We start from the raw sequence: 55,461 nt of genomic DNA, 5'->3' as shown, positions 1-55,461 counted from the left end.
CTGGGTGAACATATCCTCCTCGCGGTAGAGCCCGGCGCCCAGCCCGAAACAGACCAGCGCCGTCAGCGTCGGCGGCAGCGTCGAGAAGACGAACTGGCCGAGGCCGACCGCCTGGCCCTGCAGGTCCCGGACGACGAGCGTCAGCGGCGAGATGAGCGCGATGGGCGTCACGTCCGTGAAGATCGCCGGGACGAACGCGTAGGAGGTGAGCGAGACGGTGATCGTCACGGTGACGAAGGTCAGCTCCTTGAACGACCGCGCGAACATCGCGCCGAGGAAGGTGGCGGCGAGGAACAGCATGGCGAGCGGGACGACGGCGAGGACGGAGATCGCCGAGCCGCCGAGTCCGAGCCCGACCTGAAGGACGAGCGTGATCCCCGCCGCGACGGCGACGGCGGCCGCGAAGTACGGCAGCGTCTTGCCGACGATGATGTCCCCGCGAGAGACGGGCGCGACCAGCAGGAGTTCCCCGCGACGGTTGATCCGCTCGCTCAGGATCGTCGAGCCGTAGGCTTGGATGACGAAGTTCAGCGGCAGGACGAACACGAACGCGAGTACGAGCGACTGGAACGGGAACGGCGGCGCGATGTCAGAGGGCGCGCCGGTGGCGCTCCCGCCGGTCAGTCGCGCGCCGATGCTCGACCCGGCGACGTTGGACCCCTCGCTCGGAGTGGTCACGTCGCCGCTCCCGTCGCCACCGCCCGCTCCGTCGCCGGTGCCACCGTCGCTCCCGGTTCCGGCACTCGTCCCTTCGCCGTCACCGCCGCTTCCGCCGTCACCGGATCCGGCGCCCGCTCCGTCGCTCGAACCGCCACCGGTGCCACCGTCGCTCCCGGCCGCGCCACCGGTATCCTCGCCGCCACCGCCGCTTCCGCCGTCACCGGCGGTCCCGTCGCCACTTCCGGTCCCGCCTTCGTCGGTCTGGATCGGGACGGTTCTGGTCTGCGAGACCGCAACCTGCTGTGATTCGCGCTCGACGTAGGTCAGGTTCACGAGTACGGGGAACGCGGCCGACTGGTTGTCATCGCCGTCCATGATCCCGTCGTTGTACCGCTGGACGGTCGACCGCAGCTCCGCGACCGCCGCCCGTCCCTTGGTGGAGTCGGCGTATTGGCTGACTCGCGGCCCGACGACCAGCACCTCCTGGTCGCCCGCCCCGACGGCCGACTCGCTCGGGTCTTGCACCCGGAAGGTCGGGTCGAGCGACACCGGGTCGTACAGCGGGTCCTCCTCGACGACGCCGACCCGGTAGATGCCTTGGTCGAGCGCGACGCCCTGGCTCACCGCGACGGGCGCCATCGCGCCGAGTCCGAGGACGGCCAGCAGCGCGACGACGACGGTCCGCCGGTCGACGCCCCCGGCGTTTTTCGTCACCTCCCAGCGGGCGATCCGGGCGACGTTCTCGACGCGCGTGCGGACCCAGCGGACGAACCGCTGGGTGGCCGACGCATCGCTCCCTATCTGTGACTCCCGGCGGGAACGGTCGTCCCCGCCGACGGGCGGCGGGCCGCTCACGCTCGCGGCCCCGAGGTCCGCTCGGCCTCGGGGTCGGACTCGGCGACGTTGAGGAACACCTCTTCGAGACTCGACTCCTCCGTCCGGATGTCGACGACCTCGCCGCCCGCGGCCTGGGCGGCCTCGCGCGTCTCGTCGACGGCGTCCATGCTCTCGACGACGCGTCGGTGATAGCCGTTGTCGCGGGCGCTCTCGGGCACCTCGACCGTCGTGTAGACGTGGTACTCCGTCTGACCGTACTCCGCCTGGAGTTCGTCGAGGTCGCCCTTCGCGACGATACGGCCCTCGTTCATGATGGCGACGCGGTCGCAGATGCTCTCGACGTGATAGAGGTTGTGGGCGCTGAAGACGATGGTCTTGCCCTGTTCGCCGAGTTCGCGCGTGAAGTCGATGATGTAGTTCGTCGTCAGCGGGTCCAGCCCGCTGCCGGGTTCGTCGTAGATCAGCACGTCGGGATCGTTGATGAGCGACCGCGCGATGGCGACCTTCCGTTTCATCCCCTTGGACATGTCGCCCAGCGGCCGGTCGCGGTGGTCGAGCTCGAGCCGTTCGAGCGTGTCGTGGATGCGCCGGTCCGCCACGCCCTCGGGCACGTCATACAGGTCCGCGAAGAAGTGCAGATACGAGACGGGCGTCATCTCCTCGTACAGCGGCGACTCCTCGGGGAGAAAGCCCAGGCGCTGGCGCATCTCGGTCTCACCGGCGTCGTAGCCGGCGACGGATACGTCGCCGTCGGTCGGTTCGACGAGGCCGGCGAGCATCTTCAGGGTCGTCGTCTTGCCGGCCCCGTTCGGGCCGATGATGCCGAAGACCTCGCCCTCCTCGACCGTGAACGTGCTCCCTTCCACCGCGACGAAGCCGCCGTACTCCTTTCGCAGGTCGCGGGCCGTGATCATTCGACCGACCTTTGCGGGTGGGGGATTGTATAGGTTCGTCCCCCGTTATCGGATCTGGGTATCGGTCGATGGGGATAGGTTACACTGAACAGCTACCCAACAGGCGGAGTGGCGCGCGCTGGAGCGCGCTTTCATGCGCGCGACGGAGCCGTGCGAGGGATGAGCACCGAAGCGAACGAAGTGAGCGAGGAGCGAAATCGGTTGGGGTGGAATGTGGCAGTCTGCGGTGCTGTGCGGGGCGATTTTCCTGGCGGACTGAAAGGGCGAGGGTCGCTCGCGCGTAGTTCAGTCGCCTGAGTGACCTCTATCTGAGCGAGCCTGCGAGCGAGGATATGTCGCTCAGCGACCGCGAGCGGGCCGAGGGCTTTCGTCGCTTGCTGTCTTCTGCGGTAGAACCAATTGCGAGCGAGCGGGCCGAGGGCTTTCAGCGGTCGATTTCGGGTACCACTACGACGACTCACGCCTCGGGACGGGGCATCGCTTCCAACTCACGAATTTCGGCGGTCTTCTCGACGCGGTCGTACTGCCGCCGCCACGCCTCGGCGGGGAACAGCCCGTTGCGGTCGAACAGCTCACGAGCGTCCGCCGTCACCCGGTAGAACTTGTAGGGGTAGCCCCGCGTCCGCTGGCCCGCCGGCACGGTCAGCTCCTCGACGACCCCCGCCTCGACGAGCACTTTCAGGTGATTGCGGATGGTGTCGGCTTCGAGGCTCGGGTTCGTGTAGGCCAGTTCGTCGACGCTGGGCGCGCCCTTCGGGTGGCCGACCACGTCCGCGACGATGTTGGCCCGCGTCGAGTCGGTGACCCGCTGGAGCGCGAGCCAGGGATCGAACCCCTCGGTCGCCTCGTCCCCGCCGGGTTCGGCCGTGTCGGGTCGCATATCTCCACGTATGGCCCCGGCCGTGATAAACACTTGGACGCTGAGTACGAGTGTTTCTCTACCGGTTGTCGAATGATTACACGACCGTTCCTACACCAGTCGGAAGACACTTGCCACCGCCGGGAGTCGAGCCGGCATGGTCGACAGCGACGAGGGGGCGTCGGGGGACGACGGCGACGGGGACGAAGCGGGGGAGCCAACCGAGTACGTCGTGGGCGTCGACGGCGACGAACTCGTGGACGCGAGCCCGGAGTCGCTGACCTTCACCCCACGACAGCACGAGCGACTGAAGACGCACCTCCACGGCGACCGGCTGAACGACATCCAGTACAGCGACCGCCGGTATCTGATCGTCGGCCGCGGGGGCGATGACGGGCCCGGTCAGCGTCGGCGGCGCGTGCGGGACCTGCTCGACGACCGCCGCGAGGCGACGGCGTTCATGCTGGAGGACTTCGGGCTCTCCGGCGGCGAGATCGACCTGTGGGCGCCCGCCTTCGAGATCCTCTGCGAGCAGGCCACGCACGTCGTCGGCGTCCTCGAAGACTACGACGGCGGCCACGTCTGGGAACTCGGCTACCTCTATCACGAACAGAGCCGGGTCAGAGACGTGCTCTGGCTGCTGAAACGCACATACGAGACCGACGAGCGCCGGCGCGAGCGCTACGACAACGGGATGGCCGCCGCCCATCTCGCCGCGCTCGAACGCGCCGCGGGTGAGCGGGTCGTCCGCTGGGGCAACGAGCGCGACCTCCGGCGGGCGGTCAGCGAGATCCCCTGACAGCGGTGCGCCAGCGCCGGACCGGCCGCGACCGACTCCGCCCCGACACCCAAGACCGAGCAGCCCCAACGGATGCACATGGCTTCGCTGCCGCAGATCGAGCGGACCCCCAACGGACGACGCCTCGTGGTCGACCGCGTCGTCGACGCGGGTGCCGACGCCGTCTGGACGGTTCTGACCGACACCGAACAGTGGCCCGAGTGGGGCCCGAGCGTCAGCGCGGTCCGCTCGGGCGACCGATACATCGAATCCGGGTCGCGGGGCGAGGTGCAGGTCGCCGGCGGTCCGTGGGTCCCCTTCGAGGTCGACACCTGTGGAGACTACCGCTGGACGTGGCGCGTGGCGGAGATCCCGGCGACCGGCCACGCGGTCACGCCGCTGGGCGAGGACCGCTCGCGAGTCGCTTTCGAGATCCCGCTGCTCGCGGGCGGCTACGCCATCGTCTGCCGGCGCGCGCTCGACCGGATCGCGACTATCGCGGAAAACGAGGACCTACCGACGAGATAGCACTGTTCGGGAACCGGACGATCGCAGTCGTCGTCAGACCGACTTTTCGAGTCGTACGTTGCTGACCTTGTGGATGTCCTCGCCCATCCCCTCGCCGTCGCAGTCGTCGCTGGGGCATCGATAGTGCCAGCCGTCCTCCGTGGCCGTCCGCTCCGCGAACCGCTCGCCGCACTCGTCGCAGAACAGATCGCCCTGCGAGCACGTGTCCCGGTGGAGTTCGAGTTCGAGTTCCGTACTGAACGTGCGTTTGCAGTTGCGGCAGACGTTAGTCATATTCGGAAGTTCGACATCGTCCCATATATCAACACCGGAACGTTCACGTGCCCGGGAACCGCTCACAGGGCGGCCGTGACCGCCGGACGGCGGTCGGTAATCTCGCACAACCGTCGGTGACCAACTCTCCAGAACCGCCGCCGTCCTGCGATCGCCGGAACTGACCGACCGGTCGGTTCCCGGCGGTCGAAGGTCTCCCGGTATCGGGCGCCTGTCGCGGGCCTACCGGGTGTCGAGGTCGTCCTCGTCTTTGAGGATACGGGTCTCGGCCTCGCCGCTGGAGACCTCGTTGACGAGGTCGTAGAAGTCGTTCTGCATCCCCGCGGGGAACTCGACGACGCCGACCCAGGAGCCGTCGGGCTGCCACTCCTCGCGTTCGAGGTCGCCGAACTCGCGGACCTGCGCCTGGCCGCTCCCGGCGTAGTCGGCGGGCAGTTGGGCGGCGACCTTCACCGTATCGAAGCGGATGGGGATCACCGGTCGCAGCGCGTCGAGGGCGTCGTCGACCTGGTTCTCGACGGGTTCCATCGGGTCGACCTTGAAGTCGGCCTGTTCCAGCGCGCTCTCGATGCGGTCGGGCGGGTGGGGCGCGTCGTCCATCTGGGGGTTGACCGCGTTGCGCGTGATGCGGTTGACCAGGTCCCGGTACTTGCGCTCTTGCATCTCCTTGCGCTGTTCGGCGGTGATCTGGATCTCCCCGCGGTCGACGACTTCGGGGATGATCTCCAGGGGGTCGGTGGTGCCGAACACCTCTTCGAGCGCGTCCTCCGGCGGGCGGTCCCCGCGGGAGGCGTTCTCGAACACGTCCTCGGCGGCGATCACGTCCTCCAGTTCGCCGTCGAACTCGCCGCGCTTCATAGCGAGGGCGGCGTCGGGTTCGACGAGCACTTCGAAGCGCTCGCCGTGGGACTCCAGACGCGCCGTCACGGCCTCGTCGAGCGATATCATACCCGGAGGTAACACCGTGTGGGTAAAAAGGTGTGTGGGCGCCGACCGCACGGAAGCGGTCACGCCGGCAGGCGAACCCGCGGTCCATCGCGACGAGGGACCGCGGCCGCTCGGGGCGGCGTTACTCCTCGTCGGTTTCGTCGTCGTCTTCGTCTTCGACGGCCAGCAGGTCGAGCTCGTCGAGGTGGGACTCCTTCTCGGCGTCGCTCATCTCGGAGAACTGCTCGTCGTCGACGCTGATGGTGGCGATGCCGATGCCCTCCGGCGAGAGCTCGCCGTCGTTGACCGACGCGAGCGCCTCCAGCGCGAGGCCGACGCCGCCGTCCAGGTCCATCTCCTCGTCGTAGTTGTCCTCGAGGTACTCGCGGATGTCGCCGCGGTCGGCACCGACAGCGAGCGCCTTCCACTCGTAGGGCGTCCCCGAGGGGTCGGTCTCGTAGAGGCGGGGCTCGCCGTTGGCGATGCCGCCGATGATGAGGGCAACGCCGAACGGGCGGGCGCCGCCGACCTGCGTGTACTGCTGGATGTGGTCGGTGACGGCCTTGGTGAGGGTCTCGACGCCGATGGGCTCGCCGTAGCGCAGCTGGTTGACCTGCGCCTGGCGGCGCGCGAAGTCGATGAGCTGGCGCGCGTCGGCGACGTGGCCGGCGCTGGCGATGCCGATGTGGTCGTCGGCCTTGTGGATCTTCTCGACGCTGGAACGCTCCATCAGCGGCGAGCGGATGCGCTTGTCCACCGCCAGCACGACGCCGTCAGCTGTTCGTACACCGATGCTCGCCGTGCCGCGCTTGACGGCTTCGCGGGCGTACTCGACCTGGTAGAGCCGACCGTCCGGCGAGAAGATCGTGATCCCACGGTCGTACGCCTGCTGTTGCGATTGTCCCTGCATATTTATAGATCGAGTTCGGTCGCCCCGACGAACGCGTCGTCGGCCCGCACGTCGATTCGGCCGCCGCGACCGACGGCACGCCGCTCGGCGTTCTCGAAGACGACGTTTCTCTGGTCCGTTGGTTCCGGTCGGCGTCGTATATACTTTTCTTCACAGCCCTGCACCGTGCCGCTAACCCCTCGCACGCGGACGCCCACCGCCGCGCCCTCGACCGCGTCCAGACACGCCAGCACCGCCCGCGCGCGGTCGACCTCGCCCCTGCGTGCACGCACGATGACGTGCCCCGCTCCCTCGTCGAAGTCGAACCGGACCACCGACAGGTCCGCGTCCGCGCTCCCGGCGTCGCCCACGAGGTTTTGCGCCGCGAACCACACCTCGCGCTGGAACGCTCGACGGTCGATCTCGGCGTCGGGCCACGACTCCAGCTCGACCGCGAGGTAGCGCCACCGCGGCTGCAGGTGTTTCGGGAGGTGTTTCACGACCCGCCCTCCCCGTCGGCGTCCGTCGCGCCGCCCGCCTCGGCCGGCTCTCCGGCGGGCTCCACGCGTTCCGCGACGAGGACGCCCACCTGGTCGTGGACCGGCTCGACCGCCGTCAGCGCGTATCCGGCGTCGGTGAACGCGTCGGCAAGCGTGCCGACCGTCGCCGGGTCGTCGACCGCGGGGCTGTAGAACGGCTCGTCGGGGTCGGGCTCGCCGAACAGCATCACGTCGCCGAGGACGATCCGCCGCGGTCCCAGGCCGGCGATCACGTCGATCGCCGCGCGCTTCTCGGCGTCCCCGAGGTGGTGCATCGCGAAGTTCGTCGTCACCACGTCCACGTCGGCGTCGTCGGGAACCGCCGGCTCGCGGAACCGCCCCTCGCCGAACTCGACGTTCGAGCGGTCGCGCTCTTCGGCCTTCGCGCGCGCCTCCTCCAGCATCCCCTCGCTGATGTCGCGGCCGATCACCCGTTCGGCTCCCTCGGCCAGTGGAAGGGCGATGGCGCCGGTCCCGGTTCCCAGGTCGAGGACGGTGTCGTCCGGGCGGGGGCTGGCGTGTTCGACGACCAGCGACGCGCAGGCGCGGTACTCGTCGCTCTCCTCCTCGTCGTACTCGGCCGCCATCTCGTCGAAGCGGGCGGCGTGCTCGTCGAGAGAGTGGTTCATGCGAACGGGTTCGACCCGGGAGACAAAGAACGCCTCGCTCCCCGACCGGCGTCAGTCGAACGCCTCGTCGTCGTTGGCTTGGTGGCCGTCCGCGACGGACCCGCGGTAGACGCCCGGTTCGACGAACGCGTCGCTCGTCAGGCGACGGTTCCGGTCGACGATCCAACCCCACTCGGCGAGACCGGACCTGACCTGAGCGGGGTCGAACCCCAGCACCTCGCCGACGGCGACGAGTTCCCGGGGCGCCCGGAGCTGCAGGTGACTCCGCGGGTCGGCGCTGACGACGTACGGCGCGTCGCAGGCCTCGACGATCTCCCGGAGCTTCCGGAGCCCGCGGATAGCCTGAACGCGCTGTCCGCCGTCGGCCCGCAACACGCGCCCGAGGGAAAATTCGAAGCGGACGCCGTTGTCGGCGGCCGCGTTCGCGAGGACGTGGTTCACGTCGCCGTCCCCGGCCATCGGGTGGGCCAGCACGTCGACGGCGGGCTGTTCGACGGCGAAGCGGTTGATCGCCGCCGATCCGCCGTCAACCGCGACGATAGTCTTCGACCGGCGGTGGTTGCCGACGAACCCGCTCGCCCGGGAGGGGTCTTCGGCCCGGATCTCGACGCCTTCGACGACGTCGATACCGTATCGGTCCCCGATCTCCTCGGTGTCGAACTCGGCGGGGGCGCCGCCGTGATTGCGGACGACGACCCCGTCGAAGCCGTACTCGGCGGCGGTCGACGCGTGGCGGGCGACCGTCGCCTCGCCGTCTGGGTGGGCGTGGACGGCCTCGAAGCGTCGGTCTCGGTCCCGATCTCGGTCCGGGTCCGTGTCGGTCATGGCGCGCTCAGAGCGCCTCGAAGACCTCGCGGGCGTTCTCGACGGCCGCGGGCTTGTTCGCGGGGTAGGCCTCGACCTTCGAACGGAAGGTGATCCCGTCGCCGCGCTCGATCTCGTCGGAGAAGGCCGCCTGCTTGTCCAGGGTCAGGTAGAAGGCGCAGTTGTCGTCGACCCGCTCGTCGAGTTCGGAGACGACGGCGTCGATGTCGTCGAGTTCGCCGAGTCTGTCGAGGACGTGGCGGATCTCGTCGGCGCGCTCGACGCGCGCCGAGAGGACGACGATGCGGTCGCCGTGGTGGCCCTCCGAGGTCGCGCGTTCGATCTCGAACTCCTCGGGGAGGAACGCGCGCAGCGCCGACTCGACGCGCTCCTCGTCCTCTGTGACATAACAGAACGCGCGCAGGTCGACGTAGTGCAGCGGGACGGAGGCCATCGGGTGGGGTTACTCCTCGGCGGCTTCGAGCTGGTCCTCGGAGACGCCGGCTTCCTGGCCGTCCTCGAAGGAGACGGTGTAGTTCTCGTCGCCGAACATCGTCTCGACGACCTGCGTAATCGTGCCCTCTTCGCCGTCGTACTCGCTGTGCTCGTCGCGGAGGATGACGTGGTCGTCCTCTTCGAATGCCATGGGCGGCGGTACTCGACGGCCCGTCAAAAAGGGATTGATCCGTCTCACTCGCGGCCGCTCGCCGCCCCGCCCGAATCCGGGTTGCCACCGTCCGTAGCCACCGGCCGACCGTCAGCCCCCGCCGACTCCTCGTCCGTTCCGGCGGTCGTTCGCTCGCCCGCGACGACGGCGTCGAACAGCGTCCGCAGCGTCGCCAGCGTCGCCTCGTCGTGGGCGCCGGGGTCGACGGAGACGTACGCGGTCGCGCCGGCCGAGCGGAGCTGTGCGACCAGCGCGTGCAGGAAGCGGAACGCCCGTTCGAGGTCGGCGTACTGCAGCAGCGTCGAAAGCGAGTCCAGACAGACGACCGGCCGCTCGTCGTCGTCGCGGGCGCGCAGCCACTCGCCGACGGCGATGCCGACGCCCGTGAGGTCGGTCGGGTCCGGGACCTCGCGGACCGGAAGCCGGTCGCGAGTCCGTCCGGGCTCGGCCACGGGCCCGACGGCGACGGCCGCGGCCGAGCCGATCCGGTCACGCTGCGTCCGGAGCGCCGTCGTCCACGCTCGCACGTCGTGGCGATACAGTATCCCGAGGACGCTCCGCTCCCCGTCGCCGCCCAGCGCGCGGGCGAGCTGGCCCGCCGCGTCCGCCCTGAACGCCGGTTCGCACACGAGCGCGACGGCCCCGTCGATATCCGTCGTCGCATCGTCCGGACCGCCGTGGCTCGCACGTTCACCCTCGTTCGCCCGCATGACACCCTCGGTCATCGATATCTGATCTCTCGACAGGGCCCATAAGCACCCGTCAGACAGTCGGCAGACGCCGTCGGCGTACGCAAGTGCAACGTAACGTCAGGGAGTCGGCCCGGAGGTCGAAAGCTTATGCCGGAGACTCGCGAATGGGGGGCCATGACCGAGCGAACGCGCGCTGGCCGGCGGTGGCGTTTGCCGGGCGAACCGCGCCCGTCGAGCAGACTGGACCGACCGACACGGGTGCGATGACCGCCGTCGACAACCTCTGGTTCCTCGCCACCGAGGCCCGTCAGGCGGCCGAACAGGTGTACCACCGCTTCGCGGACCGCTACGACGACTTCGTCGAGTTCCGGACCACCCGGACGGTCTCCCGCGACCGCTTCCGGACCGTCGCCGAGCGCATCGAGGCCCAGGGGCTCCCCTACGGAGCCCACACCCTCGCCTATCGGCCAACCGGCGAACTCCTGCTCGTCGAGCAGGCCGCTATCAACACCTGGGTCCTGCCCGGCGGCGAGGTCGAACCCGACGAGTCCGTCCGCGAGGGCGCCCGACGCGAACTCGGCGAGGAGGCCGGGATCGACGTGACCTACGACGGCCTGGGGGTCCTCGGCGAGGTCCGCTTCCGCAGCGACGGCCACGAGACCTGGGGCGTCCTCCCCATCTTCGAAGGCGAGGCCGACTCGACCGATCTGGCGGTGTGCGATCCCGACGGCGAGATCACCGACGCTCGCTGGTTCGACGAGTTGCCGGAGAACACTCGCGACCGGTCGGTCCTGCAAGAGTGGCGCAAGAAACGGTTCGGCGAGTAAGCGGTTGCGGCGGAGCGGGTACGATTGGCGCGCGCTGTCGAGCGTGCCCGCCGCTTGGCGGGCCGCTCGAACTAGTTGCGCGAGGTCTTCGCGAACCCTGTGAGCGAAGGCTTGTTAGAGCTTGCTCTGTCAGTGGATGAGAAGCGCAGCCTGCGAGCATCGCAAGAGGCTGGGGAGGTCTGTGGCCGTCTGCGGTGCTGTGCGGGGCAGTTACTGCTGCGGTGCTGTCCCTGGCGTCCTCGTGAGTAGCGAGGGAGCGAAGCTCCCTCGGACCGTTCGCGCGGTGCGAGGCGCGCAGCGCCTCGAAGCGAACGGCTGTGCCGTGAGCGGGCGGTGCCGAGAGCGCGGATATCCCGCTTGGTTCGAGAGAGCAAAGCTCTCTCGTCACTGAACGGGAGCTTCGCTCCCGCGAGGTCAGCAAGAGCGGGGCTCTTGCCCGATCCCGAAAATCTCCGATTTTCAGAGACAGCGACCGCGAGCGCCTCGACATGCGAACGGGGAGTGCAACGACCCGTGAGCGAGCGCGTCGAGGGCTTTCACCGCCTGCCGTCGAATGCAGTAGCGACTCCAGCTAGCGAGCGGGTCGAGCGGTTTTCGACGCCTGGTGTCGAGTGCGGTCGCGTTCACGCACCGCCGTTCTACACGACGGACGCCTCCGAATGCACGGGTCACGGCGTAGACGCGAGCCCGACTGGTCGCTACTCGGGCCCGAACTGCTCGCCCTCGCGGGCGTCGGCCTGCAGCCGCCGGACCGTGGCCCTGGCGTTGCTGGCGTCGTAGCCGAACACCACCGACTCGGCGTACTCGTCGGCGACCTCCGTCGCGTGGATCAGGTCGTCGATGTCGACGTCGACCGCGTAGAGTTCGATCGAGAACGGCGCGTCGAGTTCGTCGACGAACCCCTTCGCGAGGATCTCCAGCCAGTAGGTCGTCGAGTAGGCCATGTCGTACAGCGGGACGACGAACTCGTCGACGTACTCCGAAAGCGCCGCCACGTCCAGGCCCGCGCGGTCGTAGATGTGGCCCGGATACGGGTCGGGATACAGCGTGAGATACAGGTCGCCGGGCACCCGCTCGCGGGCCTCGGCGACGAACTCGGTGATGACGCTCGTCCGCCAGGCCCGCCAGTCGTCGAACTCGCTGGCTTCGAAGGTCGCCTCGCAACGGTCGCAGTGGCAGTACTCCTCGCGTGGGAAGCCCACGTCGTCGAGGCGCACGTCCTCGTTGACGGCGGCGGCGTCCTCGATTATCTCCAGGAGGCCCTCGCGATAGCGCTCGTGGGTGGGACAGACGTACGCCCAGTCGAAGTAGGGGCGGTCCCGCGTGGCGGGTTCGCCCGCGTCGCTCTCGGGGACCAGGTCGGGGTTGTCCGCGGCGGCCTTGTTGTCCCCGAAACAGGAGATCATGTTGACGCCGTTCTCGACGGGCTCGGCCGCGCGGCCGGTCACGTCCTTGACTTCGTAGAAGGCGCGGTCGAACTCCGCCCACTCGAGTTCGGGCTCGTTGCGCGTGACGACGCCGTACATACCCGTGGGTACGGGGCGCGCGGTGTAAGTCGTTCGAAAAGGCGGTCGGAGAGCGATGCCTCACCGGCGCTGGTGCGCCCGGAATTCCCCCCTACTCGGCGAGCGCCGTCTTGTAGACGACGGCGACCGCGACCAGAGCGACCAGCACGAACAGTGATTTCTTCGACATCGAACGCACGTACGTGGCAACCGGTTAAAGTGTTTCTGGTGCGAAACGACCGGCCGCTCAGTCGTCGTCGCTCGCCACTTCGTTGTGCGTGTCGGGGTCGGCCTCCGAGATATCGCGCATGGCGCCCTCCATGTCGCCCTCCCAGACGAACGAGAAGTCCTCCGTCCCGTCCACCGACGGCCCGTGCGTCCACGGCGCCTCGTACTCGTCGCCGTCGCGGGTCGTCGACATGAACGAGTAGTCGAACTCGTCGGGCATCTCCTCCTCGGGGAAGGTGTTGGGGATCGGGAGGTGGTCGAAGGGATCCTCGGGGTCGCCCAGCGAGTGCAGCGCCTTCAGCCACTGGTTCTGGTGCATCGCGTCGCGGGCGACCAGATACGAGAGCATGTCCTTCATCCCTGGGTCGTCGGTCATCTCCCACAGCCGCGCCGCCAGCAGGCGACCGGTCGACTCGGCCATGACGTTGGCGTACATGTCCGCGGCGAGGTTGCCGCTGGCGACCACGTAGCTCGCGTCGAACGGGTTGCCGTTCGCGTCGATCGGCATCGCGTTCATCCCCGCCGAGAGGTACTGCCGGGGCAACATCCCGGACATCGCCGCGTTGACGGCGCGGTCCGAGCTCATCTCTTCGCGGAGTTCGGTCGGCGCGCCTTCGAGGTTCTTCGCGACGGCGGTCGCGAGCATCTCGATGTGACCGATCTCCTCGACGGCCGTCTCCATCAGGAGTTTGCGGTACTCGGCGTGTTCGTCCGGGACGCCGAACGCCTGGAACATGTACTGCAGGCAGACGCGCATCTCGCCCTCGACGCCGCCGATGGCCTCCTGCAGCATCTTGGCGAACGCGGGGTCGGGTTCATCGACTTCGACCGGGTACTGGAGCTTGTCGTCGTGGTAGTACATTGGACTCCCCAGCGGGAGAACGGCCGGGTTTTCAATAGGTGAGCCGCCTTCGCCAGCAAGCACCACCAGTGACGGGAATCACAACAGAGGGGGAGCCGGCGCGCACTCAGGCCACGTCGATCTGCTCGGGGATGGAGTCGCGGACGATGGTGTCGCAGTAGGTGCAGCGGATGCCGTCGTCGAGCACGTCGAAGCGGGACTCGACGGGCTCGTCCTCGGTCGTGATGCAGTGGCGGTTGGGACAGGAGAGGACGCCGACGACCTCCTCCGGGCGCTCGACGCGGTGTTTCTTCACCACGTCGAACTCCTGGACGATGTTGATCGACGCGGCGGGGGCGATCAGCGAGAGTACGTCGACCTCGTCCTGGCTCAGTTCGCGGCCCTCGACCTTGACGATGTCCTTGCTGCCGAGGCGGTCGCTGGGGACGCGCATCCCGACGCTGACGGTCTCGCCGCTGTCGGCGTCGATGCCGAGGATGGCCAGCACGTTCAGCGCCTGGCCGGCCGTGATGTGGTCGACGACGGTGCCGTTGCGGATCTTGGAGACGCGGAGTTCGCGGTCGCTCATTGCTCACCTCCGAGGACAAGGTCCAGAAGCGCCATCCTGACGGGGACGCCGTTGTGGGCCTGTTGGAAGTAGTGGGCGTAGTCGGTGTCGTCGATCTCGTGGGCGATCTCGTCGACGCGGGGCAGCGGGTGCATGACCGTCAGGTCGTCTCGGGCCGCCTCCAGCGTCTCGGTGTCGATCTGGTACTCGCCGGCGATCGCTCGGTACTCGCTCTCGTCGGGGAACCGCTCGGCCTGGATCCGCGTGACGTACAGCACGTCGAGTTCCGAGAGCACCGGGTCCAGTTCCGTGTGCTCTCGGATCGACGCGCCCTCCTCGTGGAGGTCGTAGCGGACGCTCCGGGGGAGCTTGAGGCTCTCCGGGCTGATGAAGTGCTGGTCGGCGTCGAAGTTCGTCAGCGCGTGGGCCAGCGAGTGGACGGTGCGGCCGTACTTCAGGTCGCCCATGATCCCGATCGTCAGGTCGTCGAAGCCCGCCGACTCGCGGATGGTGTACAGATCCAGCAGGGTCTGGGTGGGGTGCTGGCCGGCGCCGTCGCCGGCGTTGATCAGCGGCACGTCGACGAACTCGCTGGCCATCTGGGCCGACCCCTCGCTGGGGTGGCGCAGGACGAGCGCGTCGGCGTACCCCTCGACCACCCGGACCGTGTCGGCGAGGCTCTCGCCTTTCTTGACGCTCGAGGACTCGACGGTGCCCATGTCCACCACGTCGCCGCCCAGCCGCTTTGCCGCCGCAGTGAAGCTCATCTTCGTCCGCGTACTCGGCTCGAAAAAACAGAGCCCGAGCAGGGCGTTCTCGTGGCGGTCGGCGAACGACTCCGGGTCGGCCGCCGCCTCGGCCGCCCGGTCGAGCACCGCCTCGATGTCCGCCCGCGAGAGTTGTTTCGCACTGATAATGTGGTCGTGACGCATCGAATAGAGTCCCGCCCTCGACTGTCTTGAAACTCCCGACACGGGGTCGATCGCTCCGAAGGTTCAAGTACGAGAGCCCGGCCACGCCGTCCCATGCTCGCGATTGCCGGCGGGAAGGGTGGCTGTGGGAAGACGACGACTGCGCTGGGCCTGGCGGCAGCGCTCGCGCGTGACGGCGGGCGGCCGCTCGTCGTCGACGCCGACTGCGACATGCCCAACCTGCACACGATGGCCGACACGGACCGCTCGCCGGGCGTCGACGCCGTCGCCGACGGCGATTCGATCGCCGCGTCGACCCACCGGAGTACCGTCGTCCCAGGCGTCGACGTGCTCCCGGCCGGGGGCGCGTCGGGGCCGCTCGACCGGACGGCGCTCCGTCGACTCCGGCGCGCTCGCCAGCGGGTGATCCTGGACTGTCCCGCGGGCGCGACGGACGCCGCCGCCGCGCCGCTCCGTCACGCCGACGGGGCGCTCGTCGTCTCGACCGACCGGTCGGCGAGCCTCGACGACGCCGCCAAGACCGCGCGGATGGCCGAGACGCTGGGCGCCCGAGTCGTCGGGAGCGTCCTCACGCGGACCGACGGTTCCCCGTCCGGCGTCTCCGCTCGTGAGGGGGGTCCCGTTCGCGCGCTCGAACCGGTGTTGGCGACGATCCCGGAGATAGCGGGGGACGTGCTGGGTGACCGGGTCGGACGCGCGTCGTACGATCGGCTCGCAACGGCGCTCGCGAGGCGGAATATTTAATCTTGTGGGATCAGAACCATCCAGTGGAATGGTTAACCGGCTACACACGGGCATCGATGTCCTCGACCGGAAGCTCGGGGGTGGGATCCCGGAAGGGAGCATCGTCGCTCTCAGCGCCCAGCCGGCCAGCCAGGCGGAGCTGTTCCTTTACGAGTTGACCGCGACCCGCGGCACGCTGTACCTTTCGCTCGACCGTACCGCTCAGTCGGTCACGGCCAGTATCGAGCAGTCACCCGCCAGCACCGGCGACCCCACGGTCCGCCACATCTCGGGCGAGGCGCCGCTGGACAACGCGAGCAAGCTCGTCAGCGCGCTCCCCGAGACCTCGAATCTCATCGTCGACCCGCTCGACGTGCTCGAAGCCCAGGAACCGCCGTCGCGGTACCGCTCGTTTCTGAACGACCTGCAGAACCACATCGTCAACACGGGCAGTCTCGCCATCGTCCACTGCCTCGACGGCCGCAGCGTCCCGCCGTTGCGAGACACCACGGAGCACTTCGCCGACGTGATCTTCCAGCTGGAGACGACGATCACCTCCGACGAGGTGGAGAACCGCCTCGCGATCCCCAAGTTCCGCGGCGGCCGCGCCCCGACCGACATCATCAAACTCGATCTGGTCGAGCAGGTGTCGATCGACACGAGCCGCGATATCGCCTGAGGGTCCCGGTCCGGCTTCTCCCGGAGAGTCTCCGCTCACCGTCGAGTTCACGGCTCCAGATCCACGCCGTCACCGGCGGGGACGTGGTCGACCGCGAGCGCCGCGAGCAGGCCGACGACCGCGGCGAGCAGGGCGACGACGGAGACGAGCGGCACCGACGAGGGACCGATCGCGTACAGTCCGACCGCGGCGACGACGGCGACGAGGCCGACCGAGAGCGAGCCGACAAGATGGGTCGCCGACACGCCGACCGTCACCGCCCCCCGGCCCACGTCGGCGCCGAGTCCGACCGCGTGCTCGGCGGCGTCCCAGGCGACCACGACGCCGGCGAGGGCGACCAGCAGCGATACCCGACCGGTCCCGGAGAGGAATCCCCGCAGCGCGACTGCGCCGACGAGCAGTGCGGTGGCGAGACCCACCAGCCGTCCGGCCCACGAGCGCCGCAGCGGGACGAGCGCGGCGGCGAGGACGCCCGGTCCGACCGTCCCGAACACGAGCGACACCCGCGTGACCCAGCCGGCGGGGTAGACGGTCGCGAGCCCGACCGCGACGAGCACCGTCGCGAGCCCGGCGGTCAGCGCGAGCAAACCGACGACGCGGCGACCGCGGAACCGCAGATAACCACCGAGGAGGAGCGTCCCGGCTCCGGTCCCGGCGACGGCGACGACGGCGAGTCCGAGCGGGTCGGTCGCGAGCAGTGCCATCGCGCCGACCGCAGCGACCACTGCGACCGCGCTCCCCGGGAACGCCGGGCCGGTATCGGGCGAGCGGTCACCGTCCATCTCGGCGGACACCCCCCTCCCTCCGGGACCACCGCACGGGGTCACCGGGCCGCCAATCGCCGACCGGGACCCCCGTCGACCGCAGCGTCTCGATCCGGTTGCGACGTTCGACGCCGGCTAGCTCGGCACCCAGCGATTCGTCGCTCGTCACGTCCGGACTGAGCGTCGCGACGCCGCGTCCCCGTTCGGCAGCGCGGCGCACGGCGTCGACGCCGAATTCGTCGAGCAGCGGCGTCACAATCACGACCTCGGCGGCCCCGCTCGTCCGTTCCAGCACCTCGTCGACCTGCGCCGCGAACCCGTTCGCCGAACTCGACGAAGCCGCCGGTCCGCCAACGCCACCGGCCGCCGTGGTGGGTTCCGTACCTGCGTTTTCCCTGTCGAACGCGGTCGTCGACTCCTCGGGCGGAGCGGTCAACAACGCGGTGACTCGTTGGTGGTGGTAGCGACCGTCGCCGGGGGCAACCAACTCGAAGCGAGGGCCGAGGCGGGCGACGCCGACGCGTGCCCCGCGGTCGAGGAACGTCGTCGCGAGAGCGGCCGCCGCGGCGCCACCGGCGGTCACGGCGTCCGCCTCGCCGTCACCGGCCCGACGGACCGACCGCGGTCGCGCGTCGAGGCAGACGACGACCGACCGCCGACGGTCCGGCCGGAACTCGACGGTCGTCAGCGCGCCGGTGCGGGCGTAGCGCCGCCAGTCGATCCGGTCGGCGGGGTCGCCCGGTCGGTACTCGCGAGTGCGGTGGAACTCGACGCCCGACCCGCCGGTGTCGACGGCGGTCCGCCCCGTCGCGCGCAGCGTCTCCCGGGGCGACGGGACCCCATCGACCGGGACCGAACACTCCAGCGTCGACACGGCCGGGGCGTCGTTGGGCTCGTCGGTCCTGCCGGCTCCGCCGGGTCCGCCGGTCTCGTTCGTCCTGTCGTTCCGGTCTGAGCCGGTCCCGGCCTGGAGTTCGGTTTCGACGCGGACGGCACCGCTGCGGTCGTAGCAGGTCACCGTCGCCGGTTCGAACCGATGCGTTCCGGGACTGGCTTCGACGGTGTATCCGACGGTCGCGGATTCGCCCGGCGCGAGTGCGTCGGCGCGCCGCGGGGTTCCCCCGGTGACGGCCAGCGTCGGCGGCACACCGTCGACGAACCGAACGTCCGGGACGGTCTGCGAGCCCGTGTTCGTCACCGTCGCCGTGACGGTCACCGTCTCGCCGTGCGCGGGCGAGGCGTCGTCGACCGCTCGCACGAGTGTGAGGCTGGGGGCCAGTTCGGCCGTCACGAGCGGATAGGCCGTGTAGGCGAGGCCGACGACGGCCGCGAGAAGCAGCGACGGGCGCCCGAAGTAGACGCCGACTGACCCGACCCCGAGGGTGACCGCCACAGCGGTCAGCCACCGACCCGTCCGTTCGCGACTCGGGAGCGTGTCGCCGGAGTCGTCGCAGTCCGCGTCGCCGTCGGTCACGAATCCGGCCTCCCGTCGGCCGCGACGACGGCGCGAGCGGCCCGCCGTGCCTGGTACCGGAACGCGAGTCGCGTCGAGACCCGCCGCCCGAGGCGGACCCGACGGGGCGCAGACTGGTCCCCGAGGAACGCGGCGGCGGCGGCGTCGTCGGTCCAGTCGCCGCGCGCGACGAGGCGCTCCGCTCGCTCCCGGGAGACCGACCGCCGACGGGCGACCGTTCGAACGGCGGTCTCTCGGAGCCGGTCGCGCGTCCGTCGTCGCTCCGCGTCCGTTCGAGGGGCCGAGGAGAACGGACGTCCAAATCGCTCGTCGAAGTCGATACCGGACCGGGAGACGGGCGCGGACGCTTCCGCCGTCTCAGCCGACAGGGTCGACGAACTGCCGAGCAGCAACCGGTGGTTCACGACGAGCGCGAGCGCGCAGACGGCGACCGTCGCGAACCCGGCGACGACGGCCGAATCACTCCACGGGAGGCGCACGGATCCGAGCGGGACGACGCCCACGTTCACCGCCCCGGCGAGGGCGAGTGCGACCGCCAGCGCTACCGCGCCGACGGCGGTCGTCGCCGCGCGAAACCGGCTCCTCCACTCCGTCATCCGGGCTCGCCCCCGCTGTCGTCCGCCAGTGCGCGTCGCGCCCGTCGGACCGCGGCCCGCCGGGTCTCATCCGGGGAGTCACCGCTGTACCTGGCCGCTCGGAACGACTCCGTGAGCGTCTCGACGGCGTCGGGGTCCAGTCCCGCCTCGACCGCGCTTCGGCGGACCTCCGCGGGCGTGCGGGCGACCGGGTCGGTCGCGTCGGCCCGCTCGACGAGGTCGACCCAGGCGCGTTCGACCACTTCGTCGGGGTCTCCCTGGGGCCACTTTCGCGCAGATCGATCCCCTTCATCGTCGCTCGAAGGGTCGCCCGCTCGCCGACGACCGGCCAGGACACCGATGCCGCCGGCTCGCCGAGACGCGAGCGCCGCGAGCGTCAGGACCGCCGCTGCGCCGACGAGCGCGAGCCGATATCGGTAGGCCGCGCCCAGCGCCGCGAGCAGCATCCGGAACACGGACGAGCCGCCGAAGCCGCTGGCGGGTAACTCGGACGAGATCCCGAACATCGAGAGCAACGCCCGGAGGAACGCCAGAAGCAACGCCAGCAGGGACGTCCCGCCGGCGGTCGAGCCCCCGGGGTCGGACGCGACGGGCGTCGAGAGCGACGCGTCGAGCGACGACGCCGCGCTGGCGAGCGCGACCGCACAGAGCGCGGCGGCCGTCGCTACGAGCGCGCGCTTCGGGACCGTGAGGCCTCGGTGTTGCATTGGCTGGAGGGATCCGCGGGTTGGGTGGGGGCGGCGATACGCTCGGACGGACGGTCGCGAGACTCGTGAGCGAGGTGTCGGCGGCCGGGCAAAAAAACGTCGGGTCCGCGGACGGAGGGGCCCAGCCCATAGATTGAAACCGTTCTGTCACGTTGGCCCGGCAATGCCTCCGAACCGATACCAACCGTTCGTTCAGCTGGTCCACAACAGGGCGGGCGACGCCTTCCGGGGCGCGGTCCGGTACGACAACGACGGCTGGGAAGCGCTGTATCTCCGCGACGACGTGACGACCGAGGAGCTGAAATCCGCGCTCCCGGCTATCGCGGACCGGGCACGGGCCAGCGAGTCGATCGTCCCTGCGGAGCGGTACGACCGACTCGGCGACCGACAAGCGACCGTCGAACTGCACGACCGCGCCGCCGTCCTCCACTTCCGGGAGTCCGAGGGCAGCGGTATCGTCGTCTCGCTCGACCGGGACGTGGCGCAGGGGCTCGGACAGTTCGTCAACAGTTGCAACGCGGTGCTGGACGGGCGACGGCCGAGCGACGACGGCTGACCGGCGAGCCGTCGGCAGAGCGCCGTCGCTGACGGGTCGGCGAGAGCGGAGAGAGGGCGCTTACTCCTCGGCGCCTTCGAGTTCGTCGACGATTTCCTCGGCGTCGATGTCCTCGTCTTCGAGGGCCTCTTCGAGTTCGGCACCGCCGCCGCCCATGCCGCCCATCATGCCGCCCATGCCGCCCATCATGCCCATGCCGCCGCCGAGCTCCTCCTGGACGATGATGCGGTCGATGTCGAGCAGGTCGGTGAGCTGCTGGGCGATCTGCTGTTTGCCCATCATCCACTGCTGGTTCATGGTGAGCTGCGGGGTCGCCTCGATGTACAGCGTCTCCTTCTCGACCTCGACGGTCTCGTACTCGGGTTCGCTCTCCTCGTCGTCCTCGTCGTCTTCGTCGGACTCGACGAGCTGCTCCTCCTCGACGGTGTCCGTCTCGAACCAGACTTCGAGGTCCATGTCGAGGAAGACGTTCAGCAGCGCGCTGGCGCGCTCCTCGCGGTCGGTGACCTCGGAGAGGACCTCCCAGTCGTACTCGACGTCCTCGCCGGCCAGCGGGTGGTTGAAGTCGACGCGGGCGCGGCCGCCGATGATCGTGTTGATGTGACCGTGCTCGCCGTCGATGTCGACGTGTGCGCCGGGGTAGCGGTCGTCCTCGGGGATGCGGTCGGCGCTGATGGTGCGGACCTCCTCGTCGTCGAACTCGCCGAACGCGTCGGCGGCGGCGACGGTCACGGTACCGTTGTCGCCGACCTCGCTGCCGACGATGTCTTCCTCGACGGCGTCGAAGACGTGGCCCTCACCGAGGACGATCGTGCGCGGCGCGAACTCCTGATCCTCGCCGACGCCCTCCTCCTCGGCGATCTCGGGGTCGGTCGTGTCGACTAGGTCGCCGCCCTCGACGGTGCGGGCGGTGTAGTCCAGTTCGATGAAGTCGCCGTGCTGGAGTCCCTCGGCTTCGGCCTGTTCCTCGGTCTCGTCGGCTGCGTCCTGCGCTGTCTCCTCGGACTCGGACTCGTTGCTCATACCGGCATGACTCGCGTTGCACTCTTAAGAACAACGTTTCGGGGCTATCGCATCGGAGCCGGTGGCCCGACGGGCCCGGCGGCGAGGCCGACCGTCAGACCGATTCACTCGGTCCGGTGGCGAGCCGTCCCTCGACGAAGGCGGCGAAATCGTCGGTGAACGCCTCGACCTCCGCCCAGTCGGTGTACTCGTAGTCGCGGGCGGTGTCGGTGTCGCCGGTCGCCTCGCGCGCGATCCGCTTCATCAGCAGCCGCTTGAGGAAGCCGTACTTCGAGTAGCGGAGCGCGCCGCCGAAGCGAGCGATGCGGTCGGGCTGGTATCCCGTGTCTTCGAGGAACTCCTCGACGTAGCGGGCGGCCTCCGCGCGTCGCTCGGGGTCGTCGCCGACCGAGGACAGCGAGACCTGGAAGAAGGCGGTCGGCAGCGCCGCCAGCGCGCCGGCGTTGGCGTCGACGAACGAGCGGACCGACGCCTGGTGTTTCCCGACGTGGATGGACGAGCCGACCACGACCGCGTCGAAGTCGGCCAGCGAGTAATCGGTCTCCAGCGCGCCCGCGTCGACGGCGGTCGCGTCGTGACCGCGGCCGCGCAGGCGGGCGGCGATCCGGTCGGCGATCTTGGCGGTCTGTCCCTCGCTCGACCCGTAGAGGACCAGGAACGAACCCATGGCCGTTCGACGCCCGGCCGGGACAAAACGCTCGCGACGCTTCGACGCGGTAAGGTCGCGTTTGTCGTCGGTAAGGCTCGCCGACCGTACTCGGGCGCGCGGACTCCCGCTCCACGCTCGGCCGCTGGAGTGAGACGAACCGGCGGGTTTGAAGCCCACTGTGTCCCTGCTTGCGGGTATGGAGGAGTTGATCGCCGACGCCCTCGTTGCCTACGAGAACACACAGGGACTCGACCCCGACCGCCTCGCCGAGTTCGGGCGAGCCTACCGGGAACAGGGCCACCTCACGCGCGACCAGCTCTACGAGATCGCCTACGAGAGCTCCACCCGGAGCGCCTACCACGTCGAATCGAACCCGCCCGAGCGGTGTCGGGAGGTGACCGGGAACGTCCGCCTCGTCGACGGTGACTTCTCGAAGGTCCAGCTGCTGACCGGCCTCTCGGGGTTCAAGGCCCCGACGGCTTCCTGCGTCCTGACCGCGCTGGACCCCGAGCGCCACGCCGTCGTCGACACCCGCGTGTGGGCGTCGCTCGCCCGCCTCGGCTACCTCGACGGGCGCAAGGAGTCGTTCGACGCCGCCGACTACGTGACGATGATCGAGCCGATACGGGAGATCGCCGGCGAGACCGGCTACTCGGTGGACGACGTGGGGTACGCGCTGTTCGCCTACGACGTGGAGGAGCGCGAGGGGACGCTGCACTGACCGGCGGTCGACCGATACGTCGCGGCCGACCGATCAGTCCGTGGGGTCGAACAGCGACGTCTCGACGGTGTAGTCCCAGGGTCGGTCGGTCGAGTCGGGGTCGTACGATATCGAGACCGCGAGGCCGACGGTCTCCGTCGTCGGCTCGGTCCGAGCGAGGGTGAAGTCGGTGTCGTAGACCTTCGTCGCGGCGGTGCCGTTCTCCAGCCGGACGACCACGTCTCGGACGACCAGCATGTCGCCACCGTCGAAGCGACCGGGTGCTTCGAACGTGCCGAGCGACCGCTCGCCGTCACCGGGTACGAACGTGACGGCGGACGCGCTCCCCGCGTCCCAGCACGCGCCCGCCGGAGTCGGAAGCGGCGTCGGGGTCGGATCGTACCGGTTGTCCATGGGCGGGGCCACCCCGGCGCACGAGTCGATGTCGTCCGGGCGCTCCGAGAAGTAGACGCCTCCGAATTCGAGGGTGACGTTCGCGACGTGGTCCGGGAGCGAGTCCATCCGGATCACATACTCGACAGAGACGTTGCCTCGCGGGACGGTCGCCGTCGCCGACGCGGTCTCGGTCGCCGACTGCGTCCCAGTCGGCCCCGTCGGCGTCGGCGTTCGGGTAGCATCCGGGGTCGGACTCGGAGACGCCGTCGGTGACACGGCGGGCGTCCCCGAGGGAGTGTCGGCCTCGACCGCAGGTGTCGGGGTGGCCGGCCCACCGACGCACCCAGCGACGGCGAGACAGCCGAGCAGCGCGAGAGCGAAGCTGATTCTCATGTGCCGCGGGTGTCATGAAGGCGACAAGTGCTTTCCGGTAGGCAGCGGGTGGGCCGCCGGGAACCGATCACCGAGTCTCGATCCGCGACCGGAACTCGGGGACCCCACCGACGCCCAGATCGACCGCGAACAGCGCGCCCGCCCCGTCGCCCTCCTCCTCGCGGGTACTCGCGGGGCCCTCGCCGGGACCGAGCGCGGTCGTCACGTACGCGGTGTCGTAGTCGGGGCCGCCGAAGGTGACCGCAGACACCTTCTTCGCCGGGAACTCGACTCGCTGGCGTTCCGTCCCCTCTGGGTCGTAGCTGGCGATCCGCCCGCCGTCCCAGAAGGCCGCCCAGACGTGGCCCTCGGCGTCGACGGTCATCCCGTCCGGGTGGCCCGTCAGGTCGCTCGCGTCGAGGAAGGGCTCACGGTCGGAGAGGTCGCCCGTCGCCTGGTCGTAGCGATAGCGGGAGATCCGCCCGGCCTCGGTCTCGGTGAAGTAGACGTGCCGGCGGTCCGGGGTGAACCCCAGCCCGTTCGAGAGCCGGGCGTCTTCGACGGCGACCGACAGCGAACCGTCGGTGTCCAGCCGGTAGAGGGTGCCCGGCTCGCCGTCGGGCGTCGGCATCGTCCCGCAGAAGACGCGGCCGCGGGGGTCGGCGATCACGTCGTTGAACCGCGAGTTGCCCTCGCCGTCGATCGACTCGACGACCGGGTCGCCGAGCCCATCGTCCCGGTTCCAGGGTTGGATCCGCCCCCCGTCGCAAAACAACAGCAGGTCGCCCGAGTCCTGGATCGTGAACCCGCCGACGGCGCCCTCGGCGTCGAGGACGCGCTCGTGGCTCCCGTCTGCGGGGTCGTAGCGGTAGAGGTCGGCCTCTGGGATATCGAGGAAGTAGACGACCCCCTCGTCGGGATGGTAGAGCGGTCCCTCGCCGGTGTGACAGTGCGTGTCTGCGACGCGGCGCGGTTCGGGTCGGTCCGTCGGGTCCGCCACGGTTCACGCACCCCCCTCGGCCGATTCGAGCAGGCCGCGCATGTAGCCGACGGCGAACAGCCGGCCCTTGGTGTGGTAGCCGGGGTTGGAGTTGTCCTCGCCGGCCATCGTGGGGACGTGGTCGGGGCGCATCGGGCCGTCGAAGCCGGCGTCGACGAACGCGTCCATCGCCGCCTGCATGTCGGTCGGCCCGTCGTCGTGCCAGGTCTCGACGAAGCGGTCGGCGTCGCCCTCGACGTCGCGGAAGTGCGCGAAGTTGATCTTCTCGCCGAAGTGCCGGATCGTCCCGGGGATGTCCACGCCCATCGCGGCGAAGTTGCCCTGGCAGAACGTGACGCCGTTGGACTCCGAATCGTAGATGTCGAGTATTCGGTCGTAGTTGTCGACGCTGTTCGCGATGCGGGGGATATCGCCGACCGACTCGCGCGGTGGGTCGTCGGGATGGAGCCCGAGCTTGACCCCCGCCTCCTCGGCGACGGGGACGACCTCGTTCAGGAAGTACTCGATGGCCTCCCACACCTGCTCGCGGGTCACGTCGGCGGCCTCGGCGCCGGGACCGGTGCCCATCTTCGCGTTGTCGTACCCCGTCGTGAGCGACCCGCCCCGTGATTCGAGGTGGGCCTCGGTGCGCGCCCAGCGGACCCCGGCCATCCAGTCGTAGCAGACGACGGGGATGCCCAGGTCGCCGCAGTCCCGGAGGAACTGTTTGAACTCCGCGATGTCCTCGTCGCGGCCCTCCCGGCCGAGTCGGATGCGGTCGCTGATCGGGACGCTCCCCTCCAGCACGCCGAACGCCAGACCGGCGTCTTCGAGCCAGTTTTTCGTCCCGAGCAGGTCGTCGTACGACCAGTGTGTCTTGCCGTCGCCGACCTCCAGCGGGTGGATGACGGCCTGCTCGACGCCCATCTGCTTGGCGAGCTGCCAGCGTTCGTCGGGCTGGCGGGGTACCACGAGCGATAGCTGAACCATACTCGTCCGTTGGACGCCTCCGCATAATCGGCGTTCCGGTCGCGGAAGCGAGCGGGGTGGCGCGGTCCGTCGAACCGTCGGCCGATCACCGGGGACGGTCCCGGTCAGTCCGAGTTGTCGCCGGAGCCGCAGATGTTCCCGGTCGCCCACACTTCGTTGTCCTCGGTGATCTCGATGCCGATCCCGAGCCGGTTGGCGTTCGGATACTCCAGCACGTCGGCGTACACCGGGTTCTCCGTCCAGTCCTCGAAGATGTCGCGCGCGACCGCGGTCTCGTTCTCGTGGTAGACCGTCTCGCCGTCCTCCTGGTAGTTGCGCCCGACGTAGCTCTGGGCGATCACCTGGAACTGGTAGTTGTTCGGCGAGACGATGAACTGTTTGCCCTGCCGCTTGAACGTGCAGGTCTCCTTGAGCTCGAACGCCTCGTAACGCTGGGGCACCGAGAGCCCGTGCGTCTCGTAGACGAGTTCCCCGCGCTCGGCCATCGCGACGCTGTGGTTCAGCGACATCTCGTTGATCCGCTTGACGAGCGTGCCGTTGTCGTTCGTGTAGGGGTCCTGTTCGTTGGCTCGCCGCCAGTCGTTTATCATCCGACGGAGTTCGAGTTCGACTCGCCGCTCCTCGAACTTGCGAGGCAGGATCGGCGTCCGCGTCGGGACCGCCGTCGGCGTCGGCGTGACCGTCGGCGTTCCCGTGGCGGTCACAGTCGGTGTCGCGACCGACGTGGGCGTCAGCGTCGGGAACGCCGTCGCCGTCCCGTTCGCGGTTGCGTTCGTCGCAGTCCCGTTCCCGGCAGTCGTCGCGCTCGGCGTCGGCGTGTCAGCGGATCCACCGTCACTGCCGTCGTCTGCGTCCTCGGCGTCGTCTGGGGTCGGCGTGTCGCCACCGCCGCCACCGCCGAGGACCATCGCACCCGCGATCCCCCCGATGACGAGCACCGCGACAACGGCGATGGCGCCCGCGACGACCACCTTCCGATCGACCATACCGTTCGGTGCCCGAGTCGAGACTTAAATCTTCTCAATACTCTACAGACCACTGATACGTCACTCCTCACCCGAGCCGGTCGAGCAGCCGGTCGATCCGCGTCGCCGCTTCGTCGATAGCGGCCTCGTCGGTGGCGTAGGAGAGCCGGACGTAGTCGCTCGCCCGTTCGCCGAAGTCGGCGCCGGGCGTGACGGCGACGCCGGCCTCCTCCAGAAACAGGTCCGCCACGTCGACGCTCGACCCCGGGAGGCCGCTCACGTCCGCGAGGACGTAGTACGCTCCCTCGGGCGCGTAGTCGGGGTCGAGCCCCCAGTCGGCGACCGCGTCGAGCAACCGGTCGCGGCGGCGCCGGTAGGTGTCGCGCACGTCGGCGAGCCACGACTCGTCGGTCGCCAGGGCGGCCACACCCGCGTCCTGCACGAAGTTCGGGGCGGAGATGAGGACGTGCTGGGCGAGCCGGTTGACGGCCTCGGCGTACCCCGGCGGGGCGACGACCCAGCCGAGCCGCCAGCCCGTCATCCCGTAGCGCTTCGAGAAGCCGTCCAGCACGAACGCCTCGTCGGTGAACTCCAGCATCGTGCGTTCGGCGGCGCCGTAGGAGAGGCCGTGGTAGATCTCGTCGGACACCACCGTCGCGTCGGCGGCGTCCGCGACCGACGCGACGGCACCGAGCGTCTCCCCGTCGAGGACGGCCCCGGTCGGGTTGGCGGGGGAGTTGACTACCAGGGCGCTCGTGTCGGGACCCACGGTCCGGTCGTACTCGGCGGCTCGCGGCCGGAACCCTTCGCTCGCGCGGAGCGGGACCGTGCGGACGACGCCGTTCAGGAAGCGGACGAACTTCGGGTAGGAGGCGTAGTGGGGGTCGGTGAGCACGACCTCGTCGCCGGGGTCGACCAGCGTCGCGAGCGCGAGCAACAGCCCCGGCGAGGAGCCGGGCGTGACGACGATCCGGTCGGGGTCGACGGCGACGCCGTAGTCGCGGTCGTAGCGGGCGGCGATCGCTCGCCGAAGCTCGGGCTTGCCGCGGGCGACCGTGTAGCCGGTATTGCCGCCGCGCAGCGAGTCGACGGCCGCGTCGAACACCGCTTCGGGCGGGTCGAAGTCCGGTTCCCCGACCTCCAGGTGGACTACGTCCTCGCGTTCGTTTGCCCGTTCGAGCACGTCCATGGCGAGAAACGAGTCCACCGACCGGGCGCGTTCGGAGACCATACGCGGTGGCTACGGCGGACACCGCGTTAAAGCGTCCGGCCGCACGGGCCGTCCGGTCAAGCGCGCATCGCGGGCGTGCGCTCGTCGACCGGGTCGGTCTCGTCGACGAACTCCTTGACGATCTTCTCCTCGGCGCGGTGGAGCGTCTCGCTGCAGGTCGACTTGGCGATGTCGGACTCCTCGGCCAACTCGGTGAGCGTACACTCCCGCGGCGTGTCGTAGTATCCCTCCTCCACCGCGGTCTGGACGAGTCGAAGCTGTTTGGGCGTGAGCAGCTGCTCGGTCTCCATCTCCTGGCGGACGGCCATGACCTCGAACTCGATGCCGAACTGCCGGAGCTGGTCGCCCAGCGTGGAGAGCCGGTCCCGCGGCGCCGTGACCTCCCACTCGACGCTGCCGTCGACGACTGAGAAGGGGAGTTCCAGCGGCGTCCCGGCGTTGCGAACCGGTAGCAGGAGGACCGGGTTGGAGGTCTCGAACTGTACCAGCGCCGTCTCAGCCGTCCGCTGGAGGAAGTCCGTGTTCGTCACAGCCTCGTAGTCGTCCATCGCCAGCACGACCTCCTTGACGGCCTCGGCGGCGATCTCCGCCAGCGCGACGCCCCCCTCCTCCTTCGGGAAGACCGTCAGGATCTCGAACTGTGCGTCCGGGTACTCGCGCGACAACTCGCCGATCCACACCGAGTCCGGCACGGTGATCTCCAGGTTGGCCCGCGGCATGTGTGACCCTTACGCGGCGCGAGGACTATCAGTGTTCCCGAACATGTTCGCCCCTTCTGGTCCGGACCCACCCGGCGAACCGAACGGCGTTCGGGACTGCGGACGGGACAACCGGCGGAGGCTTCCCGCTCCGGTAGGGGTTTGAGGATCGTCGCGGTACTCCGTCGCATGCGACTCGGAGGCCCGGTCTTCGCGGACTACGACGGCCCGGCGGAGTGGATCGCGGCGCTGGACGACCTGGGCTACGGGGCGGCGTACTGCCCCGTCGACCCGGACGCCGACCCGGAGACCGTCCGCGCCTACCGCGAGGCGGCCGCCGACGCGGACGTGACCATCGCCGAGGTCGGCGCCTGGGGCGTGAATCCGGTCGGCCCAGACCCGGACGAGCGCGAGGCGGCGATCGCCCACTGCGCTCGCCACCTCGAACTCGCCGACGCCGTGGGCGCCAACTGCGCGGTCAACGTCGCCGGCTCCCGCGGGGACTCGTGGGCCGGGCCACACCCCGACAACTTCGACGCGGCCACCTTCGATCTGGTCGTCGACTCCGTCAGCGAGATAATCGACCGCGCGGATCCAGACTCCGCGAGCTACACCCTCGAAGCGATGCCCGCGATGGTACCGGACTCCGTCGAGAGCTACCGCCGCCTGCTGGACGCGGTCGACCGCGACGCCTTCGCCGTCCACTTCGACCCGGTGAACCTCGTCGCCTCTCCCCGCAGGTACGCCGACACCGCGGCCCTGATCGAGCGGTTCGTCGAGGCGTTCGGCGACCTGATCCAGTGTGTCCACCTGAAGGACGTAGCGATGGGCGACGACCCGCTCGTCCACCTCTCGGAGGTGGCGCCCGGCGAGGGGGACCTCGACTACCGAGCGCTCCTCGAAGCGCTCGACGGCCTCGACGACGACCTCCCGGTCATGCTGGAACACCTCGACAGCGCCCAAGCGTACGACCGGGCGGCCGACCACGTCCGGAGCGTGGCCGACGAGGTCGGCGTCTCGGTCTGAAACCGGCCACCGCGCTCGTCGCCGCGACTCACCGGGTCATCGTCGCCCACTGCTCGCGAGGGATGCGACGGTCGAGCGACTCCCCGTCCGTCCAGCGCTCGACGGCGTCGGCGGTGACCCGCGGACTCTCCCAGCCGGTCACCAGCGCGTCGACGTCGCCGACGCGGTCGACGAGGTCTGCTTCCGAGAGCGGCGCGTCGGCCACTCGACGGTTCCGAGCGATTCGAGCCGGGCCCGGTGGGCGGACGGGAAGAACGACTCGCGGAGGTCGCCGGGAGCGAACGCGACGAGGATGCGCATGCCACCGATGGCGCCACCCAGGAAGAAAAATCGACCGGCAGCCGCCGACTCGCGGACAGCCCGAGCGGCCAGGGTTGGGGCGAGGCCATCACCCGCCGTCGTCCGCGGGCTGGAACGCCCGCTCGCCGGCGTCGTTGAGTAGCTCCCAGTACCGCAGGACCGTCGCCGCGTGGCCCTCGTCGGGACCTGCGCGTCGGACGGTCGTCTTGTAGGCTTCGTGGACCGCCCCGTTGATCGGGAGTGCGGTCCCGGTCTCCCGGGCCACCTCGCGGGCGTACCCGATGTCCTTGTGCCAGATCGCGAGGCCGCCGAGTCCCTCGATGCCCTGGGCGAACTCCCTGTCGAGGAGCCGCTCGGACACGTTCATCCCGAAGAACTCGCGCAGGTGGGCGGGGTCGACGCCGTTGTCCCGCGTGAACTCGACGATCTCGGAGTCCAGGGCGGTTCGACCCGCGTAGCGCATCTGCAGGGCGAGTTTGAGTATCGTGGCCTTCCCGGCCGGGCCGACGTGGAGGTGGTCGTCGCTCAGCACCTCGATCAGCTTCCGAGCGGACTCGTAAGCCTCGTCGGTCCCGCCGACCATCATGTGCGCGCCGTCACGGGGCGCAGCACGGGTGATCGGCGCCTCGACGAACGCGGCGCCCCGTTGCTCGCACCATCGCTCGCAGTCGCGGGAGGTCTCCGGGTGGGTCGTCGTCGCGTCGACGACCGTCTGGCCCGCCGACAGCGCGCCGAGGACGCCGTCGTCGGCTTCCATCACGGCTTCGACTTCCGGGGTTCCAGGGAGGGCCAGAACGACGAACTCCGAGCGACGCGTCGCGTCCGCGGGGCTCTCGGCGGCGGTCGCACCGCGCTCGGTCGCGGCTTCGACCTGCGATTCGTCCACGTCGTAGGCGACCGTGTCGTACTCGGTGTCGGCCAGCCGGTCGAGAAACGTCTTCCCGATGTACCCGACGCCGATGACTCCGACCATGGGCATGACCTGACCGTCGGACAGCGCGTCAATAAACGTTCGAGTCGACGACGGTCCCGCCGGGTCTCACCGCACTCGACTCCGCTCGGCGGACGCTACTCCGACCCCTGCGCGTCGATGGTCGCTACGGCCGCGAGATTCACGATGTCTTTCACCTCGTCGTCGCGCTGGAGGACGTGAACCGGCTCGGCCATCCCCGCGAGCATCGGGCCGACCGCCTCCGCGCCGCCGAGGCGCTGGAGGAGCTTGTAGACGATGTTCCCCGCTTCGAGATTCGGGAGCACGAGCACGTTCGCCGGCTCGTCGATCTCGGCGAACTCGTAGTCGCCGACTAACAGGTCCTCGACGACGGCCGTGTCGGCCTGCATCTCGCCGTCGACCGGGAAGTCGACTGCGGGGTCCTCGCGGAGCCGCCGCGCCGCGTTCCGGGGCTTGCGGGTGCCCTCGTTGTCGACGCTCCCGAAGTCGGAGTACGACAGCAGCGCCGCCCGCGGCTCCACGTCGAACCGCCGGGCGACCCCCGCCGCGTGGCGAGTCACCTCCGCCAGCGTCGCCTCGTCGGGGTCCTGGTTGACCGTCGCGTCGGCGACGAACACGACGCGGTTCTCGAACGAGAGCATGTACACGCCAGCGGCGTGGTCGACGCCCTCCTCGGTGCCGATGACTCGCAGCGGCGGCCGCAGCGCGGAGGGGTAGTGATGGGTCAGCCCGGTCAGCATCGCGTCGGCGTCGCCGCGCTCGACCATCACCGACGCGAAGTGGTCGCCGTCGCGGATCGTCTCCGCGGCCTCCCGCCGAGTCAGTCCCTTCCGCTGGCGCAGCTCGTACAGCCGGTCGACGTAGCCCTCGTACTCCCCCGCGGCCGGGTCGACGACCTCCGGCTCGAACTCCAGGCTCAGCCCCTCGACCTTCCGCTCGATCGTCGTCCGGTTGCCGATCAGCACCGGCTCCGCGATGCCTTCTTCCTCCATCTGGTGGGCGGCGCGGATGATCTTCTCGTTCGCTCCTTCGGCCAGCGCCAGCCGCTTGGGGTCGCTCTGGGCCTTGTTCAGGACGATCCGCATCATCTCGCGGGATTTGCCCAGGCGGGCCTCCAGCCGCTCGACGTAGGCGTCGGGGTCGAGTTCGTCGCGGGCCGCGCCCGACTCGACGGCCGCCTCGGCGACGGCCGGCGCAACCTCGAAGAGCACCCGCGTGTCGAGCGGTTTCGGGATGATGTACTCGGGCCCGAACTGCAGCGGCTGGTCACCGTAGGCCCGCCGGACCGCGTCGGGCACGTCTCGCTTCGCCAGGTCGGCCAGCGCCTCCGCAGCCGCGACTTTCATCGCCTCGTTGATCTCCGTCGCCCGCACGTCCAAGGCCCCACGGAACAGGAACGGGAACCCCAGCACGTTGTTCACCTGGTTCGGGTAGTCCGACCGCCCCGTCGCCATGATGACCGTATCGTCGCGGGCGGCCTTGGCCTCCTCGTAGCCGATCTCCGGGTCGGGGTTGGCCATCGCGAAGATGATCGGCTGCTCCGCCATCGACCGGACCATCTCCTGATCGACGATCCCGCCGGCCGACAGGCCGACGAGCATGTCCGCCCCGACCATCGCGTCGGCCAGGTCGCCCGCCGGTACGTCGCTGGCGAACTCGCGGTTGTACTCGTTGAGGTCGCCCGCCTCCGCGCGTTCCGTCGTGAGGATCCCGTCGATGTCGACCATCGTGACGTTCTCCGGTCGGACGCCCAGCGAGACGTAGAACTCCGCCGTCGCGATCGCCGCCGCACCCGCGCCGGCGAAGGTCACTTCGAGCGAATCGAGGTCCTTGCCACCGATCTCCGCGGCGTTGAGCAGCGCAGCGCCCGAAATGATGGCGGTGCCGTGCTGGTCGTCGTGGAAGACGGGGATCTCCATCCGCTCGCGCAGCCGCTCCTCAATGACGAAACACTTCGGCGCCGCGATGTCCTCCAGGTTGATCCCGCCGAACGTCGACTCCATCCCAGCCACCGCGTCGACGAAGTCGTTCGGCTCGGTGTGGTCGACCTCGATGTCGAACACGTCGATGTCGGCGAAGCGCTTGAACAGTACCCCCTTCCCCTCCATGACCGGCTTCGAGGCCTGCGGCCCGATGTCGCCCAGCCCCAGCACGGCCGACCCGTCGGAGACGACGCCGACCAGGTTCGCCTTCGACGTGTACTCGTAGGCCGCTTCCGGGTCCTCGTCGATCGCTCGACAGGGCCCCGCGACCCCCGGCGAGTACGCCAGGCTGAGGTCCCGCTGCGTACTCGTCGACTTCGTCGTCCGGATCTCGATCTTCCCCGGCGGATCCGACCGGTGGTACTCCAGCGAGTCGTCTTCGAGAGTCATACGCCTTCTACCCGACTGAGTCAGTAAAGCTATGTGATGCACGCAATTCCGGCGAGCGACTCGACCGGGGCCCGGCTGTCGCTCGCCGGTTCGAATGTCGAAGGATGCTCCGTCAGGGATTCGAACCCTGGTCCTTGCCGTGAGAGGGCAAGATGATTGGCCGGACTACACCAACGGAGCGCACACGCCCTCTGTGCGTACCAAATCGTAGCGAGGATACGGGTTTAACGGTTGCGCTTCGCGCCCGTATCGGTACGCCGTCGCACACTCACTCGTCGTCGAACGGTGAGCCAGCCGCTTCCGGCTCGTTACCGCTGAGGCTGATGATGTTCTCGCGGCCGACCCGGAGCTTGCTGATCGCCTCTTCGTCCTCCATCTCGGAGAGGAGCATACTGACTTTGGACTTCGACCAGCCGGTCTCGTCGACGATCCGGGCCTGTTTCATCCGGCCCTCGTTCGACTCGAGGATATCGAGGATAAGCTCCCGGTCGGTCCTGCCGGCGGGCTCGTCGGGTTCGGATTTCGGCTCGGCGGCCGGATCCGGTTCGGCCGGGCTCTCGGCCGTCGCCGGGCTGTCCGGTTCGGTCGCCGATCCGCCCGCCGAAGCGTCGCCGGTCGATCCGAGCGACGGGAGCCCGGAGTGCCAGGCGGCGACGCCGCCGAGGCCGAGAACGACGAGAACCACGGCGGCGACCATCATCCCGCCGACGTCGCCTGCACTCGCGGACTGCAGAACACTGACCGACGGGTCGGTGACGGCCGCGGCGGAGAGCCACTCGCGCGCGCCGGTGGCTCGCGCTGCCCCGGCCCCGACCGCCAGTACTCCCCCGACAGCGTCGCCGCCCAGCCACTGCTGCATCTATCGTAATATGCCGAGGTCGGTATAAAAACGCTGTGAATACACGTATCTCTCTCCCGTCGATCGCCGGACCCGAGGCAGGTCCTCAAGCGAGTCCCACGGTCGGCACGGCGGTCTGCTGGAACACGCCCGCGAGGTCCAACAGCGCGACGAGCAGGGTGGTGACGACGATGGCCACCGATGGAGGGTCGAGGTGCGTGTCGGCGTGGGCGTACAGGACGCGCTGGGCGAGTTCGCCGACCACCCCGGCGAGGACGCCGAAAGCGCCGCCGACGAGGACCGCGACGGTCGGGTCCGCGTTCGGGAGCGCGAGCGCGGCGATGCCGGCGGGCAGCGCCATGTGGTGGGTGACGGGGAACCGCTCGACGCCGGCCGTCAGGAAGCACAGTCCCGTGGCCGCGATGCCGAACGCGAGGAAGTAACTCCCGGTCGCGACGGCAATGAACCCGCCCAAGACGCCGACGACGAGTCCCAGGACGCCGACGGACAGCCACTCGGACTGGTAGGGGAGCCACGGTTCGACGACGTACCGGCCGGCCAGCGACCGCGCGCCGTCGCCGTCGGCGGCCATCCGCCGGTCGCCGTCGCGGTACGGCGACATGTCGAGCAGGTCGGTGTCGAGTCGGCCGAGCAGCGGGTAGCCGAAGACGGCGCGGTGGAGGAGCGCGGAGACGACGACGCTGGCAGCGACCGGGTCCCAGGGCAGCCCCAGCCGGAGCGACAGCCCCGCGAGCCAGTAGCCGAGGACGCCGAAGACGCCACCGACCGCCAGCGCGCCCGGTCGCGGTCCGAGCGGCGCCGCGATGTGTTTGGCCTCGTGGTACGGGAAGTCGGTGTCGAGGTGGCCCTTGCGGCCGGCGTAGGCCGCGGCGGCGGCGGCACCGGCGAACGCGACGTGCGGACCGAGAACCGGCCCGTAGCCGACAAGTCCCGTGACGCCGGCCGTCCCGAGGTCGGTCGAACCAGCGACCAGCGGAGTGGCGCCCGCGCCGCTCGTGACGCGAGCGATCTCGCCGACCGTGACGACGAGGCCGGCGAGGCCGTACGCCGCGTAGCCGCCGAGCGCCGCGCCCACGGCGCCGCCCGCGAACGCCACGAGCAACACGTCGACCGCGAGCAGGCCGGCGTCAACTGCCATCGGTCTCACCCGCCGCCAGGCCCGGTCGACGGCCGTCGACGGACCGACCGCACTGTCGTGTCATAGGGGACGGAAGTCGGAGCCGGTAGTTAGTACTGACGGATACCCGGCGTGGGTCCGACGGAAGTGACTGCAAAAGCGCGTGTTGCCCGAGCCGCCGCGTCAGTCGCGTCTCGTCAGGCCGACGGCCGAGAGCACTCCGCCGCCCAGCAGCCCGAGGAGCGTCGCCGGCGCCGAGGGGTCGACGAGCGCGGAGCCCGTCGAGCCGTTCGCCGTGCCGTCGGAACCGGTCGCGGTGGCGGTGTCGGTCGCGGTGGCGGTCCCGGTATCCGTCGGAGTCGCCGTTGCCGTCGCGCCGTCGGGGGTGGACGTGTCGCCGCTCGCGTCGTCCGTGCCCGTCTCGTTAGTGGTGTCGTCGTTGGCGGTGCCGTCGCCGGCCGTCTCGTTACCGGCGGTGTCGTCGCCCTGCTCGGTCTGGAGCGAGCGCGCCTGGCCCTTCTCGAGGGTGACCGTCGCCGCGGACTCGTCCTCGCCGACGACCTGCCCCTCGGTCACGTCGACCGTCCCGCCGTAGCGGAACGTGTGGGTCCCGTTGGAGGTCAGGTCGGTCCGGAGACGATAGGAGCTGTTCGCGGTGACGCTGGGCTCCGTGTACCCTTCCTCGTTGGTCCACTCGTCGTAGCCGGTCGTCGAGTACGGGACCGTCATCGTGAACGTCCCGTCGTCGCCGGTCCGGGCCTCCTGGCGGTAGACGAACGTCGAGTTCGTCGAGGGGACCTGCATCTCGACGGCCGCGGTGACCGTCGTGTTCGCGGGGCCCTCACCCTCGATGGTCCCGCCGGGGACGCGCTCGAAGGCCTTCACCCAGTTCGAGCTGGCCGGCTGGAGCGCGCCCAGCACGCCGGGCTGGCGGATCGAGGTCTGGAAGGCGCCCTGGGCCTGCTTCTGGAGCCCGAGCTGGTACCGGCGCGAGTCGATGGAGGAGCTATCACTGCCCTGGACCATCCGGTAGTGTTCGAGCGCCGGGACGCGTTCCTCGGGGTAGTTCCCGAACCCGCCGATCTGGGAGGTCGGGTCGGTCTCGACGTACTCGCGCGCCTCCGCCATCGAACCGAAGCGGCGGGTCCCGTTACTGATCGGGACCTGCTGGCCCTGAATGTCCTCGATCGTCCAGTCGAGGACGACCGGAGCCGGATCGCGGGCGCTGCCGTGGAACCGGTACAGTCGAACGGCCGTCGAGTTGTAGTACGGCTGCTGGTGGCGCTGGAAGAGCCGGTACTGCACCCGGTCCTGCTGGCCCGTCTGGTAGTACAGCCCCGAGTAGTAGTCGTTCCGGGAGATGTTCCCGTCGGAGTAGAATGCGAACGGCGCGAAGTACTTCCCGCCGACCCTGAGCGGGCCCGCGCCGGCCCGCTGGTAGGAGGTCGTGGTCTCGGCCATCTTCCAGTCGACGGTGACGAAGCGGCTCTGTGCGTCGTCCTCGCTGAGGTCGGTCATGACCTCGTTGGCGTGGGACTCGTTGGTCGACAGCAGGAAGTTCGCGGCCTGACTGGCCCCCTGCTGGAACGGGTTGGCGGTCGGCATCTGCTCGCCCATCACCGTGAGCCAGTGGCCGTAGTCCCACCACGAGAGCGTCCCGTAGTACCCCTCGGGGTAGTCGAAGTTCTCGGTGTTCTCGAAGGTGCCGTAGTAGGGGACCTCCCCGGCGTTGTCGGCGCCGCCGTAGGTGCCCTGTTCGGGCGCGTTGTTCTGCATCCATCCGAGCGTCTCGTTCCAGGCCGGCTGGGCCGGACCGGGTCCGCCCGGCGCGGAGGTCGTCTGCATCGCGAGCGGCACCGGGTAGACCAGCGGGGCGAACACCACGAGGACGACGGCGGCCATCGTCAACAGCTGATACGTCTCGATGTCCGTGTCGGGCGTCGAGAGGCCGGACAACCGCGCGAGTTCACCGAGGACCATCGCCGCCATCGTCGCGACGGCGATGGCGAGGTAGTAGTCGAAGCGCTGCTGGGTCAGCGTCGCCAGCAGGAGGAAGACGGTCCAGACGGAGACGAGCGTCAGTTCCGCGCGCGGCCGGTCGTAGAACTGCCGAACCGCGACGTAGGCGACACCGAGTAGTGCGATGAACACCGTGAAGCCGTAGCGCGGGAACAGCTCACCGAACGACATCGACTGGGCCTCACCGACGGTCTGTGCCGTGTCCGTGACCGAGAGCCCGACCACACGGGTGATCTGGTTAGTGAGGAAGCCCCACAGCTCGGGGAGCAAGAGGGCGATCGCACCGGCCGAGACGACGAGGATACTGCCGACCGCGAGGGGGAACTGGTAGTTGGCCAGGTCGCGGGACTCCCACTCGCGTGCGAACCAGGCGAGGAAGACACAGCCCGCGGCGACGCCGAAGGCGAGCATCGGCTGGACGAGGTTGTAGCTCGTGGCGCTGAGACCGACCTCTTCGGTGACGGCGAGGCTGAGTACGCCCGCCGTCGAGAGCGTCAGCGCGCCGGCGATGGCGACGTGCTCCGGGCTCTCGCCGTGCGCGTACTCCGAGCAGATCTCGACCAGGAAGAACACGCCGAGGATGCCGACGAGGAAGACGCCCGGCGCCCACGTCCAGAGGTAAATGGCGATTGCGGCGCCGGCGATCAGCGACCAGCCGACGGGGCGGCGCAGGGCGGTGACGTCACGGGCCCGGAACAGCTCCCAGACCGGCTTTTCCTGTTCGGCCACGGAGACGGCGACCATCGTCGCGAGGACCGCCGTCGTCATGAACAGCGCCTCGGCGACGTGGTGGTCGTAGAAGCCGACGGTTCCGCGCTGGGCGAGCGTGCTCCCCGCGAGCGCGATGACCGCGACGGCGAGCACGCCGGCGAACTTCCCGGCGAGTCGCTTGGCCAGGAAGTACGTCGGGATCGCCACGAGCGTGCCGAAGACGGCCGGTGCGAAGAGGACGACCAGCCGAACGGTGTGGTCGCTCGGGTTCCCGAGACCGACCACCAGCGCGGCCGTGGCGACCAACTGGTCCATCACGGTACCGAACTGACTGGAGTGGGTCCCGACAGGGAACTGCGTCCAGGGGTCGAACGGACTGGTCTCCGGCCAGTGCTGGACCGTGTACTGGACCATCCGGTAGTGGTACCACGGGTCGTTCCCGCTGAAAAACACTGTTCCGTCAATCAGGAACTCTTGCCAATCGCGAACGCGACTCCACAGCATGAACCCGAGGAGGGCGACGATCGCCGGGATGTGGTAGTACTCACCCACCAAATCGGCGACATCGCCGGGTTCGTCGATGTTTTCGATCTGACCACGCCACTGACTCATTGACGGAACCAGTCCCATCGCGCGCATAAGCCTTGTCATCTTCCAATAAATCGGCTCCCCCTCCCCCTCCGATACCGCCGCGGTCTTGCGGTTTCAGGGTCGCCGGGGTGTCTCGAAACCCGGCCGGTCGCGGACAGCCAGACGGAAAACCTATCCGGGCCCCCAGCCCATGAATCGATATGCGCGTCTCCGTCGTGCTCTGCGAGCACACGATGGACCGCTACGACGCGGTCACCGAAGCCGCTCGCAGCGTCCTCGACCAGACCTACGACGACGTGGAACTGGTCTTCGTCAGCGACGGCAACCCCGAAGTTTCCGAGCGGTTCGAGGCCGATTTCGGCCACCGAGACGACGTCGTCACTCGCTGCAACGACGAGAATCGCGGCCTGCTCGTCAGCCGCAACAACGGCGCGAAGGCCGCAAGCGGCGACGTGGTCGCCTTTCTCGACGACGACGCCGTCGCCCATCCCGAGTGGATCGAGCGGCTCGTCGCCGCCTACGACGAACACGACGCCGTCGCCGCCGGCGGCCGGATGGCTCCCATCTGGGTCGACGGCGCGGTCGACTTCCTCCCGGCGGAGTTCTACTTCCTGATCGGTGCCACCTACCGCGGGTTCGGCGAGGGCAGGGACACCCCCGCCGAAGTCCGCAACACCAACGGCTCGAACATCTCCTTCCGTCGAGACGTGTTCCTCGATCTGGGCGGGTTCGACGACGATATCGGCGGCCGGAAGGGTGACAAGAACCTCCAGGGCGGCGAGACGGAGGTCTGCGCCCGGCTGCAGGCGGAGTACGGTGAGGGGGTCCGCTACGTCCCCGACGCCGAAGTGGGCCACAAGGTGTTCGCCTATCGCACCGAGCCGACGTGGTTGCTCGACCGGGCGTTCTGGCAGGGCTACTCCAAGCGCGGCATGCAGCAGTTCGTCCCCGGGTCGGCCGAGGAGGAGGGCGACTTCCTCGGGAAGATACTTGGGGAGTTCGTTCCGGAACGGCTCGGAGGGCTCTTCGGCGATCCCGACGCCACCGCCGCGAAACAGCTCGTCTGGCTCCTCGTCTTGACCGGTGTCGTCGGCCTCGGCTACCTCTACGGGATACTCAAGTGGCGATAACCAGCGTTAAGCGACTGCCGGGACCACCCCATCGGTAATGGCGGACCTGCCCGACGTGTGCGTCGTCACGCACCCGCTGGCGGCGGCCGGCGAGAACGCCACGCGGAGTCTGCTCGATATCCTCTCGGCGGTGACCGGCGTCGCGCTGGTCACCGCGGACCTGCCCGCCGACTCGGAGATCCGCGACCGCCACGAACTCGTCGAACTCACGCGGAAGGGCGCCGGCGATTCCATCACCGTGGCCGCCCTCCGCTTCCTCCTGAACCAGCTTCGAATGTGCCGGGTCCTCGCCGGCCGCGACGAGGACGTGGTACTCTTCTACGGCGCGACCTCGTACCTCCTGCCGATCCTGTTCGCCCGCGCGGTCGGGAAGACGGTCCTCGTCGAACCGCGCGGCGACGTGCCGCTCACGCTGCGCATCGCCTGGGAAGAGTCGCTGCCCTCGCCGGTCGCGCGGACGCTCGCGGGCCTCGTCCGCGCGCTCGAACGCGCCGGCTTCGCGGCCGCCCACGGCGTCGTGACCTACACGCCCTCGATGGCCGAGCAACTCGACCTCGACCCCGACGCCACCGACGTGTACCCCTCCGGCGCGCGCTACGTCCGCACCGACGACTTCGACGTGCGGACGCCGCTGGCGGAGCGCGGGCGCCGCGTCGGCTTCCTCGGCCGCCTCGACGAGGAGAAGAACGTCCGGGAACTCGCCGCCGCGGCCAAGGGGCTGCCCGACGACGTGACGTTCACGTTCATCGGCGACGGCGACCTGCGAGAGTGGCTGGAGACGGAGCTGGCAGCGGAGATCGAGTCTGGGCAGGTCGAGATGCGCGGCTGGGTCGACCACGACGACGTACCCGCGGAACTCGACCGGTTGCGACTGGTCGTCCTTCCCTCCGAGCCGACGGAGGGACTGCCGACGACGATCCTCGAAGCGCTGGCCTGCGGGACGCCCGTCTACGCGACGCCCGTCTCCGGCGTCCCGGACGTGGTCCGCGACGGCGAGACGGGGTTCCTGATGGACAGTACCGACCCCGCGGCCATCCGCCGGGAGCTGGTCGCGATCCTCGACCGCGAGGACCTTCCCGCGATCAGCCGGGCGGGGCGGGAGCTGATCGAAGACGAGTACAGCTTCGAGGCGGCACAGGAACGGTATCGCGGGATTCTGCAGCGAGCCGTCCGGCGTCGCCGCCGGTAGCTCGGGAACTGGTCGGTCCGGTAGCGACGGAATCGACGGAAGCGACCCGACCGACGGCTCAGTACTTCCGGTTGCGGCCGTTCACTCGTTTTCGAGCAGGATCTTCCCGACGAAGTCGCCGTCTTCGCCGAGGCGATGGGCGTCCGAGACCTCGTCGAAGGCGAATCGCTCGTCGACGTGTGGCTCGACGGCGCCGTCGTCGACGAGCGCCGCGATGTCGGCCAGTTCCTCGCCGACTCGCTCCTGGCGCTCGCCGAGCAGCACCGGCAGGATGACGAGCACGACGCCCAGATCCAGCGAGTTGGCGTGCAGCGCCGAGATGTCCTGCGTCGAACTCGACTCGGTGGTCACGACGCTCCCGAACGGGCGGACCGCCTCGAAGGCCGTCTGGAGGTGGTCGTCGCCGACCGGGTCGAAGACGAGGTCGAAGCCGGCACCGTCGGCGTACTGGTCGACGTACGACCCGACGTCGGTCTCGGTGTAGTCGACGGTGGCGTCGGCGCCGAGGTCGGCGGCGAAGGCCCGTTTCGCCTCGGTCGAGCCCGTCGCGGTCACGTCGGCGCCGAGCCAGCGGGCGATCTGGACACCGATGTGTCCGACGCCGCCGCTGGCCCCGTAGACGAGCACGTCGTCGTCGACGTCGACCGTCCCCTTGTCGGTGAGCATCTCCCAGGCGGTCAGCGCGACGACGGGAAGCGCGGCCGCGTCGGCCAGCGCGAGCGTCTCGGGCGCGTGGGCGAAGGTCCCGGCGTGGCCGACGACGTAGTCGGCGAGCGCGCCGTCCCGGCCGGCGCCGCCGGGCATCCCGTACACCTCGTCGCCCGCCTCGAAGCGGTCGACCTCGTCGCCGACCGCGTCGACGACGCCCGACACGTCGCAGTGGAGGACGGCGGGGAACTCCGGGGCGAAATCGGGGATGTCGCCGCGTCGGATCTTGTAGTCGACGGGATTGAGACTGCTGGCGCGAACCTCGACGCGGACCTCCTCGGGTCCCGGTTCGGGCACGTCTACGGTCCGTTCGGTGAACACGTCCGGGTCGCCGTACTCGTCGATAACGTACGCAGTCATCTCGGAAGACATGTCGCCCGACGGTTCGGGCTCGACGGGGGAATGGGCAACGGTTGCGGGCGACCGGTCGGACCCGCTCGTGGCGGTTCGTTCCGACCTCGGTCACTCCGCCCGCCGACTCCCAGAGGCGGTCACGTCGACACCGGGGCTGTAGCGGAAGACCGGCTCGCCGTCGGGCGTCGCGAAGCCGTTGGTCTCGAACACCTCGTTCTCGCGGAGGTCGACCGACGCCTCGTACAGCGGCCACGGACGGTGACGGATCTGCGCGTAGCGTAGGTCCCCGCCGGGCGTCTCCGTGTAGTAGCGGTAGCGCTCGGTGAGAAACTCGTCGAGCGAGCGCGGTTCGAACGTGAACCGGTCACCCGTCGGTCCGTACCGGGCGTCGAAGTCGCAGGGCCGCGCGCCGGGGTGCCAGCGCTCGCTCTCGAAGGCGATCCGCGACTCCTCGGCGCGCATCGAGATGCTCGCGAAGTAGTACGGCAGGTGGTGGAAGACGCGGGCGCCGGTCACGCCCAGAACCCCGTCGGCGTCGAGGCTGAAGAAGTAGACGCCCCGGTCGGCGGCGGGGCCGTCGTCGGTCGGGCCGGTATCGCTCCCCGATCCGCCGCGGCCGCTCGCCCGCTCGCGTTCACCCTCGTGGCTGACGTAGGTCCGCAGGTTCAACTCGGGGAGCGTGAAGCCGGTCCACTCGGGGAACCCGTCCGGGCGCACCGCGACGTTCGTGAACGGGACGACCGAAAGCCACGCCTGCCCGTCGTAGGTATCGACGGTCAGCGACTCGGGGAGGTGCGCCTGGACGACCCCGGGGTCGACCGGCCAGTTGGCGAACAGGACGTGGCGCCAGCCCATCTCGACCGGCAGGTCGAGCAGCGAACGGAGAGACATCGATACCCGAACCTACGGACTGGGTGCCCATTACTCCGGGGAATCGCGCGGCGAGCGGTCCCCGTCACGCCGGCAGTTCGACCGGTTCGAACCGGCTGAACCCGAGATAGGTCACGAGCACCGCGCCGACGCCGACGACCGTGACGGCGACCTGGAGCGTCCCGCCGACAAGCGGAACGAGCCCGAGCAGGTCCAGCCCGAACATGAAGACGACGCTCCCGGCGGCCGCGGCCAGGTCCGGCCGGTCGACGGGGAGGTGGCGACCGATCAGGGAACCGAATCCCGCGTACGCGTAGGTGACGCAGGCGATCCCGGCGAGGACGCCGAGGAGACTGACCGGGATCAACACGAGCGTCAGCGCCATGAAGACGACGAGCGCGAGGGCCGTCGTCGCGGTGAGCGCGCCGACGACCCCGCTGACGAGTGGGTGGTCGGTCGTCGCCGCGCCCACGTTGTCGAGCAGGTCCGGACGGCGGCGGGCGACTCCCGCGGCCAGCGCGGCGACGACGACCCACTGGAGCAGTCGCGTCGCCACGGCGGCGACCGGTCCCCGGTCGGTCGCGGTCGGCTCCAGCCGTTCGAGCCGCCCCACGGTCGCCCCCGGTTCGAGGACCGGGTCGCCTGCGAGCACCCGGAGGACGCCGGTCACAGAAGCGTTCTCGGTGAGTGAGACGTTTGCGCCGACCTGCACCACGTCGCCCTCGACGCGGCCGTCGACGGCGAGGGTACCACCGACGGCGTAGACCGACCCCTCGACGCTCGCGTTCCCGGGGACCGTCGCCTCGCCGCCCGCGACGACGAGCGCGTCCGGGACCGTCTCGAACTCGTGGCTCCCGTCGGCGACAACCTGCAGGGTCGCGGGCTCGCCGCCGAACGCCGAGATCAGCAACACCGCGAGGACGAGCGAGAGCGCCAGCTCGATCGGGTTCACGACGGATCACCGCCGGACGCGTCGTCGCCCACCGGCCCGTCCGCCGGGTCCGCCGGGCCGGCCCGGCTGTGGCGGTACACCTGTCGCCCGTACAGCGAGAGTCCCAGCCCCGTGAACAACAGCAGCGCGAGCGCGTTCACGAGCGAGAGGTGAGAGATCAGCGTGACCTCGGCGTGCTCGAAGTACAGCGCGACGGCGGTACTGAGGAACGTCGAGAGGAAACCGGCGAAGCCGACGCCGACCGCCGAGTGCGTGCCGATCGTCGCCGGCGTCGACAGGTCGGGCCACAGCGCGAAGTTGAGCGTGGTGTAGAAGCTGACCGTCAACGCGTAGAAGAGTGGATTCACGAGCGGCGGCGCGTCGCCGGCCAGTCCCGGCACCGCGGCCGCGAGGCGCAGGTCGAAGGTGTAGAGCAGGTGCGTCAGCGCGAACAGGCCGAACACCCACATGAACAGCCAGTTGCGGTCGAAGTTCGTGTAGAGGACGCCCGCGACGACGGCGCCGATAACGTGGACGACGCCGATGAGCAGGTGGACCGAGAACGCCGGCGACTGCCACGACGAGCCGATCAGCGCCGGCGTCTCGACGATCCGGAGGAAGCCGAGGCTGTCGACGAAGAAGACGCCGAACATCAGCCCGAGCGGGGCCAGGAAAGCGAAGCTTCGGAGTCGAACGGCGTCCGGGCGGCAGAACCGGCCGACGCCGAACTCGCGGTGGTTGTCCGCGACGGCGTCGACGAAGCCGAGGTCGCGGAGGGCGAGGGCGCCGAGGACGACTAGCCCGGGGACCATCGCGACGGTCATCACGCGGCTGAACGCGCCGATCGACCAGTCGAGCGGGTAGACGTTGCCGGCGAAGTAGGCGACGGCCGTCGCGGCGGCGGCGACGTACCCCCGGTCGCGGACCGGGACGAAGTCGACGGTCAGCGAGAAGGTGACCGGGAAGCCGACGCCCATCGAGACGGAGGCGGCGACGACCCACGCGCCGAACGCGGCCGGGTCGCGGATCCCCGGCGCGACCAGCGTCAGGACGAACTGGACGCAGAGAACGGCGAACAGCGCACGGAGTTTCGCGCGCAGATCCGTCGACCAGCCCCGTCGATCCATCAGGACGCCGAAGGCCACGGCCGCGGCGAACGTGGTCAGCGCGAGCGCGCCCATCCACGCCGAGACCGTCGTCGCCGGGAGGCCGACCAGTCGCGTCCCCAGGTCGAGCAGTCCCAACTGGACGAAGGTGATGTTGTAGTAGTAGCCCGCGGCCAGCAGCGTGACGAACAGCCCGTACCCGACGACTTCGGGCCAAGCCCCGCGGCGGACGTACTCGAAGAGCTTCACGGGCTCGTGTTCTCGGAGTGCCGGCAAAACGTTTTCTCGGAGTGCCGCCGAGACGTTCGGCCGAGCGGTCTGTCGCGACTCGCGGCGTCGCTACTCCATGTAGCCGAGTTCCGTCAGCCGGTCGGCCACTTCGTCAGACGGGCCGCCCGCGCGTGCGTCTTCGTGGTCGATGGGGTCCTGCGTGTCCACGTCGGGGTCGTCGGCGAAGATATCGAGCACCTCGCCGTCCATATCGGTCGGCGTGTCGACGTCGTGGGCGGCGAGGACCGTCGGCGCGATGTCGCGGATGTCGATCTCGGGGATCTCGCCGCGGTTCCGGACGTCGGGGCCGTTCGCGACGAAGATGCCCGTCGGCGTGTTCTCGGCGGCCCAGCGGTCTGGCTTCGTCTGGACGGCGTCGCCGCCCATCCCGTCGTTGACGTGGACGCCCGGTCGCTGGTCGACCACCACGTCGGGGCCGATGTCGACGTAGGGGCCGTCGTACACCTCCTCGGCGCGGTAGACGCCGGTGAACAGCGGCTCGCCGTTCTCGTCCGTAACCCCCTTGAGGTCCGCGATGAGGTCTTCGCGGACCGCCTCCACGTCGAAGCGCGGGTTGACGTAGATGGGGCCCTGGCCGCTGGCCAGCGCCTTCGTCTCCCCGGGGACGATGAGCTCCATCTTGCGTTCGCGTTTGGCGCCGGCGCTCTGGGGGACGAGTTCCTGGACGCTCTCGGGAACCGTCTTCGCGAGGACGTCGACGATGCCGAACCGCTTGGCGACCGCGAGCGCGTTCTCGCGGGTCAGCCCCACCGTCTGGAAGTAGTCCTCGACGCCGCCGGCGCGGGTGAGATAGCCGTTCTCGGCGAGCCACTCGTTGACGTAGAACTCCGTCGTCGTCGCGGCCGCGCCGTGGTCGGACATGATCACGAGGTTCGTGTCGTCGAGGTCGGCCAGCTCGCCGAGCCACTCGTCGACGAGTTGCCAGGCCCGTTTCGTCGGTTCGTCGTCCCAGAAGAAGTGATGCAGGACGTTCAGGTAGAACAGCGTGACGTGGGTGAAATCGAGGTCCTCCTCGACGAAGAGGTCGCGCGCGACTTCCAGGCGGAGTTCGAGCAGGCCCAGGATCTCCTCGACCTCGGCGCCGCGCTCGTCGTTGGACGAGAGCAGCGGGTCCGGATGGACCTGATAGTCGTAGCGCTCGGCGAGTTGGTCCTCGAACTCCGGCGGGTGGGTGTAGCCGGTGTCGAGCGAGCGGTACTCGCCTTCGACGGCGTCCGGGCCGCCCGAGACCACGTACCCGTCGATCTCGCGGGGCGGGTACATCGACGGCATGTTGACGACGCCCGCGCGCTGGCCGTCGGCGTTGAGGTAGTCCCAGAGTTCGGCGGTCTTGTAATCGCTGCCGCTCATGATGTCGATGCGCTCGTCGGCCAGGTCGATGCGTTCCCACCAGTAGACGCTGTGCTTGCCGGGGTTCTTCCCCGAGGCGTAGCACTTCCAGTTGGGGTAGGTGACGGGCGGGAGGCAGCTCCGGCTGGTGGCGTAGGTGCCCGACTCGCGGAGCGCGGCGAGGTTGGGGAGGAGGCCGTCGTCGATCCAGGGCTCGGTCAGCAGCCAGCTGGCGCCGTCGAGCCCGACAACGAAGGTCCGCGTCATTGTCGAAAGCCCGTGAGGCCGGCTGAAATACGTTTCGTTCGTCCGGACGGCGGCGCTCGACGGGACGGTTTCGGTCCGCCGGTCGTCACCCCGGCAGACTCGCCGCGGCTACCCGTTCTCTCCGTCACCGCGCGCGAGCAGGTCACCGAGGTCGACGTTGGCGGCGGGGAGCCAGCCGATCACCGCCGGGAGGTAGACGCCGAACGTCCGGTCGACGAGGACGACGACCGGCGCGAGTTCGGGTGCGACGCCGAGCGCGACGAGGACGGCCGTCGCCGAGGCCTCCGCGACGCCGACACCGCCCGGCGTCAGCGGCAGGACGGTCACGCTGTAGGCCGTGACGAGCACGACCGGCAGCAACGCGGCGGGCGCGAACTCCCCGCCCAGGCCCGTGAGCAGGAGCCAGACCCGTAGCCCGGGGAAGAGCATCAGGGTCCCCACCCACCCCAGCGCGTAGACGCCGACGACCGACGGGCGGGCGGAGAGCCGGCGGAAGGCGCTGGCCGAGTCGGCGGTGAACGAAGGCAGCGCGCCGGCGAAATCGGCGAGCCGGCCGCCGACCCGCGGGACCCGTCCGAGCGCCCCCTGGAGCCGGCTCGCGAGGCGGCCGGCGGCGTCCATCCGACGGCCGGCCAGCAGGACGAGCCCGCCGGCGGCGAGATAGATCGCCGTCGAGAGGAGGATGACGAGGAGCCACCCGCCCCCGAGGCGGGTCGCGAACAGCGCGAGGCCGAGCAGCGCCACGACTCCGTAGAGGGCGGCGTAGAGGCCGGTGTTGAGCCCGGCGACGCTGACGGCGTCGGTCCAGTCGGCGTCGGTGTAGTAGCGCACGACCAGCGGGGCGACCGAGTGCCCGGACGCCTTCGACGGGAGGACGTGGTTGACGAACTTGATCACCAGGTCGACGCGGGCGGTGGTCGCGAGCCCCGTGCGTTCGAGCCCGTTCAACAGCGCGTGCCACATCGAGAACCGCGACCCGAACTCCAGGACGGTCACGGCGACGACGCCGCCGACCACCGCGGCGTCGAGCCCCGCGAGCTCCGCGGCGGTCGCCGTCCAGTCGACGCCGCGTGCGACGTACCAGAACGCGCCCAGCGCGACGGCCCACTGGAGAACGCCGACGGCCCGCCGTCGCCAGTTCCGACCGGCCGAGTCCGGGGCCTCACCGCTCCGAGCGTCGGGCTCCGTCTCGGCCGGCGGGGCGGCGCTCCGGTCGGGCTCCGCGTCGTCGGTCCCAGACACGGTCACTCACTCCGCGCGCCGGCCGCGGACGGGTCGGTCCCGTCGACGACCTCGGGCGATCCGACTCCGTCGACGGCCTCGGCCAGGTCGCCGACGGCGACGAACTCGAACGGCTGGGACAGGATCCGTCGGACGGCGCGACGCATGTACGCGCCCGTCCGGACGTACACCCGTTTCGGAACTCCGTCGACCGCCGGGAGGTCGACGAGCTCCCACGGGTGGACGTACAGCACCGGCGGGACGCCCCGACGGGCGAGCAGTCGCATCCCGAGGATCGTGTACTCGACGCCGAAAAACCGGACCCACGTCCCCGTCAGCGGCAGCCCCAGACGGGGCATCACCGCGACCGGGACTTCCGCGAGGGTCTCGGGCGCTCCGCGCTCGACCGCGCTCGCCCGTGTCGGTCGCTCGGCGTCGAACTCACCGCCGTACCAGCCGGGGATCGACCGACACGGGACGACGCTGGAGTCGTAGTCGTAGCCCGCGTCGGCCAGCGTCCGGAAGTGGTCCGGCCCGAGGTCGAATGAGGGGGCGCGGAAGCCGGTGACCGGCTCGCCGGTGACCGCTTCGAGTCGCTCCTTCGACCGCGCGAGTTCCGTCCGGCGGTCGTCCGCGTCGAGTTCCGAGAGGTGACGGTGGGTCTGGGTGTGCGACCCGACCTCGTGGCCGGCGTCGGCGACCCGTTCGAGCACTCTGGGGTGGGAGTCGGCGATCTCGCCGACGGTGAAGAACGTGCCCGTCGCCTCCGCGTCGTCGAACGCGTCCAGCAGGCTCGTCACGCCGCCGAGCCCGACGGCCGGGCGGTCGGTGGTGCCGCGAGCGCCGCGGTAGGCCGGCAGGTGCGCGAAGAACTCGAAGTCGACGGAGAGGGCGGCCTGTGGCTGGGACATCGACGGGTGAACCTGTCGAGCGTAGACTCCCGCCCTACTTGGGCGATGCGCTTCGACCGCGGTCCGGTCGCCCGACGCGAGCGCACTGGCGGAACCGCTCCGGGACCGGCAGATACAAACCGAGCGGGGTCCGTGGTTCGTGGTGAACATATGTCGCCGCTGGTGTCCACCAACGCCCCCCTGGCGGCCCTCCCCGGGCTGAGTAACCAGGCCCTGACACTGCTGCTCGCCGCGGTCGGGGTCGTCGTCCTCCTGTGGGGGTTCGAGCGCTACCGCACGACGTTCTCCCGGGTCGAACTCGGCATCGCCGTCGCCGTCGCGTTCGGCCTGTTGACCGTCGCGTTCGCGCCCGGACTCTACTGGACACTCGCCGGCGCGTTCAACCTCGAGAGCCGCTTCATCCTCATCCAGATACTCACGAACGTCACGTTCCTCGTCCTCATCTTCTACCTCGTCTCCCAGCTCAACACGAGCCAGCGAACCATCGGCGACCTCACGCGGAGCCTGACCGTCCAGCAGGCGTCGGCGGTCGCCGAGTACGACGAGCGGACGCTGTACGTCGTCATCCCCGCGTACAACGAGGCCGACACGATCGGCGACGTGCTCGCCGCGCTGCCCGAGCGGATCCACGGCCACCTCGTCCAGGCGGTCGTCGTCTCCGACGGCTCCGACGACGCCACCCGACGGGCAGCCGACGAGTACGAGGCCGTCGTCGTCGAGCACCCGATCAATCAGGGGCAGGGCGGCGCCCTCCAGACCGGCTTCGACATCGCGAGCGACCACGGCGCCGACATCGTCGTCACGATGGACGCCGACGGCCAACACCCCGTCGACCAGCTCCCCGACCTCGTCCGCCCGATCGTCGACGACGAGGCCGACTACGTGCTCGGCTCGCGGTACCGCGGCGAGGACAACTCCGGCAACTCCATGACCCGCCGGGGCGGCATCCGCACGTTCACCTGGCTCATCAACCGCCTCGCCAAGACCGACATCACCGACTGCACCAACGGCTTCCGCGCGATCCGCGGCTCCCGCCTCGCGGACCTCACACTCACCGAGGAGCGGTTCTCAGCGCCCGAACTGATCATCGAGTCGCGCAAGAACGGCCTGCGCATCGTCGAGGTACCGGTCACCATCCACGAACGCGAGGCCGGCGAGACGAAGAAACCGAAGCTCGGCTACGCCGTCGGGCTCGCGCGGACGATCTTCGTCACCTGGATCCGGTAACCACTCACCCGGACCGAGCGCGGACTGGCGGCCGGCCGGGACGGCGTCAGCCACCGCCGGGGTCGGCCGTCGCCGGGGTCAGCCGGCGTCCATGTAGCCCAGGTCCTGCAACTGCTCTTCGAGTTCCTGGTCGACGTCGGACCGCTCGACGTCGGCGGTGGTGTCGCCCTCCTCGAAGCTCACGTCGGCGTCGCGGGCGACGAACGTCTTCTCGTAGTCCCGCCAGGCGACCGTCGCGGTGTCGTGCCAGGGGGCGATCGTGACCGCGTACTCGGAGTCCGATTCGAGCAGGTTCGTCCCGTGCCAGGCGGCCGGGGCGTCGACCCCGACCGACTCGACGAGCGTCGGCGGGATGTCGAGCAGGCTCAGCGGCCCCTCGACGTCGACCCCGTCGAAGAACACCGGCACCTTCGTCTGGAAATCCGCGACCGAGCGCTTGTGGCCCTGGTGGAAGTAGAACCCCTCCTCGCCGAACCCCTCGCCGTGGTCGGCGGTGACCGCCAGCGTCGGGTCGCTGTCGATCTCCGCCAGCAGGTGGGCGATGTCGTCGTCGGCGCGACGGATCGCATCGGCGTACTTGCCCTCGATCTGCGCTTGCTCCTCGTCGGTGAGCTTGTCGGGTTTGAAGAAGGCCTTCTGGTCGAGTTGCTTCGACATGGCCTCGTCGCCGACGCCGTAGGGGCGGTGGGTCTCCATGAGGTGGACCCAGAGAAAGCGCGGCGGCTCGGCGTCGTTGAACTCCTCGATGGCTCGCTCGATAACCTCGCGGTCGCGGGGGCGGTTCTCGCTTTTCGCTTGGGGCGGGTATATCTTGTAGTAGATCCACCGGAGCGCGTCGATAGACCCGAGCTTCTGCCGGAGCTTGCTCCCGCGGTTGCCCGGCTCGACGAACGTGTCGAAGTCGTCGAAGCCGCGGTCGAAGCCGAAGCGGGCGTCGGTGTTCGGCGTCGGCGTGTAGCCCAGGCAGGTGTAGCCCGCCTCCGAGAGCACCTCGGCGATGGTCGGCGAGACGACCTCGGTGGTGATGGCGCCGCGGTAGCTCGCCGAGACGAGGCTGGCGAGGCTCGGACGGGTGTAGTGGCTCCCGGTGACACCGGTCCGGACCGGCAGGTCCGACAGCGACTCGAAGGCGTCGGCGTAGTCGCGCCGAACGGAGTCCGCCGTGACGAGAACGATGTCGTCCATTACCTGTTCCGATTCCCGTCAGGCCGATATACCTTCGGATCGGCGCCGTCGCGGCTCGGCGGTACCGACTGGGACGCCCGCGACCCGGTGTCGTTCAGCCGTTCGAGCAGGACGACGCCGCGCTGGCGACCCTCGACCGCCGGCCGCAGCGCCGCGTCGACGAGCCGGTCGGCGGCGGACTCGCGCTCGCCGATCGGCGGGTCGCCGAACGTGGCGACGACGCGGTACTCGTACTCGCCGTCGAGGAGCGCGCGGAGATACGCGCGACGCTCCGGGTACTGGGCGTATTCGGTCGCGTCCGGGTCGACGTAGTCGAGGTCGCCGTCGGTCAGCTGGATGTACTCCGGTTGCCGATCGGGCATCGCCAGCATCCACGCCGTGTAGGACGACTCGTTCAACACCAGGTCCGAGTCGTTGGTCGCCCGCTCCTCGGGGAACGAGAAGTGGCTCGTCTCGCGACCGTGGGGGACGCCCACGTCGGCGATGGAGTTCTCGTACACCTCGACCGTCGCGTCTGCCGCCGTGTTCGTCTCGATCCAGTCGGCGGCCTGGTCCCGCGGATCGGTGACGTACTCGTACTCGGCGGCGACGACGAACCCGCCGGCCGTGAGCAGGAGGACGGCGAGGCCGACCCGCAGGACCCGCCAGCCGCGGTCGCGGCTCGCTCCGGTCGCGACCGGTCGGCGGCGGCTCACCTCGGCGGCGAGGAGGGCGAACAACGCGGGGAACGTCGGGACGAGATGTCGGAGGCGAACGAACTCCCACCGGGCGTAGACGACGAGCGGGAAGGCGATGGTCACCAGCAGGAGCCACGTGAGCGGGTGGACCCCCGCTCCGCGACGGGCGACGAGTCGCCAGGCGGTCGCGGCGACGCCCGCGAGGGCCCCGACGAACAGCGGCAGGCCGAGCCCGCGGAGGTACTGGTAGCCGAACCAGTACTCGATCGGGGCGGCAAAACCGCCGGTCTTGCCCGTCTTCGAGCCGACCGTGTCGGTGATACGGGCGACGAGTTCCGGCACGCCGCCGACGAGGACGCTCGGGATCCCGACGACGACGGCGACCGCACCGACGACGAGCCCGCCGACGACGACGCGCGGACGGAGCAGTTCGGCGAGCGGGTCGTCGCTCCGGGCGGCGCGGACCAACAGCGCGACACCGAGGACGACGGCGGCGACGCCGCCGTTGAGTTTGAACGCGATAGCGAGGCCGCCGGTCAGCGCACCGAGGAGGAAATCCGCGGTCCGGCCCTCCTGCACGTAGCGGTTGGCAAGGAGGACCGTCGCCAGCAGGAGGAACAGCATCGGCACGTCCTCGCCGACGAGGTGGGCCTGCGAGACGAAGCCGACCGACAGCGCGAGCAGGAGGGCGGCCAGCCGGCCGGCGAAGCGGTCGCGGAGTTCGACCCCGAGTCGGTACGTGAGATAAACGCAGCCGACGCCGAGCGCGACGTTGACGAACCGACCGACGAGGACGGCGCCCGTCCAGAACCAGGCCGGCGCGGCGTGCCACAGCTCCCAGCGCGACTGGATCGTGCCGAGCGCGGCGAACTCGCCGAGCCGTCCGGTCAGGAGGACGACGAGAAAGACCGGCGCGAGCGTGAGCGCGTACAGGTAGAACGTGGCGCCGAGCGCGCGGCCGTCGGTGATCCCGGCCCTGATGGCCTCGAAGCTCGGGTCCGCGACGAACCCCCCGGCGACCTTCATCGGCTGGATGAGCCTGGAGTACTCGTCGGGCGCGGCGAAGTTGGGGACCCGGAACCAGACGCCGAACCCGCAGGTCGCCAGCGCGACCGCGAGGAGGTACGGGAGGTAGGGGTCGGCCTCCAGGTCCGCGCGCAGCGGCGCGAGGACGCGGCCGGTCGCGTCCCGGAGGGCGCCACGGACAGCAGTCATGGCCTCGATTTGTCCGCTCCCCGTCGAAAAGGTTGCCATCTCGGCGCTTCCGGGACCGCGTCCGCCGGACGGACCGGCCGCGTCGGCGCCGGGTCGGTCACGTCGGCAACAGGCCCAGCGACTTCTCGCGGACGCGTTCGGAGAGCGCGAGCAGCGCGACGGTGTAGACGCCGGCGCCCAGCCCGACGACGGCGAGCGTCCAGGCGAGCGTGTCGGGGAGGACCCGCTGGACCGCGAGGACGGCGCCGAGCATGACCGTCGACGCGGCCACCTGGTAGGCGATCTCCGCGACGGGCACGTCGGGGCGGCCGATGAGTCGCGTCAGCGCGTAGCCCGCGAGGGCGACGCTCACCAGGGAAGCGGCCCCGGTCGCGACCGCGGCGCCGTACCAGCCGAACAGCGAGATGAGCGCGAGGTTCAGGACGACGTTCGCGACGACGAACCCGAGGTTCACCCGGAACGCCACGTCGGGGTAGTCGATCGCGTTGATGGTGTTGACGAGCTGGGCGCCGTAGGCCGCGACGAGCCGCGCGGCGACGAGCAGGACGAGGATCCCCCCGCCCACCGCGTACTCCGGCCCGAAGATCGTCAGCAGGCGGTCGCCGACGGCGACGGCCCCGAACAGGCCGGGGATCGCGAACACGCCCGTGAACGTGAGCCCCTCGTTGAGGTAGTGGTGGACCCGCTCGTAGTCCTCATCGACGCCGAGTTCGGAGAACTCCGGGAACAGCGACTCCTTGACGGCGATGCTGACCAGCGCGAGGATCGACGCGAACGTCCAGGCCACCCGGTAGATGCCGATCTGGGTCTTCGTGACCGTCGCGAGACCGACGATCGACAGGCTGAGCGCCCGCATCAGTAGCACGTCCGTCCAGGCGAACGCGCGGGTCTTCAGCGTCCCGAGCCAGGCGAACCGGGCGTAGTCGACGAGTTCGCGCACGTGGCGAGCGTCGAAGCCCGTCGGCCGACCGTCCAGCACGACCACCCCGGCGAGGGTGGCGAGGACGAGCGCGGCCCCGTGGCCGTAGACCAGGCCCGCGACCCCGACGCCCAGGAAGAACAGGGAGCCCACGTGAACGCCCGCCCGGACGAAACTTTCCAGGGTCTTGACCGCGCCGGAGGTGCCGACCTGGCGGTAGCCCCGCAGCGAGGAGACCGTCACGTCGAAGACGGCGCGGGCGCCGACCAGGAGGGCGAACGGGACGGCCACCTCCAGTCCGATGAACGTGTTCACCTGCCCGCGGAAGGCCAGCAGACCGGCGACCAGCACGGCGTGGACGGCGAGGTTCAACGCGTGGCCGGCCGCGAGGAACGCGCCCTGTTCCTCGCCCTCGCTGACCCGCTTTTTGACGGCGATGCCGATGGCGCTGGCGGGGATGTTCAGCGCGAACAGCGACGCCACCGCCGTCTGGTACTCGCCGTAGGCCGCCGGCCCCAGGTCGAAGTTGATGTACCAGGTGGCGACCCCGCCGATCAGGGTCGCGCCCACCTGGGTCAGGAAGTAGACGAGCGTCGTCTTCCCGAGGCGCGAACTCACCGCCGACCACCCCGACGGACCGACCAATCGACCGGTGAACGGCCCTGAACTAACACGGCCGGCCGTACTCCGGGGGTGCAGGAAACGCTTGCGCTCCGGCGCGGTAGGGTGGTCACGTCGGCCGGGACGGCCGGCCCCGGCCCAACGACAAGGTATTTGGGCCGTCTCGTACTCGGGGCAGATAGATGACAGTCGTCGTCATGGGGATCGACGCGCTGGACCCCGAGCTCGTCGATCCGGAGGGCCACCCGAACCTCACCCTCGACGCCCACCGCGCCGTCGGGACCATCGAGAGCGCCGCCGGCGAGCCGAGCACCCACGAGCTATGGCCGACGATCATCACCGGTCTCGACCCCGCCGACCACGGCCTCACGCTCGAGGACGACGGCGTCGCCTGGGGCAACCCCCTCCTAGAGTTCGGTTCCGGCGTCGCCGACTACCTCCTCCCGGACGGTCTCCAGACACGCATCGGCGCGTGGCTACTGACCAACACCGACACCGACGCCTTCCGGACGCCCGCAACCTACTACGAGGAGGAAGGCATCGAGACGCTGTTCGACGGGCGAGAGGCGACGGCAATCGGCGTCCCCAACTACGTCGTCGACCCCGACTCGGAGGACCGCGAGCACAACCTCCGGCGGTCGCTGGGCGACCTGTTCGAGCGCGACTCCGAGGCGACCGGCGGCCACACCTCCGCGGACCCCTACGAGTTCTACGAGCGGTGTATGGAGATGGCGATGGTCCGGGTCGCCCGCGCCCGCCGCGGGCTCCGCGGCGGCCGGTACGAGCTCGTGTTCGCCTACACGAGCGGGCTGGACCTGATCGGCCACGTCACCTACGACCTGCCGGACCTCCAGCGGGCGGCCTACGACGAGATCGACGAGTTCGTCGGCGAACTCCGCGGCGACCTGGACGAGGGCGACGAGCTCCTGCCTGTCTCTTATACACATCTCTGATGGCGCGAGGG

The 55,461-nt window shown here is 69.8% G+C and carries 55 protein-coding genes, 1 tRNA gene and 1 pseudogene (1 of these 57 only partly in view); 12 read left to right on the top strand and 45 right to left on the bottom strand.

Annotated elements, in window-relative coordinates; genetic code table 11:
* From C475_RS12665 to C475_RS12655, 3 genes are all read right to left on the bottom strand, one after another.
* Window positions 1-1,515: the 5' portion of an ABC transporter permease subunit gene (locus C475_RS12665; RefSeq protein ID WP_006884236.1), read on the bottom strand. The gene continues 594 nt to the left of window position 1, outside the view; 1,515 of the gene's 2,109 nt are visible here — the first part of the coding sequence; its start codon is at window positions 1,513-1,515; its stop codon lies off the left edge, out of view.
* Window positions 1,512-2,411, bottom strand: a complete 900-nt coding sequence (locus tag C475_RS12660) for an ABC transporter ATP-binding protein (RefSeq protein WP_006884235.1) — start codon at window positions 2,409-2,411, stop codon at window positions 1,512-1,514. The genes C475_RS12665 and C475_RS12660 overlap by 4 nt, the downstream gene beginning before the upstream one ends.
* A 457-nt stretch (window positions 2,412-2,868) precedes the next feature.
* Complete coding sequence (locus tag C475_RS12655; RefSeq protein ID WP_006884234.1) at window positions 2,869-3,291, bottom strand: helix-turn-helix domain-containing protein; 423 nt, start codon at window positions 3,289-3,291, stop codon at window positions 2,869-2,871.
* A gap of 136 nt (window positions 3,292-3,427) precedes the next feature.
* Between C475_RS12655 and C475_RS12650 the strand changes: the two genes are divergently transcribed.
* Window positions 3,428-4,069, top strand: a complete 642-nt coding sequence (locus C475_RS12650; RefSeq protein WP_006884233.1) for a hypothetical protein — start codon at window positions 3,428-3,430, stop codon at window positions 4,067-4,069.
* Window positions 4,070-4,141: 72 nt separating this feature from the next.
* Window positions 4,142-4,576 (top strand): SRPBCC family protein, encoded by a 435-nt coding sequence (locus C475_RS12645; protein ID WP_006884232.1) that lies wholly within the window; start codon window positions 4,142-4,144, stop codon window positions 4,574-4,576.
* 33 nt (window positions 4,577-4,609) lie between these two features.
* Here the strand turns inward: C475_RS12645 and C475_RS12640 are convergent, their stop codons facing one another.
* The 9 genes from C475_RS12640 to C475_RS12600 all read right to left on the bottom strand — a co-directional run bounded on the left by C475_RS12640 (window position 4,610) and on the right by C475_RS12600 (window position 10,029).
* A complete protein-coding gene (locus tag C475_RS12640; RefSeq protein ID WP_006884231.1) occupies window positions 4,610-4,849 on the bottom strand; it encodes an HVO_2901 family zinc finger protein in 240 nt (79 codons plus the stop codon).
* Window positions 4,850-5,071: 222 nt separating this feature from the next.
* Window positions 5,072-5,797, bottom strand: coding sequence for a ribosome assembly factor SBDS (locus C475_RS12635; RefSeq protein ID WP_006884230.1), 726 nt, complete (start codon window positions 5,795-5,797; stop codon window positions 5,072-5,074).
* Window positions 5,798-5,918: 121 nt separating this feature from the next.
* A complete protein-coding gene (gene psmA / locus C475_RS12630) occupies window positions 5,919-6,686 on the bottom strand; it encodes an archaeal proteasome endopeptidase complex subunit alpha (protein ID WP_006884229.1) in 768 nt (255 codons plus the stop codon).
* Window positions 6,687-6,688: 2 nt separating this feature from the next.
* Complete coding sequence (locus tag C475_RS12625) at window positions 6,689-7,165, bottom strand: Rpp14/Pop5 family protein (protein WP_006884228.1); 477 nt, start codon at window positions 7,163-7,165, stop codon at window positions 6,689-6,691.
* Window positions 7,162-7,833, bottom strand: coding sequence for a methyltransferase domain-containing protein (locus C475_RS12620; protein ID WP_006884227.1), 672 nt, complete (start codon window positions 7,831-7,833; stop codon window positions 7,162-7,164). The genes C475_RS12625 and C475_RS12620 overlap by 4 nt, the downstream gene beginning before the upstream one ends.
* Before the next feature lie 51 nt (window positions 7,834-7,884).
* On the bottom strand, window positions 7,885-8,658 hold the full coding sequence (locus tag C475_RS12615; RefSeq protein ID WP_006884226.1) for an RNase P subunit p30 family protein: 774 nt from the start codon (window positions 8,656-8,658) through the stop codon (window positions 7,885-7,887).
* 7 nt (window positions 8,659-8,665) lie between these two features.
* The gene (locus C475_RS12610; RefSeq protein WP_006884225.1) at window positions 8,666-9,091 is read right to left on the bottom strand and encodes an RNA-binding protein; all 426 of its coding nucleotides are present in this window, start codon (window positions 9,089-9,091) and stop codon (window positions 8,666-8,668) included.
* Window positions 9,092-9,100: 9 nt separating this feature from the next.
* The gene (locus C475_RS12605) at window positions 9,101-9,283 is read right to left on the bottom strand and encodes a hypothetical protein (protein ID WP_006884224.1); all 183 of its coding nucleotides are present in this window, start codon (window positions 9,281-9,283) and stop codon (window positions 9,101-9,103) included.
* A gap of 44 nt (window positions 9,284-9,327) precedes the next feature.
* Window positions 9,328-10,029, bottom strand: coding sequence for a DUF7504 family protein (locus C475_RS12600; RefSeq protein WP_006884223.1), 702 nt, complete (start codon window positions 10,027-10,029; stop codon window positions 9,328-9,330).
* Between the two features lie 230 nt (window positions 10,030-10,259).
* Between C475_RS12600 and C475_RS12595 the strand changes: the two genes are divergently transcribed.
* Complete coding sequence (locus C475_RS12595) at window positions 10,260-10,823, top strand: NUDIX hydrolase (RefSeq protein ID WP_006884222.1); 564 nt, start codon at window positions 10,260-10,262, stop codon at window positions 10,821-10,823.
* A gap of 698 nt (window positions 10,824-11,521) precedes the next feature.
* Here C475_RS12595 and C475_RS12590 read toward each other — a convergent pair.
* From C475_RS12590 to pyrB, 4 genes are all read right to left on the bottom strand, one after another.
* Window positions 11,522-12,349 (bottom strand): alpha-amylase family protein, encoded by an 828-nt coding sequence (locus C475_RS12590; RefSeq protein ID WP_006884221.1) that lies wholly within the window; start codon window positions 12,347-12,349, stop codon window positions 11,522-11,524.
* A 226-nt stretch (window positions 12,350-12,575) separates the two neighbouring features.
* Window positions 12,576-13,418 carry a manganese catalase family protein gene (locus C475_RS12585; RefSeq protein WP_006884220.1) on the bottom strand — a complete coding sequence of 281 codons (843 nt, stop codon included), beginning with the start codon at window positions 13,416-13,418 and terminating at the stop codon, window positions 12,576-12,578.
* 106 nt (window positions 13,419-13,524) lie between these two features.
* Window positions 13,525-13,986: an aspartate carbamoyltransferase regulatory subunit gene (pyrI, locus tag C475_RS12580; protein WP_006884219.1), complete on the bottom strand. Its 462-nt coding sequence runs from the start codon at window positions 13,984-13,986 to the stop codon at window positions 13,525-13,527.
* Entirely contained in the window at window positions 13,983-14,897 is a 915-nt protein-coding gene (pyrB, locus tag C475_RS12575) for an aspartate carbamoyltransferase (protein ID WP_006884218.1), read from the bottom strand. The genes pyrI and pyrB overlap by 4 nt, the downstream gene beginning before the upstream one ends.
* Window positions 14,898-14,990: 93 nt before the next feature.
* On the opposite strand from pyrB, the gene C475_RS12570 reads away from it, so the two are divergent.
* Together C475_RS12570 and C475_RS12565 are read left to right on the top strand one after the other, a co-directional pair.
* Window positions 14,991-15,641 (top strand): MinD/ParA family ATP-binding protein, encoded by a 651-nt coding sequence (locus C475_RS12570; RefSeq protein ID WP_006884217.1) that lies wholly within the window; start codon window positions 14,991-14,993, stop codon window positions 15,639-15,641.
* 28 nt (window positions 15,642-15,669) lie between these two features.
* Window positions 15,670-16,299 (top strand): RAD55 family ATPase, encoded by a 630-nt coding sequence (locus C475_RS12565; protein WP_006884216.1) that lies wholly within the window; start codon window positions 15,670-15,672, stop codon window positions 16,297-16,299.
* A gap of 47 nt (window positions 16,300-16,346) precedes the next feature.
* Here C475_RS12565 and C475_RS12560 read toward each other — a convergent pair whose 3' ends face one another.
* The 4 genes from C475_RS12560 to C475_RS12545 are packed head-to-tail and all read right to left on the bottom strand — an operon-like array spanning window position 16,347 to window position 19,840.
* Window positions 16,347-17,093 carry a DUF7519 family protein gene (locus C475_RS12560; RefSeq protein WP_006884215.1) on the bottom strand — a complete coding sequence of 249 codons (747 nt, stop codon included), beginning with the start codon at window positions 17,091-17,093 and terminating at the stop codon, window positions 16,347-16,349.
* Complete coding sequence (locus tag C475_RS12555; RefSeq protein WP_006884214.1) at window positions 17,071-18,537, bottom strand: DUF58 domain-containing protein; 1,467 nt, start codon at window positions 18,535-18,537, stop codon at window positions 17,071-17,073. Before C475_RS12555 ends, C475_RS12560 begins: the two co-directional genes overlap by 23 nt.
* Window positions 18,534-19,133 (bottom strand): DUF7269 family protein, encoded by a 600-nt coding sequence (locus tag C475_RS12550; RefSeq protein WP_006884213.1) that lies wholly within the window; start codon window positions 19,131-19,133, stop codon window positions 18,534-18,536. The genes C475_RS12555 and C475_RS12550 overlap by 4 nt, the downstream gene beginning before the upstream one ends.
* Window positions 19,130-19,840, bottom strand: coding sequence for a DUF4129 domain-containing protein (locus C475_RS12545; RefSeq protein WP_006884212.1), 711 nt, complete (start codon window positions 19,838-19,840; stop codon window positions 19,130-19,132). The genes C475_RS12550 and C475_RS12545 overlap by 4 nt, the downstream gene beginning before the upstream one ends.
* A gap of 163 nt (window positions 19,841-20,003) precedes the next feature.
* On the opposite strand from C475_RS12545, the gene C475_RS12540 reads away from it, so the two are divergent.
* Window positions 20,004-20,396, top strand: a complete 393-nt coding sequence (locus C475_RS12540; protein ID WP_006884211.1) for a hypothetical protein — start codon at window positions 20,004-20,006, stop codon at window positions 20,394-20,396.
* 60 nt (window positions 20,397-20,456) lie between these two features.
* Here C475_RS12540 and C475_RS12535 read toward each other — a convergent pair whose 3' ends face one another.
* Together C475_RS12535 and C475_RS12530 are read right to left on the bottom strand one after the other, a co-directional pair.
* Window positions 20,457-21,419, bottom strand: a complete 963-nt coding sequence (locus C475_RS12535) for an FKBP-type peptidyl-prolyl cis-trans isomerase (protein ID WP_006884210.1) — start codon at window positions 21,417-21,419, stop codon at window positions 20,457-20,459.
* Window positions 21,420-21,513: 94 nt separating this feature from the next.
* On the bottom strand, window positions 21,514-22,086 hold the full coding sequence (locus C475_RS12530) for a flavodoxin domain-containing protein (protein WP_006884209.1): 573 nt from the start codon (window positions 22,084-22,086) through the stop codon (window positions 21,514-21,516).
* A 178-nt stretch (window positions 22,087-22,264) separates the two neighbouring features.
* On the opposite strand from C475_RS12530, the gene C475_RS12525 reads away from it, so the two are divergent.
* The gene (locus C475_RS12525) at window positions 22,265-22,789 is read left to right on the top strand and encodes a hypothetical protein (protein ID WP_006884208.1); all 525 of its coding nucleotides are present in this window, start codon (window positions 22,265-22,267) and stop codon (window positions 22,787-22,789) included.
* A gap of 33 nt (window positions 22,790-22,822) precedes the next feature.
* Here C475_RS12525 and C475_RS12520 read toward each other — a convergent pair whose 3' ends face one another.
* The 6 genes from C475_RS12520 to C475_RS12495 form a co-directional block, all read right to left on the bottom strand.
* Complete coding sequence (locus C475_RS12520; RefSeq protein ID WP_006884207.1) at window positions 22,823-23,557, bottom strand: hypothetical protein; 735 nt, start codon at window positions 23,555-23,557, stop codon at window positions 22,823-22,825.
* Between the two features lie 67 nt (window positions 23,558-23,624).
* Window positions 23,625-24,536, bottom strand: a complete 912-nt coding sequence (locus C475_RS12515) for an SMP-30/gluconolactonase/LRE family protein (RefSeq protein WP_006884206.1) — start codon at window positions 24,534-24,536, stop codon at window positions 23,625-23,627.
* Between the two features lie 3 nt (window positions 24,537-24,539).
* Entirely contained in the window at window positions 24,540-25,505 is a 966-nt protein-coding gene (locus tag C475_RS12510) for a mannonate dehydratase (protein ID WP_006884205.1), read from the bottom strand.
* Between the two features lie 104 nt (window positions 25,506-25,609).
* Window positions 25,610-26,491: a CAP domain-containing protein gene (locus tag C475_RS12505; protein ID WP_006884204.1), complete on the bottom strand. Its 882-nt coding sequence runs from the start codon at window positions 26,489-26,491 to the stop codon at window positions 25,610-25,612.
* Window positions 26,492-26,558: 67 nt separating this feature from the next.
* Window positions 26,559-27,701: a pyridoxal phosphate-dependent aminotransferase gene (locus C475_RS12500; protein ID WP_006884203.1), complete on the bottom strand. Its 1,143-nt coding sequence runs from the start codon at window positions 27,699-27,701 to the stop codon at window positions 26,559-26,561.
* Window positions 27,702-27,757: 56 nt separating this feature from the next.
* Entirely contained in the window at window positions 27,758-28,420 is a 663-nt protein-coding gene (locus tag C475_RS12495) for a helix-turn-helix domain-containing protein (RefSeq protein ID WP_006884202.1), read from the bottom strand.
* A gap of 168 nt (window positions 28,421-28,588) precedes the next feature.
* On the opposite strand from C475_RS12495, the gene C475_RS12490 reads away from it, so the two are divergent.
* Window positions 28,589-29,425: a sugar phosphate isomerase/epimerase family protein gene (locus C475_RS12490; protein WP_006884201.1), complete on the top strand. Its 837-nt coding sequence runs from the start codon at window positions 28,589-28,591 to the stop codon at window positions 29,423-29,425.
* Window positions 29,426-29,453: 28 nt separating this feature from the next.
* Here the strand turns inward: C475_RS12490 and C475_RS23890 are convergent, their stop codons facing one another.
* The 7 genes from C475_RS23890 to C475_RS12460 all read right to left on the bottom strand — a co-directional run bounded on the left by C475_RS23890 (window position 29,454) and on the right by C475_RS12460 (window position 38,367).
* Window positions 29,454-29,630: a hypothetical protein gene (locus C475_RS23890; protein WP_161625195.1), complete on the bottom strand. Its 177-nt coding sequence runs from the start codon at window positions 29,628-29,630 to the stop codon at window positions 29,454-29,456.
* A gap of 183 nt (window positions 29,631-29,813) precedes the next feature.
* On the bottom strand, window positions 29,814-30,704 hold the full coding sequence (locus C475_RS12485; protein ID WP_152436406.1) for an NAD(P)-dependent oxidoreductase: 891 nt from the start codon (window positions 30,702-30,704) through the stop codon (window positions 29,814-29,816).
* Window positions 30,705-30,793: 89 nt separating this feature from the next.
* Window positions 30,794-33,049: an NADP-dependent malic enzyme gene (locus C475_RS12480; RefSeq protein WP_006884199.1), complete on the bottom strand. Its 2,256-nt coding sequence runs from the start codon at window positions 33,047-33,049 to the stop codon at window positions 30,794-30,796.
* A 105-nt stretch (window positions 33,050-33,154) separates the two neighbouring features.
* Window positions 33,155-33,229 (bottom strand) — tRNA-Glu (locus C475_RS12475).
* An 88-nt stretch (window positions 33,230-33,317) separates the two neighbouring features.
* Window positions 33,318-33,908 carry a helix-turn-helix transcriptional regulator gene (locus tag C475_RS12470; RefSeq protein WP_006884198.1) on the bottom strand — a complete coding sequence of 197 codons (591 nt, stop codon included), beginning with the start codon at window positions 33,906-33,908 and terminating at the stop codon, window positions 33,318-33,320.
* 85 nt (window positions 33,909-33,993) lie between these two features.
* A complete protein-coding gene (locus C475_RS12465) occupies window positions 33,994-35,046 on the bottom strand; it encodes a hypothetical protein (RefSeq protein WP_006884197.1) in 1,053 nt (350 codons plus the stop codon).
* A gap of 162 nt (window positions 35,047-35,208) precedes the next feature.
* The gene (locus C475_RS12460; RefSeq protein WP_006884196.1) at window positions 35,209-38,367 is read right to left on the bottom strand and encodes an oligosaccharyl transferase, archaeosortase A system-associated; all 3,159 of its coding nucleotides are present in this window, start codon (window positions 38,365-38,367) and stop codon (window positions 35,209-35,211) included.
* Window positions 38,368-38,546: 179 nt separating this feature from the next.
* On the opposite strand from C475_RS12460, the gene aglG reads away from it, so the two are divergent.
* Entirely contained in the window at window positions 38,547-39,476 is a 930-nt protein-coding gene (aglG, locus tag C475_RS12455) for a glucosyl-dolichyl phosphate glucuronosyltransferase (protein ID WP_006884195.1), read from the top strand.
* 37 nt (window positions 39,477-39,513) lie between these two features.
* Entirely contained in the window at window positions 39,514-40,665 is a 1,152-nt protein-coding gene (locus C475_RS12450; protein ID WP_006884194.1) for a glycosyltransferase family 4 protein, read from the top strand.
* Window positions 40,666-40,746: 81 nt separating this feature from the next.
* Here C475_RS12450 and C475_RS12445 read toward each other — a convergent pair whose 3' ends face one another.
* The 7 genes from C475_RS12445 to C475_RS12415 form a co-directional block, all read right to left on the bottom strand.
* Window positions 40,747-41,745, bottom strand: a complete 999-nt coding sequence (locus tag C475_RS12445; RefSeq protein WP_006884193.1) for a zinc-binding dehydrogenase — start codon at window positions 41,743-41,745, stop codon at window positions 40,747-40,749.
* 90 nt (window positions 41,746-41,835) lie between these two features.
* The gene (locus C475_RS12440) at window positions 41,836-42,618 is read right to left on the bottom strand and encodes a YqjF family protein (protein ID WP_006884192.1); all 783 of its coding nucleotides are present in this window, start codon (window positions 42,616-42,618) and stop codon (window positions 41,836-41,838) included.
* Between the two features lie 64 nt (window positions 42,619-42,682).
* Complete coding sequence (locus C475_RS12435) at window positions 42,683-43,549, bottom strand: bactofilin family protein (protein WP_006884191.1); 867 nt, start codon at window positions 43,547-43,549, stop codon at window positions 42,683-42,685.
* Window positions 43,546-44,910 carry an MFS transporter gene (locus tag C475_RS12430; RefSeq protein ID WP_338034239.1) on the bottom strand — a complete coding sequence of 455 codons (1,365 nt, stop codon included), beginning with the start codon at window positions 44,908-44,910 and terminating at the stop codon, window positions 43,546-43,548. Before C475_RS12430 ends, C475_RS12435 begins: the two co-directional genes overlap by 4 nt.
* Window positions 44,911-44,973: 63 nt before the next feature.
* Complete coding sequence (locus C475_RS12425) at window positions 44,974-46,521, bottom strand: alkaline phosphatase family protein (RefSeq protein ID WP_006884189.1); 1,548 nt, start codon at window positions 46,519-46,521, stop codon at window positions 44,974-44,976.
* 108 nt (window positions 46,522-46,629) lie between these two features.
* Window positions 46,630-47,763: a lysylphosphatidylglycerol synthase transmembrane domain-containing protein gene (locus C475_RS12420; RefSeq protein ID WP_161625194.1), complete on the bottom strand. Its 1,134-nt coding sequence runs from the start codon at window positions 47,761-47,763 to the stop codon at window positions 46,630-46,632.
* Window positions 47,764-47,765: 2 nt separating this feature from the next.
* A complete protein-coding gene (locus C475_RS12415; protein WP_006884187.1) occupies window positions 47,766-48,653 on the bottom strand; it encodes a polysaccharide deacetylase family protein in 888 nt (295 codons plus the stop codon).
* 150 nt (window positions 48,654-48,803) lie between these two features.
* Between C475_RS12415 and C475_RS12410 the strand changes: the two genes are divergently transcribed.
* Entirely contained in the window at window positions 48,804-49,880 is a 1,077-nt protein-coding gene (locus tag C475_RS12410) for a DUF2304 family protein (RefSeq protein WP_006884186.1), read from the top strand.
* Window positions 49,881-49,958: 78 nt separating this feature from the next.
* Here the strand turns inward: C475_RS12410 and C475_RS12405 are convergent, their stop codons facing one another.
* The 3 genes from C475_RS12405 to C475_RS12395 all read right to left on the bottom strand — a co-directional run bounded on the left by C475_RS12405 (window position 49,959) and on the right by C475_RS12395 (window position 54,494).
* Entirely contained in the window at window positions 49,959-51,065 is a 1,107-nt protein-coding gene (locus C475_RS12405) for a sulfatase-like hydrolase/transferase (RefSeq protein ID WP_006884185.1), read from the bottom strand.
* A complete protein-coding gene (locus tag C475_RS12400; protein ID WP_006884184.1) occupies window positions 51,065-52,957 on the bottom strand; it encodes a glycosyltransferase family 39 protein in 1,893 nt (630 codons plus the stop codon). The genes C475_RS12405 and C475_RS12400 overlap by 1 nt, the downstream gene beginning before the upstream one ends.
* A 97-nt stretch (window positions 52,958-53,054) precedes the next feature.
* Window positions 53,055-54,494 carry a lipopolysaccharide biosynthesis protein gene (locus tag C475_RS12395; protein WP_006884183.1) on the bottom strand — a complete coding sequence of 480 codons (1,440 nt, stop codon included), beginning with the start codon at window positions 54,492-54,494 and terminating at the stop codon, window positions 53,055-53,057.
* A 185-nt stretch (window positions 54,495-54,679) separates the two neighbouring features.
* Between C475_RS12395 and C475_RS12390 the strand changes: the two are divergent.
* Window positions 54,680-55,435, top strand: a pseudogene (locus C475_RS12390) (alkaline phosphatase family protein); the annotation flags it as partial.
* Between the last annotated feature and the right edge of the window lie 26 nt (window positions 55,436-55,461).

This window comes from Halosimplex carlsbadense 2-9-1, assembly GCF_000337455.1.
GTDB classification, from domain to species: Archaea; Halobacteriota; Halobacteria; order Halobacteriales; family Haloarculaceae; genus Halosimplex; species Halosimplex carlsbadense.
Note: the sequence above shows the minus strand (reverse complement) of the source record. Positions and strands in the feature narration are given on the sequence as shown.

Excerpts from the sequence above, each read along its gene's own strand:
- C475_RS12660 (WP_006884235.1), bottom strand. The coding sequence starts at position 2,411 with ATGATCACGGCCCGCGACCTGCGAAAGGAGTACGGCGGCTTCGTCGCG.
- C475_RS12655 (WP_006884234.1), bottom strand. The coding sequence starts at position 3,291 with ATGCGACCCGACACGGCCGAACCCGGCGGGGACGAGGCGACCGAGGGG.
- C475_RS12650 (WP_006884233.1), top strand. The coding sequence starts at position 3,428 with ATGGTCGACAGCGACGAGGGGGCGTCGGGGGACGACGGCGACGGGGAC.
- C475_RS12645 (WP_006884232.1), top strand. The coding sequence starts at position 4,142 with ATGCACATGGCTTCGCTGCCGCAGATCGAGCGGACCCCCAACGGACGA.
- C475_RS12640 (WP_006884231.1), bottom strand. The coding sequence starts at position 4,849 with ATGACTAACGTCTGCCGCAACTGCAAACGCACGTTCAGTACGGAACTC.
- C475_RS12635 (WP_006884230.1), bottom strand. The coding sequence starts at position 5,797 with ATGATATCGCTCGACGAGGCCGTGACGGCGCGTCTGGAGTCCCACGGC.
- psmA (WP_006884229.1), bottom strand. The coding sequence starts at position 6,686 with ATGCAGGGACAATCGCAACAGCAGGCGTACGACCGTGGGATCACGATC.
- C475_RS12620 (WP_006884227.1), bottom strand. The coding sequence starts at position 7,833 with ATGAACCACTCTCTCGACGAGCACGCCGCCCGCTTCGACGAGATGGCG.
- C475_RS12615 (WP_006884226.1), bottom strand. The coding sequence starts at position 8,658 with ATGACCGACACGGACCCGGACCGAGATCGGGACCGAGACCGACGCTTC.
- C475_RS12610 (WP_006884225.1), bottom strand. The coding sequence starts at position 9,091 with ATGGCCTCCGTCCCGCTGCACTACGTCGACCTGCGCGCGTTCTGTTAT.
- C475_RS12605 (WP_006884224.1), bottom strand. The coding sequence starts at position 9,283 with ATGGCATTCGAAGAGGACGACCACGTCATCCTCCGCGACGAGCACAGC.
- C475_RS12600 (WP_006884223.1), bottom strand. The coding sequence starts at position 10,029 with ATGACCGAGGGTGTCATGCGGGCGAACGAGGGTGAACGTGCGAGCCAC.
- C475_RS12595 (WP_006884222.1), top strand. The coding sequence starts at position 10,260 with ATGACCGCCGTCGACAACCTCTGGTTCCTCGCCACCGAGGCCCGTCAG.
- C475_RS12590 (WP_006884221.1), bottom strand. The coding sequence starts at position 12,349 with ATGTACGGCGTCGTCACGCGCAACGAGCCCGAACTCGAGTGGGCGGAG.
- C475_RS12585 (WP_006884220.1), bottom strand. The coding sequence starts at position 13,418 with ATGTACTACCACGACGACAAGCTCCAGTACCCGGTCGAAGTCGATGAA.
- pyrI (WP_006884219.1), bottom strand. The coding sequence starts at position 13,986 with ATGAGCGACCGCGAACTCCGCGTCTCCAAGATCCGCAACGGCACCGTC.
- pyrB (WP_006884218.1), bottom strand. The coding sequence starts at position 14,897 with ATGCGTCACGACCACATTATCAGTGCGAAACAACTCTCGCGGGCGGAC.
- C475_RS12570 (WP_006884217.1), top strand. The coding sequence starts at position 14,991 with ATGCTCGCGATTGCCGGCGGGAAGGGTGGCTGTGGGAAGACGACGACT.
- C475_RS12565 (WP_006884216.1), top strand. The coding sequence starts at position 15,670 with ATGGTTAACCGGCTACACACGGGCATCGATGTCCTCGACCGGAAGCTC.
- C475_RS12550 (WP_006884213.1), bottom strand. The coding sequence starts at position 19,133 with ATGACGGAGTGGAGGAGCCGGTTTCGCGCGGCGACGACCGCCGTCGGC.
- C475_RS12545 (WP_006884212.1), bottom strand. The coding sequence starts at position 19,840 with ATGCAACACCGAGGCCTCACGGTCCCGAAGCGCGCGCTCGTAGCGACG.
- C475_RS12540 (WP_006884211.1), top strand. The coding sequence starts at position 20,004 with ATGCCTCCGAACCGATACCAACCGTTCGTTCAGCTGGTCCACAACAGG.
- C475_RS12535 (WP_006884210.1), bottom strand. The coding sequence starts at position 21,419 with ATGAGCAACGAGTCCGAGTCCGAGGAGACAGCGCAGGACGCAGCCGAC.
- C475_RS12530 (WP_006884209.1), bottom strand. The coding sequence starts at position 22,086 with ATGGGTTCGTTCCTGGTCCTCTACGGGTCGAGCGAGGGACAGACCGCC.
- C475_RS12525 (WP_006884208.1), top strand. The coding sequence starts at position 22,265 with ATGGAGGAGTTGATCGCCGACGCCCTCGTTGCCTACGAGAACACACAG.
- C475_RS12520 (WP_006884207.1), bottom strand. The coding sequence starts at position 23,557 with ATGAGAATCAGCTTCGCTCTCGCGCTGCTCGGCTGTCTCGCCGTCGCT.
- C475_RS12510 (WP_006884205.1), bottom strand. The coding sequence starts at position 25,505 with ATGGTTCAGCTATCGCTCGTGGTACCCCGCCAGCCCGACGAACGCTGG.
- C475_RS12505 (WP_006884204.1), bottom strand. The coding sequence starts at position 26,491 with ATGGTCGATCGGAAGGTGGTCGTCGCGGGCGCCATCGCCGTTGTCGCG.
- C475_RS12500 (WP_006884203.1), bottom strand. The coding sequence starts at position 27,701 with ATGGTCTCCGAACGCGCCCGGTCGGTGGACTCGTTTCTCGCCATGGAC.
- C475_RS12495 (WP_006884202.1), bottom strand. The coding sequence starts at position 28,420 with ATGCCGCGGGCCAACCTGGAGATCACCGTGCCGGACTCGGTGTGGATC.
- C475_RS12490 (WP_006884201.1), top strand. The coding sequence starts at position 28,589 with ATGCGACTCGGAGGCCCGGTCTTCGCGGACTACGACGGCCCGGCGGAG.
- C475_RS12485 (WP_152436406.1), bottom strand. The coding sequence starts at position 30,704 with ATGCCCATGGTCGGAGTCATCGGCGTCGGGTACATCGGGAAGACGTTT.
- C475_RS12480 (WP_006884199.1), bottom strand. The coding sequence starts at position 33,049 with ATGACTCTCGAAGACGACTCGCTGGAGTACCACCGGTCGGATCCGCCG.
- C475_RS12470 (WP_006884198.1), bottom strand. The coding sequence starts at position 33,908 with ATGCAGCAGTGGCTGGGCGGCGACGCTGTCGGGGGAGTACTGGCGGTC.
- C475_RS12465 (WP_006884197.1), bottom strand. The coding sequence starts at position 35,046 with ATGGCAGTTGACGCCGGCCTGCTCGCGGTCGACGTGTTGCTCGTGGCG.
- C475_RS12460 (WP_006884196.1), bottom strand. The coding sequence starts at position 38,367 with ATGAGTCAGTGGCGTGGTCAGATCGAAAACATCGACGAACCCGGCGAT.
- aglG (WP_006884195.1), top strand. The coding sequence starts at position 38,547 with ATGCGCGTCTCCGTCGTGCTCTGCGAGCACACGATGGACCGCTACGAC.
- C475_RS12450 (WP_006884194.1), top strand. The coding sequence starts at position 39,514 with ATGGCGGACCTGCCCGACGTGTGCGTCGTCACGCACCCGCTGGCGGCG.
- C475_RS12445 (WP_006884193.1), bottom strand. The coding sequence starts at position 41,745 with ATGTCTTCCGAGATGACTGCGTACGTTATCGACGAGTACGGCGACCCG.
- C475_RS12440 (WP_006884192.1), bottom strand. The coding sequence starts at position 42,618 with ATGTCTCTCCGTTCGCTGCTCGACCTGCCGGTCGAGATGGGCTGGCGC.
- C475_RS12425 (WP_006884189.1), bottom strand. The coding sequence starts at position 46,521 with ATGACGCGGACCTTCGTTGTCGGGCTCGACGGCGCCAGCTGGCTGCTG.
- C475_RS12415 (WP_006884187.1), bottom strand. The coding sequence starts at position 48,653 with ATGTCCCAGCCACAGGCCGCCCTCTCCGTCGACTTCGAGTTCTTCGCG.
- C475_RS12410 (WP_006884186.1), top strand. The coding sequence starts at position 48,804 with ATGTCGCCGCTGGTGTCCACCAACGCCCCCCTGGCGGCCCTCCCCGGG.
- C475_RS12405 (WP_006884185.1), bottom strand. The coding sequence starts at position 51,065 with ATGGACGACATCGTTCTCGTCACGGCGGACTCCGTTCGGCGCGACTAC.
- C475_RS12400 (WP_006884184.1), bottom strand. The coding sequence starts at position 52,957 with ATGACTGCTGTCCGTGGCGCCCTCCGGGACGCGACCGGCCGCGTCCTC.